The sequence below is a fragment of the Pseudomonas sp. P4_D7 genome, assembly GCF_056401755.1.
In genome coordinates, this window is the sequence record NZ_JBFUIR010000002.1 from 55,975 (window position 1) to 113,645 (window position 57,671).

Sequence of the window (57,671 nt, forward strand, 5' to 3'; positions counted from 1 at the left end):
TGCAAATCGGCATACGGTTCAGTCGGATTGATCAGGGTGGCAACGCTGGCCTCGTGCAGTTCCAGGCCGAGCCACGGGAACAGGCTCCAGCCGATGTCGCCATTGAGCGTCAGCTCGATGTGGGCCTTGTCGCGGGCTATCTGGCGAATCTCGTCTTTGTAATCGTTGGGATCGAAGAGGTGGGTCAGGGCAAAACCTGCCGCCACAATGATCAGCAACAATCCGAGAAGTACCAGACCCAGGATTTTGCCGAACGCTTTCATGGGCGAGTCCTTGTAGTTAGTCGAATTCGTAATTTAGCCGGGGAGTATAGCGCTGCAATTGCCCGGTTCGGTGTGGCGTCATGTTGCCATTACCTCCAGCGGGAGGTGTAACTTCGCTGCGATTGCCAAGGCTTCAGGATGCCCGGCAGGCGCCAGCAGACGCAGTTCAGCCCCCGCTTGCGACGCCATTTTCTGCGCTTGGTTCACCAGCCGTTCAGCAACCCCACGGCGACGGGTAACTTTTCGTACGCATAAATGGGACAAGTACCAAACGTCGTGGTGCCTCTGTAGACGAGCGGCACCGAGCAGGCGGTCGTTGAAACGCCCGGCAATAAAACTTCCCTCGGCGAGCGTGCGGTCGATCAGATTGTTTTCACCGGAAAACGGCGCAAACAGCCAGTCCGGCGCGTCGCGATAAATCTTCCGCAAATCCTCCTGATCCTGATAATTGGCGGCGTTCAGCGCTTGTACGACGATTGGCATGGCGTTTTCCTGAGTGATACGAGATCAGACGACAGAAAAAAGGTGATATCAGTTTGGTTTTTCTGTCACGTGCAAATGGTAACCTTCGCCCGTTCGTCCGTCCTTCTGCGACTTAACGTCGCGCCTTCAAGGAGCTTCACCCAAAAAAACGGTCATGCCTGCGTGCATAAAGGCCGGGGGTGAATAGTGGCTGGCGAACCATACTAATAATTGGGGGATACACAATGAGCACGAGCATCACGGCGGACGGCCTCAAAGCCGATCAGCCCGCGTTCCTGTCCAAGGAACGCATCATCGCCAAGCCCGGTTTCAACCGTTGGCTAGTCCCACCGGCCGCTCTGGCCATCCACCTGTGCATCGGCATGGCCTATGGCTTTTCGGTGTTCTGGTTGCCGCTGTCCAAGGCGCTGGGCGTCACCGCTCCGGTGGCTTGCGCACCGGACATGAGCTTCATCGCACAGGTATTTTCGTCGAACTGCGACTGGCCGATCTCGATGCTCGGCTGGATCTACACGCTGTTCTTCATCTTCCTCGGCTGCTCGGCAGCGATCTGGGGTGGCTGGCTGGAACACGCGGGGCCACGCAAGGCCGGTGTCGTATCTGCACTGTGCTGGTGCGGCGGTCTGCTGATCTCCGCGTTGGGTATTTATACCCACCAGATCTGGCTGATGTGGCTTGGCTCTGGCGTGATCGGCGGTATCGGTCTGGGCCTGGGCTATATCTCGCCGGTCTCGACCCTGATCAAGTGGTTCCCGGACAAGCGCGGCATGGCTACCGGCATGGCAATCATGGGCTTCGGTGGCGGCGCGATGGTTGGTGCACCGCTGGCAACCGCGCTGATGAGCCACTTCGCTTCGCCAACCGGTGTCGGCGTCTGGCAGAGCTTCGTCGCCATGGCCGCGATCTACTTCGTGTTCATGATCGGTGGTGCTCTGGCTTACCGCGTTCCGCCAACCGGCTGGAAACCTGAAGGCTGGACCGCTCCGGCGAAGAAAGCCTCGAACTCGATGATCACCCACCGTCACGTGCACGTGAATGTGGCGTGGAAAACCCCGCAATTCCGTCTGGTCTGGCTGGTGCTGTGCCTGAACGTGTCTGCCGGCATCGGCATCCTCGGCATGGCTTCGCCACTGCTGCAGGAAGTGTTCGGCGGCAAACTGCTGGGTGTCGATGTGCCGTTTGGTCAGCTCGACGCCGGGCAACTGGCTTCGATCGCTGCGATTGCTGCCGGTTTCACCGGTCTGCTCAGCCTGTTCAATATCGGTGGCCGCTTCTTCTGGGCTTCGTTCTCGGACTACCTGGGCCGCAAAAACACCTACTTCGTGTTCTTCGCCCTGGGTTTTGCCCTGTACGCGCTGATCCCGAACATGGGCCATTTGGGCAACGTTGCGCTGTTCGTGGCGGCGTTCTGCATCATTCTGTCGATGTACGGCGGCGGTTTTGCCACGGTGCCGGCGTATCTGGCCGACCTGTTCGGTACGCAGATGGTCGGTGCGATCCACGGTCGTCTGCTGACCGCTTGGGCTGCGGCCGGCGTGCTCGGTCCGGTGCTGGTGAACTACCTGCGTGAGTATCAGTTGAGCATCGGCGTTGAACGCGCTGCCGCTTACGACATCACCCTGTACATCCTCGCAGGCCTGCTGGTGCTGGGCTTCCTGTGCAACCTGCTGGTGCGTCCGGTGGCTGACAAATACTTCATGACCGACGCTGAGCTGGCTGCCGAACAGGCGCTGGGTCACGACAAAGGTGCTGATGCCAGCACGGTCCTGGAGTGGAAAGCCGCCCCGGGCAGCAAGCCGCTGGCGATCGCTGCGTGGCTGGTGGTGGGTATTCCGTTGGCGTGGGGTGTGTGGGTTACCCTGCAGAAAACGGCGGTACTGTTTCACTAAGGTGTTAGCTGAATAAACACCGAACCTGTGGGAGCGAGCCTGCTCGCGAAGACGGAATATCAGTCGACATAAGTGTTGGCTGACCCACCGCATTCGCGAGCAAGCTCGCTCCCACATTTGTTTTTGCGCTGCCTGTAATGGCTTGTATGGACATGTCTACCCGCGACAGCCGGGCGTTCTATCCGTCAGCCATCTCACCTCTCGTGTTTCTGTTTGCGCCTCGCGTGCCTATAATGGCTGCCTTTTTCGCCCAATGATTTTGCGGAGCTGGTGATGGCCGAACGTAAGGCGTCTGTCGAGCGCGACACTCTGGAAACCCAGATCAAAGCCTCGATCAACCTTGATGGCACCGGAAAGGCCCGATTCGATATCGGTGTTCCTTTTCTTGAGCACATGCTGGATCAGATCGCCCGTCACGGGTTGATCGACCTGGATATTGAATGCAAGGGCGATCTGCATATCGACGACCACCATACGGTGGAAGATGTCGGTATCACCCTCGGCCAGGCGTTTGCCAAAGCCATCGGCGATAAAAAAGGCATCCGTCGCTACGGTCATGCTTACGTGCCGCTCGATGAAGCGCTGTCGCGCGTCGTCATCGACTTCTCCGGTCGTCCAGGCCTGCAGATGCACGTGCCGTACACCCGCGCCACCGTCGGCGGCTTCGACGTTGACCTGTTCCAGGAGTTCTTCCAGGGCTTCGTCAACCACGCGCTGGTCAGTCTGCACATCGACAACCTGCGTGGCACCAACACCCACCACCAGATCGAAACCGTGTTCAAGGCTTTCGGCCGCGCGCTGCGCATGGCTGTCGAGCTGGATGAGCGCATGGCCGGGCAAATGCCATCGACCAAAGGCGTTCTGTAATGCAGACGGTTGCAGTTATCGATTACGGCATGGGCAACCTGCACTCGGTGGCCAAAGCCCTCGAGCACGTCGGCGCCGGTAAAGTGCTGATCACCAGCGATGCAGCCGTGATTCGCGAAGCTGACCGCGTGGTGTTCCCCGGTGTTGGCGCAATTCGCGATTGCATGGCGGAGATCCGTCGCCTCGGCTTCGATTCACTGGTGCGTGAAGTCAGTCAGGATCGTCCGTTCCTCGGTATCTGTGTCGGCATGCAAGCGTTGCTCGACACCAGTGAAGAGAACGACGGCGTCGACTGCATCGGCCTGTTCCCGGGCGCGGTGAAGTTCTTCGGCAAAGACCTGCATGAAGACGGCGAGCACCTGAAAGTCCCGCACATGGGCTGGAACGAGGTGAAGCAGAAGGTCAGCCACCCGTTGTGGCACGACATTCCGGACATGGCGCGTTTTTACTTCGTGCACAGCTACTACATCGCCGCCGCCAACGCGCGGCAGGTGGTCGGTGGCGGTCATTACGGTGTCGATTTCGCTGCGGCGCTGGCCGATGGCTCGCGCTTCGCCGTGCAGTTCCACCCGGAGAAGAGCCATACCCATGGCCTGCAATTGCTGCAGAACTTCGCTGCGTGGGACGGTCGCTGGTAAATGGCTGCCAAGAAGTCCAAGCCGCCGATTCTGACCCTCACTCCCGAACAGGAGAACGAGGCCAATCGCAAGATTCAGCGGTTCATGGAAGACCGTTTCGAACTGGATCTCGGTTCGTTCGAAGCGGCGGAAATTCTTGAGCTGTTTACCCGCGAAATTGCTCCGCACTATTACAACAGGGCGATTTTCGATGTGCAGACCCACCTCAAAGAGCGGTTTGAAAGCATCGAAAGCGACCTGTGGGCGCTCGAGAAAAACTGATTTCCGAGCCAAGCTGAACATTCAAATTTGAAGGTTTGCCAGATGCTGATTATTCCCGCTATCGATCTTAAAGACGGTGCCTGCGTACGTTTGCGTCAGGGCCGCATGGAAGATTCCACGGTGTTCTCCGATGACCCGGTGAGCATGGCTGCCAAGTGGGTGGAGGGCGGTTGCCGCCGTCTGCATCTGGTCGATCTGAACGGCGCGTTCGAAGGCCAGCCAGTCAACGGCGAAGTGGTGACTGCGATCGCCAAGCGCTATCCGACTTTGCCGATCCAGATCGGTGGCGGCATCCGTTCGCTGGAAACCATCGAGCACTACGTCAAGGCTGGCGTGAGCTACGTGATCATCGGCACCAAAGCCGTGAAAGATCCAGCGTTCGTCGCTGAAGCCTGCCGCGCGTTCCCGGGCAAGATCATCGTCGGTCTGGACGCCAAAGACGGTTTCGTCGCCACCGATGGCTGGGCTGAAATCAGCACCGTGCAGGTCATCGATCTGGCCAAGCAGTTTGAAGCCGACGGCGTCTCCTCGATCGTTTATACCGACATCGCCAAAGACGGCATGATGCAGGGTTGCAACGTGCCGTTCACCGCTGCGCTGGCCGCTGCTACCAAGATCCCGGTGATCGCTTCCGGCGGCATCCACAATCTGGGTGACATCAAGTCGCTGCTCGACGCCAAAGCACCAGGCATCATCGGCGCCATCACCGGCCGGGCGATTTACGAAGGCACCCTCGACGTCGCCGAAGCGCAAGCTTTCTGCGATTCGTACCAAGGCTGAGGACTGACCATGGCGCTGGCCAAACGCATCATCCCTTGCCTGGACGTGGACAACGGCCGGGTCGTCAAAGGTGTGAAGTTCGAAAACATTCGTGACGCCGGTGACCCGGTGGAAATCGCCCGTCGTTATGACGAGCAGGGTGCCGACGAGATTACCTTTCTCGACATCACCGCCAGCGTCGATGGTCGCGACACCACGCTGCATACTGTCGAGCGCATGGCCAGCCAGGTGTTTATCCCGCTSACCGTCGGCGGCGGCGTGCGCACCGTGCAGGACATCCGCAACCTGCTCAATGCCGGTGCGGACAAGGTGTCGATCAACACCGCTGCCGTGTTCAACCCGGAGTTCGTCGGTGAAGCGGCGCAGCATTTCGGCTCGCAGTGCATCGTTGTCGCCATCGACGCGAAGAAAGTCTCCGGCCCGGGCGAAACCCCGCGCTGGGAAATCTTCACCCACGGCGGGCGCAAGCCAACCGGCCTCGACGCGGTCGAGTGGGCGAAGAAAATGGAAGGCCTCGGTGCTGGTGAAATCCTGCTGACCAGCATGGATCAGGACGGCATGAAAAACGGTTTCGATCTCGGCGTGACCCGCGCGATCAGCGATGCGCTGGGCATCCCGGTGATCGCTTCCGGCGGCGTCGGCAATCTGCAGCACTTGGCTGACGGCATTCTCGAGGGCCATGCCAGTGCGGTGCTGGCGGCGAGTATTTTCCACTTCGGCGAATACACCGTGCAGGAAGCCAAGGCCTATATGGCGCATCGCGGGATCGTGATGCGTTAAGCGTCACGATCGATACAGGCCAGTGGACAGCATGGCGCACCCAAGGCACTCTTGGGCACGCCATGGATTCCGGTAGCCCGACATGATCAAACGCCTGCTTCTTGTTCTCGCCAGTGCATCGATGTTGCTCATCAACACCGCCCGCGCCGAAAACAGTCCCGACACCGATCTGGTGCTCCTCACCGAAAATTTCCCGCCGTATAACATGGCGAAAAACGGCAAGAACTTCGCCCAGGGCGAGAACATCAATGGCATCGCCACCGACATCGTGCGCGAAGTGTTCCAGCGTGCCGGCATCACTTACAGCCTGACCCTGCGCTTTCCTTGGGAGCGCGTCTACAAACTGGCTCTGGAAAATCCCGGTTATGGCGCCTTCGTGATGGCGCGTCTGCCGGACCGCGAAAAGCTCTTCAAATGGGTCGGCCCGATCGGTCCGGATGACTGGATCATGCTGGCCAAGGCTGACAGCAAGATCACCCTCGAAACCCTCAATGATGCGCGCAAGTACAAGATCGGTGCCTACAAGGGCGATGCGATTGCCGAGACACTGACCAAACAAGGTCTGAAGCCGATAGTAGTGCTGCGCGATCAGGACAACGCGAAGAAACTGGTCAATGGTCAGATCGACCTGTGGGCCACCGGTGATCCTGCCGGGCGTTATCTGGCGCGGCAGGACGGTGTCACCGGTCTCAAGACCGTGCTGCGCTTCAACAGTGCAGAACTGTATCTGGCGCTGAACAAGGACGTCTCCGACGAAGTGGTCGCCAAGCTTCAGGCTGCGCTGGATCAGTTGCGCAAAGAAGGCGTGGTGGACGAAATCATGGGGCGGTATCTATAACGACATCCAGGCCCGATGATGGCTGCTCTTTAGCGTTGGCGCCATCGGTGCCAGATATTGCCGGGGTGTCTGTCGTCAGCGGCGGACACGCGCTGGCGAGCTCAACGGACTCCGGCGGATATTGCGTCAGCAGAACGCTTGAATCATCGGTATAACCAAAGTCGACCGCCACTTGAGTACCGTCTTCCCGTACCAACTCGTAATGGCTTTGCATCTGATAAACCGCGACGGCTGTTTGCTTCGGCGCCATGGCAACAACCACTTGAGATCGTAGCTCGTTCCAACCGTTGGAAGACGTTTCGGTGCGGGTCAAACTTTTTGGCAGGCAGGCCGAGAATTTTGTCATGCGGATATCGCTGAGAGGCACGGTCGGCCAGGCTTTGACGATTTCCATGGCGGTAAAACTATGGAACATGCGCATTGTCACCGCGTTCTGCAGACGTGGTGCTGTCCATTTAACGGCCCGATGCTTGTCCGATTCATTGCGCTCGTGACCAATGAGCACATATTCGTCAGTTCTCTTCAGTTCGTAGTAAGGCGAATTGCGAAATTGTTCGCCGGGATGAGCATGATCTCGCACTGCGAACCAAGGCAGGCGGGCAATCTGGGTGACGGTGGCGGGTTCGTTCACTACGGGCTTCGTGTATCCGGTGAGGGTCGGAATTTGCGGCGATGCGCTGACTTGCAGCGGAATTTGCATGCGCAAGCCATACGCCGTCGAAGGTGCTGCAGGCTTGCTGTAGCCCTGGATGCCCACGAAGGTGCCGGGCGCAAAATGGATGTCGCCTGCGGCGGCAGTCGACGGTTCGATGCCAAAGGCGCTGAAACTGAGCTTGGCACCGCTGCCCTTGTCATTCCAGATCAGATCACCGACGTTCGCTGCTATGACCAGGTCGAGCCTGACGCAGCGCACCGAGTTCAACGAAGGTTTGCAGTGATCGTTGGAGCATACGAGCCCCAGAGCGACGTAACCGACGGGTGCCAGAGGTCGCCAGATCGACATGCGAGTAACACCGGGCGCTCCGGTTTCTTTCCAGACCAGTTCAAAATCGGCAGGGCGGGCCAGTGCCTTTCCTTTAGTGCTTAAGGACCCTGCCATATCTTTCTCGCAGACCACGGCTGCGACCATTTCGCCATTGATATTGGCGTCGCCGGGAAAGAGCACGTCGCCCAGCGGAAAGTAGCCCGGCAATGCATCCGGAGCAGGAGTGGGGCGCCAGAATGTGGCAGGTTTGGCTTTTGAGCCGTTAGTGCTCCAGACCCGGTGAAACTCCGTGGTGAAGTTGATCAGCAGATTGTCCTGCATGATCGGTTCCATTGGCATGGGATGCGCTGCGGTGTTGTCTTCAATAGTCATGATGATTCCTGATAGTTGAAAGCGACGCGAGGGCGTCGCGACCTGTTGCAGGTCGCACTATCGGGAATGGGGACGGTTTCCGGGTGGTAACTATGTATGTGCTAGCGTCACAGGGTATTACCGGTAAACCCCGTCTTTACCATGACTGGCCATGGCGCGATTGCTGCGCAGGCTGATCATCTGTTTGATATCGATCCAGTCGATTCCCTGGCCCTTCAACTTCGGCAGTTCGCGCTCGAGCACCGCCAGTGTCTGCGGATAGGGATGGCCGATCATCACCGCCGAACCCTGCTTGCGCGCCAGGCTGATCGCGGTCTGCAACTGCGTGTAGATCGCTGCCTCAGTGCGCTCGTCATCAAGAAACACGTCCCGCGAGACACTGGCCAGATCGATCTTCTGCGCCTGCTGCGCCGCCACGGTCTGGGCGCTGGTGCGGCTGTCGACGAAGAACTTGTGCCGGCGCTGCAGTTCGCCCATCAACCAGGCCATCGCCACCGGTTGCGCAGTCATGCGGCTGCCCATGTGGTTATTGATGCCGGCAGTGTAGGGGACCATTTTGAACGCGGCGTTGAGGCGTTTTTCCAGTTCTTCGATGGGCAGTTCGGGGTGCCAGGCATAGGGACCGGTGGCCGGGTCCATGGGCATGTGCAGGATAACGATCTTGCCGGCGCGATGGGCTTCGCGGGCAAACTCGGTGGCGTGCGGGGTGTCCGGCATGATCGCCGTGGTCACCGGGCCGGGCAGGGCCAGCACGCGGCGATCCCGGGGCAGGTTCTGCCCCAGGTCGTCGATGATCAATGTCAGGTAGGCTTTGTGTGGCTTTGGGCTGGCGGGCTCTGCGTGAGCAGCACCCGCCAGACAGCACAACAGAACGAGGACGAAACGCAGCGACATCCTCAACGGCCGGACGTGATGCTCAGCCCTTTGAGCAGGCTCAGGGCCTGGGCCAATTGATAGTCATCATCCTGCGGCATGGCTTTGGGCTTGGCGCCGGAGCCGGTTGGTTTGTCCGCGCCGCCGTTGCCATTGCCCAGGTGACCTTGCAGGTCGGCTTCCTTGAAGTAATCGCCATCGGCCTCGTTGGTGATCTTGGCCTTGCGCACTTCGATGTCCGGAACGATGCCCTGCGCCTGAATCGAACGACCATTCGGCGTGAAGTACAGCGCGGTAGTGATCTTCAATGCACGGTCATTGTTCAGCGGCAGTACGGTTTGTACCGAGCCTTTGCCGAAACTGGTGGTGCCCATGACCACCGCGCGTTTCTGGTCCTGCAGGGCGCCGGCGACGATTTCCGAAGCCGAGGCACTGCCACCATTGATCAGCACGACCATCGGCACGGCTTCACTTTCGTCTTTGCCGGTGGCCGAGAAACGCAGTTCGGAATTGGCGATGCGGCCTTTGGTGTAAACGATCAGACCTTTGGTGATGAAATGGTCGACCACTTCCACCGCCGCTTGCAACACGCCGCCCGGGTTGTTGCGCAGGTCGAGAATGATGCCGTTGAGCTTCTTGCCGTTGTCCTTGCGCAGCTTGGCCAGGGCCTTGGAAACCTCTTCGCCGGTCTTGACCTGGAACTGGGTGATGCGGATGTACGCATAACCGGTTTCCAGCAGCTGCGCCTTGACGCTCTTCACCTGAATCACCGCACGGGCCAGGGTCACGTCGAACGGCGTACCGCCGTCGCGTACCAGGGTCAGGGTGATTTTCTGGCCGATCTTGCCGCGCATTTTGTCGACGGCTTCGGTCATGGTCTGGCCGCGCGTCGGCTGACCGTTGATCTTGACGATGAAGTCGCCGGCCTGAATGCCGGCCTTCGACGCCGGGGTGTCATCGATTGGCGAGACGACTTTGATGAAACCGTCTTCGGCGCCGACTTCGATGCCCAGGCCGCCGAACTCACCGCTGGTGCTTTCCTGCAGCTCGGTGAAGTCTTCCGGGCCAAGATAAGCCGAGTGCGGATCAAGGTTGCTGAGCATGCCCTTGATCGCGTTTTCCAGCAGGGTCTTGTCGTCCACCGGTTCGACGTAAGCGGCTTTGATCCGGTCCATGACCTCGGCAAAGGTGCGCAATTCTTCCAGCGGCAACGGTGCCTTGGAAGTCGCGGCAGTGCCTGCCGGAGCGACGGCCGGGGCCGGTTGAGCGGCGAACGCCAGAGGCGCGCCGATCACCAGGGCGATCGTCAGGGCCAGCGAGGTAAGGCGGGACAAATGCAGCATGTCGAACGAACTCCTGAATTAGGCGGCACGCTTATCCTTGCGCGCGGCACCATTGTGCTGGATCACTCGGGTGACCCTGCTGACGAATTGCGAAATACAGCGCTGATGTGTCCTGGCCGCCACTGTTACCGACAGTGGAGATGGACTCACCGGCTTTAACCACGTCACCGGCTGACTTGAGCAGTGTCTGGTTGTGACCGTAAAGACTCAGAAAACCGTTGCCGTGGTCGAGGATCACCAGCAGCCCGGCGCCGCGCAGCCAGTCGGCGAACACCACGCGACCACCGTGTACGGCATGCACCTGGCTGCCGGCGGAGGCGCTGATCATTACGCCGTCCCACTTGGTGCGGGCGTCGTCGCCACGGGATTCGCCGAAGCGTGCCAACAATCGACCATCAACCGGCCAAGGAAGTTTTCCCCGGGTTGCAGCAAAAGGGCCACCGAAGGTCTCGCCGCTGCTGGAGACCAGCGCGCCGGGAGTGGATCTAGCGGGTTTTCGTGGGGCGTCGCTGTTTTCAGCCTGCGCCTCACGCAAACGCTTTTTTTCCGCTTCCTGCTGGGCGATCAGCGCTTTCTGCCGCGCTTCTTCTGCCTCACGGGCCTGGCGGGCCAGGGTTTCCTCAATGGTTTTAAGGACTTTAGACAGGTCTGCCTGATCTTGCTCGCGCGCGGCGAGTTTCTGGTCGCGGGCCTTCACGTCATCGTTAAGCTTGGCGAGCACTTGCTGGCGTTCCTTGCGGACATTTTCCAGTTCGTCGCGCTGGGTATCGAGGCTGCTTTTCTGTACCAGCAATTGCGCCTGCTGGGCGGCAATGTCTTTTTCGACATTGGCCAGTTGGCGCAGGGTTTCGTTGAAGTTCTTCAGCTGTTCCAGGCGGGCCTGGCTCAGGTAATCGTAATAGGTGAGGGTGCGGGCGAATTTCTCGGGATTCTGCTGGTTGAGCAGCAGCTTGAGGTATTCCTGCCGACCGTTCTGATAGGCCGCGCGGGCCTGAATGGCGATCAGTCGCTGCTGCTCAGTGCGCGCGCTCTGGAGTTTTTTTTTCTCTGCATCGAGTCGCTGCAGCTCGGATTCGCTTTTCTGCAGTTCTTTCTGCAGCGCGTCGACCTGCTTCTGCAGTTTACCCAGCTCGGTTTCAGTGCCCTTGAGCTCTTTCTGTACGCCGGACTTTTCTTCCTGGACTTTGCTCAGCAGCTTTTTCAGCTCGGCAATGTCCTGACGCGTGGCGTCCAACTGTTGTTGGGTTTGCGCGCGCTCGTCAGCGAAGGCCGGTTGGAGCAGGCAGGTCAGAGCGAGGGCGATCAGGACGCGGAGCATAGAGGCGGGCGGCACCAGGGTAATGGACGGCCTAGTATGCCCGCCCGAGGCTGCAAAAAAAACGCCCAATTGGGGCTGTGTGATAACTGGCCTGAAAAACACCACAAACCAATGTAGGAGTGAGTCTGCTCGCGATGGCTTACTGACATTCAACAGAGTAGTTGACTGTCAGATGGCTATCGCGAGCAGGCTCACTCCTGCAGGGTTTTGCGGTGTTTTGGTGATTCGGGTCAGACCAGAATCGAAGTGCCAGTCATTTCCGCCGGTTTTTCCAGGCCCAGCAGCTTCAGCATGGTTGGTGCCACGTCCGCCAGCACGCCGCCTTCACGGACCTTGAGGTCGCGCTTGCCGACGTAAATGAACGGTACCGGCTCGGTGGTGTGCGCGGTGTGCGCCTGGCCGGTGGATTCATCGGCCATTTGCTCGACGTTGCCGTGGTCAGCGGTGATCAGCGCTTCGCCGCCAACCTTCTCCAGCGCTTCGACAATGCGCCCGACGCAGGTATCAAGGCATTCCACAGCCTTCACCGCCGCGTCGAACACGCCGCTGTGGCCGACCATGTCGCCGTTGGCGTAGTTGACCACGATCACGTCGTAACGCTGGTTTTCGATGGCGTCGACGATGCGGTCTGTGACTTCCGGCGCGCTCATTTCCGGCTGCAAGTCGTAAGTGGCGACTTTCGGCGATGGAATCAGGATGCGCTCTTCGCCCGGGAACGGTTCTTCACGACCGCCGGAGAAGAAGAAGGTCACGTGGGCGTATTTTTCGGTTTCAGCGATGCGCAGCTGGGTTTTGCCGTTTTTCGCCAGATAGTCGCCGAGGACGTTTTCCAGGCTGCCCGGGGCGAACGCCGAGGGTGCAGGGATGCTCGCTGCGTATTGGGTCAACATCACAAAACCGGCCAGTTTCGGCTGGCGCGCGCGTTCGAAATCCTTGAAGTCGTCTTCGACGAACACGCGAGTCAGCTCGCGGGCGCGGTCGGCGCGGAAGTTCATGAACACCACGGCGTCGCCGTCTTCGACTTTCACCGGCTCACCGATGGTCGTGGCTTTGACGAATTCGTCGCTCTCGCCGCGCGCATAAGCGGCGTCCAGACCTTCCTGCGCAGTGGCGGCGTGGAATTCGCTGTTGCCGTCGACGATCAGGTTGTAGGCCTGAGCCACACGGTCCCAGCGGTTGTCACGGTCCATGGCGAAGTAGCGGCCGATGATGCTGGCGATGCGGCCCTTGCCCAGTGCCTGGAAGGTCGCATCGAGTAGTTCGATGGACGACGCAGCGCTTTTCGGTGGGGTGTCGCGACCGTCAAGGAAAGCGTGCAGGTAGATTTTTTTGGCGCCGCGCTTGAAGGCCAGTTCGGCCATGGCGATCAGGTGATCCTGGTGGCTGTGTACGCCGCCATCGGAGAGCAGACCCATGAAGTGCACGGCTTTGCCGGCGGCCACGGCTTTGTCCACAGCGGCGCAGATGGTCGGGTTCTCGAAGAACTCGCCGTCGCGGATCGCTTTGGTCACGCGGGTAAAGTCCTGATACACCACGCGGCCGGCGCCAAGGTTCATGTGGCCGACTTCGGAGTTGCCCATCTGGCCGTCCGGCAGGCCGACGTCCATGCCGCTGCCCGAAATCAAGCCGTTGGGCACAGTGGCCCACAGGCGATCCAGAACAGGCTTCTTCGCCGCAAAAACGGCGTTGGATTCGGGGCTGTCGCTGTGACCGAAGCCGTCGAGAATCATCAGGACCAAAGGTTTAGGCGTGGTAGTCATGGAATCCACTCGTGGCTAATAAAGAAGAGGGCGATGGAAAAGGGAGTTGGAGTTTAAAGCTAAGTTCCGACCGCGTCACCGCCGGACGGGGTTTGGCCGACCATAGTGGCTGTGTATACTGGCCGACATTTTAACGCCCTGGAACCTCCTTCGATGGTTGCTCACCTGATTGAATTTGCCACTAACCACTACATTCTTGTCGGTATCTTCGTCGTACTGCTGGCTCTGCTGCTGGCGCACACGATGCAGGGCGGCGGTAAAAGCCTGAGCACCGGCGAGCTGACCGCGTTGGTCAACAAAGACGCAGGCGTGGTGGTGGACATCCGTCCGGCCAAGGATTTTGCTGCCGGCCACATCGTTGGCGCGGTGAACATTCCCCAGGACAAACTGGCTGCGCGTATCGGCGAGCTGGAAAAACACAAGGCCAAGACCATCATTCTGGTCGACGCGCTGGGCCAGACCGCTGGCACACACGCCCGCGAGCTGATGAAATCCGGCTTCACCGCCGCCAAGCTGTCCGGCGGGATCTCCAGCTGGAAAGGCGACAACCTGCCGTTGGTGAAGTGATATGAGCGAAGTCATCGTCTACTCCAGCGATTACTGCCCTTATTGCTCGCGAGCCAAGTACCTGCTCGAGAACAAAGGCGTGGCCTTCAAAGAGATCAAGGTCGATGGCAAGCCGCAAGTGCGCGCTGAAATGACCCAGAAAGCCGGACGTACGTCCGTGCCGCAGATCTGGATCGGCAGCAAGCACATCGGCGGTTGTGACGATTTGTATGCCCTGGAACGCGCCGGCAAGCTCGACGCGCTGCTCAAGGCCTGAACGGCTGCACCCACGTACAGCACTCCCTAAAAGACCCAAGATCGATAAGGATCTGAGATGACTGACCAACAGAACACTGCAGCCAGCGAAGAAGAAACCGCACCGCAATTCTCCTTGCAGCGCATCTACGTACGCGACCTGTCCTTCGAAGCCCCGAAAAGCCCGGCGATCTTCCGCCAGCAGTGGGATCCGGCGGTCGCTCTGGATCTGAACACTCGTCAGAAAGCGCTGGAAGGTGATTTTTACGAAGTCGTGCTGACCCTGTCCGTCACCGTGAAAAACGGTGAAGAAGTCGCCTTCATCGCTGAAGTGCAACAGGCCGGTATCTTCCTGATCAAGAACCTGGACGCGGCTTCGATGAGCCACACCCTGGGTGCGTTCTGCCCGAACATCCTGTTCCCGTACGCGCGCGAAACCTTGGACAGCCTGGTGACCCGTGGTTCGTTCCCGGCCCTGATGCTGGCCCCGGTGAACTTCGACGCCCTGTACGCGCAAGAGCTGCAGCGCATGCAGGAAAGCGGCGAGACGCCAACCGTTCAATAAGACGGTTCAGCGGCACCCCATGTGGGAGCGAGCCTGCTCGCGAAAGCGGTCTGTCAGACACTCAATGTTGCCTGACACTCCGTAATCGTGAGCAGGCTCGCTCCCACATTTGTTTTGTGGTGTTACTTGAAGTCGTTCTGGCGCCAGGCTTCGTACACGGCCACCGCTACGGTGTTGGACAGGTTCAGGCTGCGACAGCCTTCGCGCATCGGCAGGCGCAGGCGCTGTTCCGGCGGCAGCGCGTCGAGCACTTCCGGCGGCAGGCCACGGCTTTCCGGGCCGAAGATGAACGCATCGCCAGGAACGAACGCGGCATCATGAAACGGTCGCGAACCCTTGGTGGTGAACGCAAACAGTCTTGGATTGCCCAGGCTTTCCAGGCAACTGGCGAGGTTCGCGTGACGTTGCAGCGTGGCATATTCGTGGTAATCGAGACCGGCACGGCGCAGGCGCTTGTCGTCCATCTCGAAGCCCAGCGGTTCGATCAAATGCAGGTGGCAGCCGCTGTTGGCGCATAGCCTGATAACGTTGCCGGTATTCGGCGGAATTTCTGGTTGAAAAAGGATGACGTGAAACATGCACGGCTCCGAAGGTAAAGATGAGCGGCATTCTACGCCGCCTGTGGACAACCGTTCGAAACTATTGCCGCGAGTCATCGGTTCGCTGGCGATTGTCGGCTTGATGATCGGCTTGATGATCGGCCGCCTGACCACGCCGGATCCGACGGTGTTGCAGCAGGTCGAGGTGACGGATCAAGGGTTGGTGGTGTGGTTCAACAACGAGCCCAAGCTGCACGGCGAAATCATCGATGGCACGGTGGCGCTGCTGTTTCAGGCTGAGGGCCCGGCGCAGAAGGGCCAGCTCAAGCTCAATGGCAAAGATGTGAACTGGCGGACGCGAGCGAGTGACGGAGGGTTGTTGCTGACGGTGCTGGCGGCGCGGCCGCTGCAGGGCGATTGGGTCGGCAGTGAGGTCGATGACCGCTGGCGGCTGGAAATCCATCTCCGCGAGTAATAAAAGCGGGAATCCCTGACCTGCCTGTATCAGGGTTCCCAAAACGGGTGGACTTCGCTGCTAGCGTCGGTCCGGTGTAAAGAGGGAACCCCCGGCCTGCCTGTACCAAGGATCCCAAAAGGGTGGGCTCGTCGCGTTGCGGTATGAGCCCGGTGTAAAGAGGGGAATCCCCGGCCTGCCTGTACCAAGGTCCCCGAAACGGGTGGTGAATCGAATCACCTGTAAGAGGTATTGCAGGGGGCGTGCCAGGTTTTCATTTGCTGAAACAAAAAAGCTGATCAGAGACATCAAAGCCCCGAAATTCGGGGCTTTGATGTTTATGAAAACGGGTTTATCAGCGTTTTCAGGGTTGAGTTGTGGCGATGCGGCTGTGCGCGATCGCGGGTCATTGTGCATTGATGCGGTGCACGGTGGCCCCTCACCCTAACCCTCTCCCAGAGGGAGAGGGGACTGACCGAGTTGCTGGTTCAAGTTGCGCCGACCTGAAATATTGAGCCGAATTCAGGTTTCGAAAACATCCGGGATCTGCGCCCTCTCCCTCTGGGAGAGGGCTGAGATGGATCCTGAGCACGCAGCAATCCTCAAGCGAACAAACCGTTAACCCTCATCCCCCTCATCATCATCCCCGCCATCGACCTTCATCCCCAATTCCTTGATCTTGCGCGTCAGGGTATTGCGCCCCCAGCCCAGCAACACGGCGGCATCGCGACGACGCCCGGCGGTGTGCTTCAAAGCCGTCTCGATCATGATCCGCTCGAACGCCGGTACCGCGCTGTCGAGCAGGCTCGACTGGCCACGCGCCAACGCCTGATCGGCCCACTGACGCAGTGCTTGCTCCCAATTGGTCACTGGCGCCGAGTCCTGCGGCAGGTTCAGCAGTTCTGGCGGCAGGTCGCTGATGTGCACTTCGCGCCCGGACGCCATCACGGTGATCCAGCGGCAGGTGTTCTCCAACTGACGCACGTTGCCGCCCCACGGCAGGTTCTTCAGGTATTCCTCGGTCTCGCTCTTCAGCAGCTTCGGTTCCACCGCCAGTTCTTGCGCAGCGCGGCTGAGGAAGTGCTTGGCCAGGGTCGGGATGTCTTCACGACGATCCGACAGGCGCGGGATGTGGATACGGATTACGTTGAGGCGGTGGAACAAGTCCTCGCGGAACTTGCCGGCGTGCACCAGGGTTTCCAGATTCTGGTGTGTCGCGGCGATGATGCGCACATCGACTTTGACCGGCACGTGGCCGCCCACACGATAGAATTCGCCATCGGCGAGAACCCGGAGCAAGCGGGTTTGGGTGTCGGCCGGCATATCACCGATTTCATCGAGGAACAGTGTGCCGCCGTCGGCCTGTTCGAAACGCCCGCGACGCAAATTTGCTGCGCCGGTGAACGCGCCTTTCTCATGGCCGAACAGTTCGGATTCCATCAGATCCTTGGGGATCGCCGCCATGTTCAGCGCGATGAATGGCGAGGCCGCGCGCGGACTGTGGCGGTGCAGGGCATGGGCGACCAGTTCTTTACCGGTACCGGATTCGCCGTTGATCAACACGGTAATGTTGGAGTGGCTCAAGCGGCCGATGGCGCGAAACACTTCCTGCATCGCCGGCGCTTCGCCGATGATTTCCGGGGTGCGCGTCAGTGCCGGCACCACTTCCAGGCCTTGCTGTTCTTGTGCGTGCTGGTTCGCACGTTTGACCAGCGAGACCGCCTCATCGACATCGAACGGCTTCGGCAGGTACTCGAACGCGCCGCCCTGATACGAGGCGACAGCGCTGTCCAGATCGGAGTGAGCGGTCATGATGATGACCGGCAACCGTGGGTGCTGCTCGCGAATCCGCGCCAGCAGATCCAGACCGCTGGCACCGGGCATGCGAATGTCGGAAATGATCACGTCCGGCTGCTGACGGGCCAAGCGACTCATCACGCCATCGGCGCTGTCGAAGCTCTGGGTGGTCATGCCTTCCTGCTGCAAGGCTTTTTCCAGAACCCAACGGATAGAACGGTCGTCATCGACGATCCACACGGTTTCACTACGGCTCATGTCGATGTGGCTCCTTGTTCCAGTGGCAAAAAGATCGAGAAGGTGGTGTGGCCTGGATGGCTGTCACACTCGATCAGGCCCTGGTGCTGGCTGATGATGTTCTGGGTAATGGCCAGGCCGAGTCCGGTACCGTCCGGGCGTCCGCTGACCATGGGAAAGAAAATGGTTTCCTGAAGTTCCGCCGGGATCCCCGGGCCGTTGTCGATGATTTCGATCTTGGTCACCAGACGATGGCGGACGTGGCCGATGGTGAACTGGCGCATGGTCCGGGTACGCAGGCTTATGCGGCCAAGGCGCAATTCGTTCTGGCTGCTGATCGCTTGCATCGCGTTGCGTACGATGTTCAACACCGCCTGAATCATTTGTTCGCGGTCGATCAGCACGTCGGGGATGCTTGGGTCGTAATCACGCACCAAGGTGATGCAGCCCTGGCTTTCCGCTTCGACCAGTTGGCAGACGCGCTCCAGCACTTCATGAACGTTGCACATCGCCAGCGACGGCAACTTGTTCGAGCCGAGCATGCGGTCGACCAGATTGCGCAGGCGGTCGGCCTCTTCAATGATCACGTTGGTGTAGTCGCGCAGGCTGTCTTCCGGCAGCTCGCGGGCCAGCAGTTGCGCGGCGCCACGGATGCCGCCGAGCGGATTCTTGATCTCGTGAGCGAGGCCGCGTACCAACATCTTGCTGGTCTCCTGCTTGGACAGCTGCGCCTCCTCCTTGGTGATCCGCAGCAGCCGGTCACGCGGATGGACCTCCAGCAGGAGCATGGTCGCGCCATTGCTGAGGATTGGCGTCACCGCGTAATCCACGGTCAATGTCTGGCCAGTGAGGGCGGTGAGCATCGCCTCGCGCTTGGTGAAGGGATGCGCCTGCTCTACGGCCTGACGCAGTGAATTCAGCGCCTCGGTGGATTCGGTGAACAGCTCGCTGATGAACTGCCCATGGCTGCGCTGCCCGCTGATGGCGAGGAGCATCTCCGCCGCCGGGTTCATGTACTCAAGGCGCAATTCGGCGTCGAGCAGGATGGTGGCGGTGGTCAGGTTGTCGAGCAGCAAACGGTGGATTGCGTCGCTAATAGTCATCGGAGCCTCTTTTGGGGGCGGAGCGTGCGCAACAAGCAAGCGTCGGTGAACGGAAAATGCAAAAACCAAACCAAGGCTCCGAAAAGAAGCGTTCGTCGCCTGAAACAGGCGTTTGACGCTCGTTTGAGTGGCAGGGTGCCAGCTCGAACGGGAAGTTTCGAACCAAAATGGGTTGGAATGTGAGTACGGTGCAGTCCGTTGCACCAATATAGTGCGCAAAGCTGGGCGGAGTTAGAAGAAACGCAGGAAGGGGTTTTTCGGCTCGGGCGGTTTGTCTTTCAGCGGGCATTCCGGGCGCACGCCGTAGTCGTCGGCGACGCAGGGTTTGACTTGGCGTTTCTGCGCTAGGGAAATGCGTAGCATGTGGAAGGGCTGGTTGGCGGTGCGTTCGACGGTGCGTCCTTCCATGTCGAGGATTTCAACCGAGAGATTGTGGCTGCCACGATCGATGTTGCTGAGCGGGAAGACCGGGCTCAGGCCGGGCTCGCCGGTGGCTTGGCCATCCAGTAGCAGTCGATAACGATGACCTTTTTGCAGACCCGGTTCGCTGGTGACGCTGACGATGATTTCGCCGGCGCTGCTGCGAATCGTTGCATCGGGTTCAGGTACCAGAATGCGCAGCATGTCGTAGTGGAAGGGTGGTTGCTCTGGGGTTTTTTTTGCAGTTGTGACTGGCACGGCGACGGTGGGGTTTGCGGACATGCGATTGCTGTTCGCGATCGGTACGCGCTTGGCATTGCCACGCGGCTGGTCGGTGTAGACGCGATTGCCTTGGGCATCGATATAAGTGAACACCTCAGCCGATGCTTGCAGCGTGAGCAGCGCCAGCCCCGCAATCAGCCACGCACGAATCATGGCTTGTGCACCCGCTGTACGCTGAGAGGGACTGGCGCGCTCTGCTGGATGACCGTCTGCCCGTCAATCACCTGCACCGCTAGACGATGTTCGCCGCGATCAACGTTCACCAATTGCAGGATCGGCACGTTGCTCGGCTGGCCGTAAGGCTCATCGTCCAATACCAGCCTTAACTGATGAGGCGGTCGAAGGCGTGGCTTGATCAGCACATTGACGGTGAAGGTGCCGTTGTTCGCGCGCAATGCTTCTTCGGTGGGCAGTCCGGCGAGTTCAAGAATGTCGTAGGCGTTGCGCGCAGGTTCACGGTTGTCGGTTTCGGGCGCGGGTGGTGCGCTGGGCGCCTGCGGCTCGACCCGATTGAGCGGCGGCAATTCCACCGGTTGTGCCTGCACGCCGTCCGGCGAGTGATCGCTGTACACCGTGTGGCCGTTGGCATCGGTGTATTTGTAGATCTGCGCGGCGGCGGGCAGGGCGATCATCAGCAATAGAATGTAGAGAAAGGTGCGACCCATGAAATCGACCGGGATTGAAAGCGATGGGGTGCAGCATAGGACAGGTGTGGCGGTTGGCCCAACCCTGCACACATCCAGAGATCATTCATACACCACAATTGATCGTTCCCACGCTCTGCGTGGGTACGCCTCAAGGGACGCTCCGCGTCCAGTGACGCGGAGCGTCACGGGCTGCATTCCCACGCGGAGCGTGGGAACGATCAGCATCACGTCATAAATCGCGGGCAATAAAAAAGGCCTCCCGAAGGAGGCCTCTTTCACTCACGCCACTTAACGCAGCGCTACCGGATCAGCAGCTGTAGTACAGCTCATATTCCAGTGGGTGTACGAAGGTGCGAACCTTGATTTCTTCTTCCGATTTCAGCGCGATGTAAGCGTCGATGAAGTCGTCGGAGAACACGCCGCCCTTGGTCAGGAACGCGCGGCCCTTGTCCAGCTCTTCCAGGGCTTCTTTCAGGCTGCCGCAAACTTGCGGGATCTCTTTCGCCTCTTCAGGCGGCAGGTCGTACAGGTTTTTGTCAGCTGCGTCGCCTGGGTGGATCTTGTTCTGGATACCGTCCAGACCGGCCATCAGCAGAGCTGCGAAGGCCAGGTACGGGTTGGCAGCCGGATCCGGGAAGCGTGCTTCGATACGGCGGGCTTTCGGGCTCGACACGTAAGGAATACGGATCGAAGCGGAACGGTTGCGGGCCGAGTAGGCCAGCATTACCGGAGCTTCGAAGCCTGGTACCAGACGCTTGTAGGAGTTGGTCGCCGGGTTGGTGAAGCCGTTCAAGGCCTTACCGTGTTTGATGATGCCGCCGATGAAGTACAGAGCGGTATCGGACAGACCGGCATAGCCTTCACCGGCGAAGGTGTTCTTGCCGTCTTTCCAGATCGACATGTGTACGTGCATGCCCGAACCGTTGTCGCCGTACAGTGGCTTCGGCATGAAGGTCGCGGTGCGGCCGTAAGCGTCAGCAACGTTGTGCACAACGTACTTCAGGGTTTGGGTTTCGTCGGCTTTCTTCACCAGGGTGTTGAACTTGACGCCGATTTCGTTCTGGCCGGCAGTCGCCACTTCGTGGTGGTGAACTTCGACGGTCAGGCCCATTTCTTCCAGTGCGTTGCACATGGAGGTACGGATTTCGTGGTCGTGGTCGAACGGCGGAACCGGGAAGTAGCCGCCTTTGACGCCTGGACGGTGACCTTTGTTGCCGCCTTCGATGTCCTGGTCGGACATCCACGAACCTTGCTCGGAGTAGATCTTGAACATCGAGCCGGAGATGTCCGACTTGAATTTCACCGAGTCAAAGATGAAGAACTCAGGCTCAGGACCGGCGAACACAGTGTCACCGATACCGGTGGCTTTCAGGTGTTCTTCGGCGCGCTTGGCGATCGCACGTGGGTCGCGGTCGTAGCCTTGCATGCTCGAAGGTTCGATGATGTCGCACACCAGGATCAGGGTGGCGTCTTCGGTGAACGGGTCGAGAACCGCAGTTTCGTCAACCGGCATCAGGATCATGTCGGAGGCTTCGATGCCTTTCCAGCCAGCAATGGAGGAACCGTCGAACATCTTGCCGACTTCGAAGAAGTCTTCATCCAGCGCATCGCGAGCCGGCATGGTCACGTGGTGCTGAGTGCCTTTGGTGTCCGTGAAGCGCAGATCAATCCACTTGACGTCATGATCTTTGATGAGTTGAACCGTCTTCGACATATGTCCTCCGGGTGGCTTCGGGCTTGGTAGTGGATGCCCTTGAATTTGGGTGATGCCGGCGCGAATACTCTGCCAAGGCAACCTGCCTCACAAGGGAGCAAATTGCATGCCAGTGCCCCAGCATGGGTTTTTTGCCCCAAATTCACGCTTATAAAGGTGCAAAGCACCTGATTGTGGAAAATCTCGCCCTCTAATGTAGCGTCTTGAGTCAGAAATGACCTGTTTTGGTGCGCGCTAAACCTTCTGCACATTAACTGGTTAAACCTTGAGCAATTTCCGCTATAATCCGCGCCCCCCTTTTTCGGCTGGCCGTTCGCGCGCTGTTTTCATGAAACTAATCGTAAAAGTCTTCCCCGAGATCACCATCAAAAGCCGACCTGTCCGGACGAAGTTCATCCGCCAGTTGGCCAAGAACATCCGCACCGTGCTCCGTGACCTGGACCCGGCCGTGGTGGTGAACGGTGTGTGGGACAATCTCGAGCTGGAAACCCGCGTTACCGACCCCAAAGCCTTGAAAGAGATGGGTGAGCGCCTGACCTGCATGCCGGGCATCGCGCACTTTCTGCAGATCGACGAGTACCCGCTGGGCGACTTCGACGACATCACCGAGAAGTGCAAACAGCACTACGGCGATGCACTGGCCGGGAAGATTTTCTCGGTGCGCTGCAAGCGCGCGGGCAAGCACACCTTCAGCTCGATGGACGTCGAAAAATACGTCGGCAGCAAGCTGCGCCGTGAGTGCGGTGCCGCTGGTATCGACCTGAAAGCACCGGAAATCGAAGTCCGCATCGAAGTTCGCGACAAACGGTTGTTTGTCATTCACAGCCAGCACAACGGCATCGGCGGTTACCCGCTCGGTGCGTTGGAGCAGACGCTGGTATTGATGTCCGGCGGCTTTGACTCAACCGTTGCGGCGTACCAGATCATTCGTCGCGGCCTGATGACGCACTTCTGCTTCTTCAATCTGGGCGGTCGTGCCCATGAATTGGGCGTGATGGAAGTCGCGCATTTCATCTGGAAGAAGTACGGCAGCTCGCAACGCGTGCTATTTGTCAGTGTTCCGTTCGAAGAAGTGTTGGGCGAAATTCTCGGCAAAGTCGATAACAGTCATATGGGCGTCGTATTGAAGCGTATGATGTTGCGCGCGGCTTCCAACATCGCCGATCGCCTGCACATCGAAGCGCTGGTCACCGGCGAGGCGATCTCCCAGGTGTCGAGCCAGACCCTGCCGAATCTGTCGGTGATCGACTGCGTGACCGACAAACTGGTCCTGCGTCCGCTGATCGTGGCGCACAAGCAGGACATCATCGACACGGCCAATGAGATCGGCACCGCCGATTTCGCCCGGCACATGCCGGAGTACTGCGGGGTCATTTCGGTCAATCCGAAGACGGCCGCCAAACGCGGTCGCGTTGAGCACGAAGAGAAAGAATTCGACATGGCGGTGCTCGAGCGTGCGCTCGAAAACGCCAAACTGGTGCCGATCGATCGGGTGATCGACGAATTGGGCCAGGACGTACAGATTGAAGAAGTCAGCGAAGCACTGGCCGGTCAGATCGTGATCGACATCCGTCACCCGGATGCCGCCGAGGATGAGCCGCTGGAACTCGCTGGCGTAGAAGTACAGACGATGCCGTTCTACGCAGTGAACGCTCGTTTCAAGGAGCTGGATCCGACTCGCCAGTACCTGCTGTATTGCGACAAAGGCGTGATGAGTCGCCTGCATGCTCACCATTTGCTCAGTGAGGGGCATGCCAATGTGCGCGTTTATCGACCGAGCTAAGTGCCCGGGGCTGTTTGCCTGTGGCCTGCGTCACCGGCCCCCCGACACCGCCGTCAAGCTGTAACGGCCATGCCGGACACTACTGCTAATCGCTGCCAAGACTTGTCAGCAAACCGAATCCTCTGATCGAGATACACAAGTGATCGAAAATCTACGCAACATCGCCATCATTGCCCACGTTGACCATGGTAAGACCACCCTGGTAGACAAACTCCTGCGTCAATCCGGCACCCTGGAGCGCAACGAGCTCAACGACGAGCGCGTGATGGACTCCAACGACCAGGAAAAAGAGCGCGGTATTACCATTCTGGCGAAAAACACCGCCATCAACTGGAACGGCTACCACATCAACATCGTGGACACCCCGGGCCACGCCGACTTCGGCGGCGAAGTTGAACGTGTAATGTCGATGGTCGACTCCGTTCTGCTGCTGGTTGACGCTCAAGACGGCCCTATGCCGCAAACCCGTTTCGTGACCAAGAAGGCTTTCGAAGCCGGCCTGCGTCCAATCGTGGTAATCAACAAGGTTGACCGTCCAGGCGCGCGTCCGGACTGGGTTCTGGATCAGATCTTCGACCTGTTCGACAACCTCGGTGCGACCGAAGAACAACTGGACTTCCAGGTTGTTTACGCCTCGGCCCTGAACGGCATTGCCGGTCTGGATCACACCGCCATGGCTGAAGACATGACCCCGCTGTACCAAGCGGTAGTCGACCACGTTCCGCCTCCGGCCGTTGACCGTGACGGCGCGTTCCAGATGCAGATCTCCGCTCTGGACTACAACAGCTTCCTGGGTGTTATCGGTGTTGGCCGTATCGCTCGTGGCCGCGTCAAGCCGAACACCCCGGTTGTGGCGATCGGTGCCGACGGCAAGCGCCGTAACGGCCGTATCCTGAAACTGATGGGTCACCACGGTCTGCACCGCATCGACGTTGAAGAAGCTGCAGCAGGCGATATCGTTTGCATCAGCGGTATGGACTCGCTGTTCATCTCCGACACCCTGTGCCACCCGGACACTGTCGAGGCGATGAAGCCTCTGACCGTTGACGAGCCAACCGTTTCGATGACCTTCCAGGTAAACGACTCGCCATTCTGCGGTAAAGAAGGCAAGTTCGTGACGTCCCGCAACATCAAGGACCGTCTGGACAAAGAGCTGCTGTACAACGTTGCACTGCGCGTTGAAGAAGGCGACACCGCTGACAAGTTCAAGGTTTCCGGCCGTGGTGAGCTGCACCTCTCGGTACTGATCGAAACCATGCGTCGCGAAGGCTTCGAGCTGGCCCTGGGCCGTCCTGAAGTGATCATTCGTGAAGTGAACGGCGTTAAACAAGAACCGTTCGAAAACGTGACCATCGACATCCCTGAAGAAGCTCAGGGCAAGGTCATGGAAGAGATGGGTCTGCGTAAAGGCGACCTGAGCAACATGGTGCCGGATGGCAAGGGCCGTGTTCGTCTGGAGTACAACATCCCTGCTCGCGGTCTGATCGGTTTCCGTAACCAGTTCCTGACCCTGACCAACGGTGCTGGCATCCTGACCTCGATCTTCGATCGCTACGACACCGTCAAGTCGGGCCACATGTCCGGCCGTCAGAACGGCGTTCTGGTTTCGGTTGAAACCGGCAAGGCACTGACCTACTCGCTGGAAACCCTGCAGGCTCGTGGCAAGCTGTTCGTAGAACACGGCCAGGAGATCTACAACGGTCAAATCGTTGGTCAGAACAGCCGCGACAACGACCTGGGTGTAAACCCGACCAAAGGCAAGAAGCTCGACAACATGCGTGCTTCGGGTAAAGACGAAACCATCGCTCTGGTACCACCTGTTCGCTTCACTCTGGAACAGGCTCTGGAATACATCCAGGAAGACGAGCTGTGCGAAGTTACTCCTAAGTCCATCCGTCTTCGCAAGAAGATCCTGGACGAAAGCGAGCGTACCCGCGCTGCCAAGAAAGCCAAGGCGTAATTTAGCCTGAGCTTGAAAAAACGCCCCCGGTCGCGAGACCGGGGGCGTTTTTGTTTGTCTGGGATAAGTGTGTTGAAGCTGAAAAGCCCCTCACCCTAGCCCTCCCGAAACGTCGGACCGCCCGTAGGGAGAGGGGACTGACCGAGTTGTTCTTTGGCTTTGCATCGACCTCAGGTTTGGAAGCGACAGAGATCGGCTCCCTCTCCCTCGGAAGAGGGCTGGGGTGAGGGGCTGGGGTTTAACGGCTACCGAAGAACTCAGCGTCGTTCAGAAGCGCTCTATCGCGCGGAAATTCTGCACGCGTTCAACTTCCTTCGGCTTGTACGCGCAATACCCCGGACGCGGTCCGATCTTCGGGTGATTGCGGCAGGTATCCGGGCGCTTGTCATAAATGGTGCACAAGCGGCTCTTACGATCCAGGTAGTAGCAATCGTTGTTGCTCATGCGCTGCAGGGTAAAGATGCCGGACTTCTGATTGAAGCGCTCGACCAGGCCTTCCTTTTGCAGACGCTTGGCGATGTTCTTCGGCGGGTCGCCCAGTTCGAACTCGTCGACCACGCCGATGCGCACCAGATCCTTGATCTTTACTTCGACCGGCAGCGTGCAGCAGCTGGACATGCAGGAACCGCACATCGGGGCCGAATATTTCGCCCACGTATCGAGACGATCGATCTCGGCGGCGGCAATCAGGTTGGGCTTCATCATCGGGAGTTACCAGGCGTGTGTGCATCAGGGCGCGCGATCATACCGGGACTGGTGGATTTTTGAACAACCTTTCGCCAGATTTTTTCTCCATGCAGGCACATTGCCGGACAATTCGGCACGGCCCCTGCATTCATTAGCCCATCCGCCAGGGTAATGCCGGGCCATCGCACCGTCTCAGGAAAAACTGCCGAACCAGCGCCGCGACCGTCGGTCAGACCGTCTAGGCTCAGACAATTCCCGCTCGCTCGAGGTCCTATTGATGACTCAAGAACCACTAGTTCGCGAAGCAGAGGTGGCCGCATTCCGCGACGCCGTCCTGACCAAGCTCACCTACGCGGTGGGCAAAGACCCCGACCACGCTTTCGACCATGACTGGTTCGAAGCCATCGCTTTGGCGGCGCGTGATCATATGGTCGAGCACTGGATGGACCACACCCGGCAGATCTACCGCAAAGGTCAGAAACGGGTGTATTACCTCTCGCTGGAATTCCTCATCGGCCGCTTGCTCTACGACAGCCTGAGCAATCTTGGCTTGCTCGACGTCGCCCGTGAAGCGCTGACTGAACTCGGTGTCGACCTGGAGCGTATCCGTTTGCTGGAACCTGATGCAGCGCTCGGTAACGGTGGCCTCGGTCGTCTGGCCGCGTGCTTCATGGAAAGCATGTCGACCCTCGGCATCGCCGGCCACGGTTATGGCATTCGGTATGAGCACGGCTTGTTCCGCCAGGCCATCGTCGACGGCTGGCAGCAGGAACAGACCGAGCACTGGCTGGATTTCGGCAACCCGTGGGAGTTCGAGCGGCCAGAGGTCGTCTACTCCATCGGCTTCGGCGGCAGCGTCGAAACCGTCACCGACATCTCCGGCAAGTCCAAACAAGTCTGGTCGCCGGCAGAAACTGTCCGCGCGATCGCTTATGACACGCCGGTCGTTGGCTGGCGCGGGGCGAGCGTCAATACACTGCGCCTCTGGCGTGCGCGCGCCATGGAAGATTTGCACCTGGAGCGTTTCAACGCCGGTGACCACTTGGGCGCTGTCGCCGAAGTGGCCCGGGCCGAAAGTATCTCCCGCGTGCTCTACCCGGCGGACAGCACCGAAGCGGGGCAGGAGCTGCGCCTGCGTCAGGAATACTTCTTTGTCGCCGCTTCGCTTCAGGATCTGCTGCGCCGTCATCGCAACATGCACACCTCGGTGCTGACCCTGGGTGATCACGCGGCGATTCAGCTCAACGACACGCACCCCTCGATTGCTGTCGCCGAATTGATGCGCCAACTGGTCGACGTCTACGACGTGGCTTGGGATGCGGCGTGGCAAGTCACCGTCGACACGCTGTCGTATACCAACCACACGTTGCTGCCGGAAGCGCTGGAAACCTGGCCGGTGGGCTTGATGGAGCGCATGCTGCCGCGACATATGCAGATCATTTATCTGATCAATGCTCAGCACATCGACTCGCTGCGCGCCAAAGGCATTCACGATTTCGACGTGCTGCGCGCGGTGTCGCTGATCGAAGAAGACAACGGTCGCCGTGTGCGCATGGGTAACCTCGCGTTCCTCGGTTCGCACAGCGTCAACGGCGTGTCCGGGCTGCACACGCAACTGATGCGCAAAACCGTGTTCGCTGAACTGCACAAGCTCTACCCGGAGCGGATCAACAACAAAACCAACGGCATTACCTTCCGCCGTTGGCTGTTCCAGGCCAACGCTGAACTGACCTCGATGCTGGTCGACTCGCTGGGTCCCGAGGTGCTGGATAACCCCGAAGAGCGCCTGCTCGATCTCGAACCGTTCGCCGAGAAAACCGCATTCCGCAAAGCCTTTGCCGAGCAACGGCTGCACAGCAAGAAAGCCCTGGCGTATCTGATTCACGAACGCTTGGGCATCGCGGTCAATCCGGCGGCGATGTTCGATGTACAGGTCAAACGCATCCACGAATATAAACGTCAGTTGCTCAACCTGATGCACACCGTGGCGCTGTATCAGGCGATTCGCGCCGAGCCGGAAGTCGACTGGGTGCCGAGGGTGAAAATCTTCGCCGGTAAAGCGGCGGCGAGTTATCACCAGGCCAAACTGATCATCAAACTGACCAACGACATCGCTCGGGTGGTGAACAACGACCCGACCGTGCGCGGCCTGCTGAAAGTGGTGTTCCTGCCCAACTACAACGTCAGCCTGGCGGAGAGCATCATTCCGGCGGCGGACTTGTCCGAGCAGATTTCCACTGCCGGCTTCGAAGCATCAGGCACCAGTAACATGAAGTTCGGCCTCAACGGCGCGCTGACCATTGGCACACTGGACGGCGCCAACGTGGAAATGTGCGAACGCATCGGGGCCGAGCACATGTTTATCTTCGGTCTCAGCGCGCAGCAGGTGGAAGCGCGTAAACAGAATCATGAGTTCAGCGCAGTGCCAGACATCGCTGCATCCCATCGCTTGAACGATGTGCTGCAGGCGATTCGCGGCGGGGTGTTTTCGCCGGATGACACCTCGCGCTATACCGGGCTGATCGATTCGCTGGTGGATTACGACCGCTTCCTGGTCTGCGCCGACTTCGACTCCTACTGGGAAGCGCAGAAACGCGTTGAGGCGCACTGGCACGACTCCAACAACTGGTGGCGTTCAGCAGTACTCAACACGGCGCGGATGGGCTGGTTCTCGTCTGACCGGACGATTCGTGAGTACGCCACGGATATCTGGAAAGCGTTGGAGTAACTTTCCGCAACAAATCTGCGCAAGGCCCAACGTTTGTTGGGCCGGATCGATATACTGAGCGCCGGTTACCGGTAGCTCCAGTCACCACCAATCCAATGTAGGAGTGAGCCTGCTCGCGAAGCGGTTGTCTTGTTAAACAGAAATGTTGGCTGACAAACCGCTTTCGCGAGCAGGCTCGCTCCCACAGGGTTTGTGCCTAGACTGAAGCAATCGCCGGACTCGCCCCGTCTTGGGGCTGCTTAGGGATATCGACCATGCAATGGATGTTCATGTTGATCGGGCTGGTGCTCGGCTGGCTGCTCGACGAGTCGTTCAGTGATGCGCTGTTGGGCGCGTTGTTGGGGCTGGTGATCGGGCAGACGATCCGCATCGCGCGGCTAGGCTCGCAGGCGATGGAGCAGCAGCGTCAACTTGAGCTGGCGAAGGTCGCTTTGCAGGGCGTCGAACAGCGCCTGTTTCTGCTCGAAGGTGCCCCGGTTCGTGCCACGCCGCCACCGGGTCCCGAACCTGTTGCTGAAACAGTCACAGTCGTAGAAGCAGCTCCAGCACCTGAACTGATCTGGGAGCTGCCGCCCGAACTCGAACCGATTTCCGCCGTCGCCAGCGAAACCAGTCAACCGCTGCCCGCCGATGTCTGGCGCCTTGATGCCGTGACGCCCGAACCGCAACAACCTGCCGAACCCCGTGGCCCGAACCTCATCGAACGCGGCATAAGTGCTGCGCGCAACTGGCTGTTCGGCGGCAACACCGTGCTGCGGGTCGGCGTGGTGTTGCTGTTCTTCGGTCTCGCATTCCTGCTGCGCTACGCCACCGAAGGCATGGTCGTGCCGATCGAGTTGCGTTACGCCGGTGTCGCGGCGGCCGCGTTGGGCCTGCTCGCGCTGGGTTGGTGGTTGCGCCGGCGCAACAGTAATTACGCGTTGATGCTGCAAGGCACCGGGATCGCGGTGCTGTATTTGACGGTGTTTGCGGCCATGCGTCTGCATCCGTTGCTTGATCCATCGGCCGCGCTCGGCCTGCTGGTGGCGGTCACCGTTTTCTCGGCGATTCTCGCCATCACTCAAGATGCTTTAGGGCTTGCCGCAGCGGCGGCATTGGGCGGTTTCGCGGCGCCGATCCTGACCTCGACCGGCGCCGGCAACCACGTCGCGCTGTTCAGCTATTTCGCGCTACTCAATGCTGGCATTCTTGCCATCGCCTGGTTCAAGGCCTGGCGTCTACTCAACCTGATCGGCTTCGTCGGCACCTTTGGCATCGGCTTCGCCTGGGGCCTTCGTTCGTATGCGCCAGAACTGTTGTGGAGTACCGAGCCGTTCCTGATCCTGTTCTTCCTGATGTATCTCGCCATCGGCCTGCTATTCGCCCGCCGCAAGTTGCTCGACATGCCCGACGCACCTGCGGATGGCGATCGCGAAGCGTTGCTGCACTGGTCGGCGCGCAAGGGCGATTACGTCGATGGCACGATGCTCTTCGGACCGCCGATCATTGGCTTCGGATTGCAGTTTGCGTTGGTGCAGCATCTGGAATTTGCCGCAGCGTTCAGTGCGCTGGCGCTAGGCATGATCTACATGGTACTGGCCAAGGTGTTGATGGGTGGCCGGGCGGTTCTGCTGGGTGAAACTTGTCTGGCGCTCGGGGTGATTTTCGCCAGTCTGGCCATTCCACTGGGGCTGGATGCGCGTTGGACCTCGGCGGCGTGGGCGGTGGAAGGCGCGGGGATTTTCTGGCTCGGTCTGCGTCAGCATCGACCGTTCGCTCGGGCGTTTGCCTTGCTGCTGCAACTGGGGTCGGCACTGGCGTTTCTCAGTCAGTTGCGCGTCGGCGAGAGCAGTCTGCTTGATGGTGCTCCGCTGGGTGCGCTGATGCTCGGCATTGCGTTGCTGTTCAGTTTCTATCAATTGCGCAAGGCCACGCCGGAACAAGCCTCGCCTTGGGAGCGTCAAGGCTTGCCGGTGTTGGCGTGTCTGGGCCTGACCTTCCTCTATCTGCTGGCGCCGCTGTTCTTCTTCGTTCAAGCCACGGCGATCAGTTGGGCGCTGGCCGGGCTGGCAACTCTGTTGGTCGGTCTGCGCATTCAATCGCGCACGTTCCTGTTCAGCGCGTTTGCCGTGCAGTTGCTCGGCGGTGCGTTATTCCTGTTGCGTCTGCAAGGCGCGGGCGAGGATTCGGCGGCGGTGTTCAGCGCCGGCTGGAGCGGATTGCTCAGCGCGTCGTTGATCGGGCTGGCGTTGATCGCCGGCATGCTGTTGGCGGCTCGCGATGAAATGGTGCGTGGCGATGTGCGTCTGTTGCGCGGTTTGTCGGTGGTGCTGCTGGCCGGTCTGGTGCTGATCAATCTGGCGGTGCTGTTCGTGCTGCCATGGCAAACGGCGAGTGCGGTGTGGGCCGCGAGTGGTTTGCTGATCATCTGGCTCAGCCTGTACCTCAAGCAGCGCGTAAGTTTTGTCTTTGGTCTGCTGTTGCAGTTGATTGGTGGTGCGGCGTTTTTGCTGGCCGGCCCCGAGTTGCTTGGGCCACTGTCCAGCGAAGGCCTGAAACCGTTGGCCCATGGCGGATTCTGGACACCGCTGGTACTGGGCTTGGCTGCGATGATCGGTGCTTGGCGCCTGCAACTGGGCAATCACGCCTCGGCATTCGATGCGTTGAGTTTGCAGCGCTTGTCAGAAGTGTTGCTGCTGTGGGGGGCCGGTTGGTGGGCGTTGGCGTGGGTCAGCGAGGTGCTGCGTTTTGCTGCGCCGAATCTGCAAGGCCCGTTGTTGCTGCTGGTCGCCGCTTTGAGCGTGGCGCTGTGGACGCTGTTGTCGCTGCGCTTGAAATGGCCGGCGCTGGGCCTGCTTTGCACCTTGTTGATTCCGGCTGCGGCGCTGGTGCTGTTCGGGGCCTGGCATTCGCGTTATCACCCGGCGGCCGATTTCGGTTGGCTGGCGTGGGCAGCAGTGTTCGCCGTGCATTTCTTCAGCCTGCGCCGCTTGGCACCGATGCTGCCGGCACGAGCCTTGAGCACCGCGCATGTGCTCGGCTGTTGGTTGCTGATTGGCGTGCTGGCGCTGGAATTGCGCTACGGTCTGCTGCTGTTGTCCGAGCAATACAACGCCTGGCGTTGGCTGGGCTGGGCGATTCTGCCGAGCCTGTATCTGCTGCTGGCGGCGGCACCGCGCAGTTGGCCTTGGCCGGTGGCGGCATTCCCTCGCGAGTACCGTTTGTACGCCGCTGCGCCGTTGGCGGTGTTGATGCTCGCATGGTTCTGGCTGGCGAATGGTGTCAGCGATGGCAACGCCGAGCCGCTGCCATACGTGCCGCTGCTCAATCCATTGGAGCTGGGTTTGTTGTTCGCATTGTTCGGTGTTTACGTCTGGTCGCGCAGCGCGGTTTCGCAGCTGTCGATTCGCCAGGACTACGCCGATTACGCGACGCAACTGGTCGCGGGGGTTTCGCTGTTCGCCTTTTGCACCGCGTTGGTCACCCGCGCGGCGCACCATTGGGCCGGGATCCCGTTCGAGCTGGATACGTTGCTCGCCTCAATGCTGGTGCAGGCCGGGTTGTCGATCGTCTGGACGCTGATGGCGCTGGGGTTGATGATCGGCGGCCATCTGCGCCATCGTCGCGAAGTGTGGCTGATTGGCGCGGCGCTGATTGCGTTGGTGGTGGCCAAACTGATTTTTGTCGAATTGAGCAACCGTGGCGGTCTCGCCCGGATCGTCTCGTTTATCGGTGTCGGCGTGTTGCTGCTGGTGGTCGGCTATTTCGCGCCACTGCCGCCCAAACGCGTCGACGCTGAACCGGCGGCGGACAAACCGGCCCCGGACACCGAAGGAGTTTCATCTTGAGTCGCATGCGAAATCTGGGTTGGTTGGCGTTGGGCGTGGTGATGGCGGCCGGCGCTCAGGAAAAACCGGCGGACTTCGCCACGCAGGTGTCGCTGTCAGTCTCTGGCAACGGTCCGTGGTACCGCCTCGAATTGCCGTTGAGCGTGCAATTGCAGGCACGCCAGACCGATCTCAGTGATCTGCGTGTGTTCAACGCTGCCGGCGAAGCGCAGGCCTACGCCTTGGCGCGAGAATCAGCGCAGACCCGCGACGACGGCCGCTTGCATGAGGTGAAATGGTTCCCGCTGTACAACGCCGCCGACGCCAGCGAACGCGCGCCGAATGTGCGTGTGCAATCGACCACCAACGGCACGCTGGTCGAGGTGCAGCCGTCCAGTCAGTTGGAGGTGGGTGAAGAGGTGCTGCGTGGCTGGCTGCTGGATGCCAGCGCGATCAAGGCGCCGTTGCAGCAGTTGATCCTCGACTGGACCAGCGAGCGCGACGGCTTCCAGCGCTTCAGCATTGAAGCCAGCGACGATCTGCAACACTGGCAAGCGTGGGGCGAGGGGCAGGTCGCGCGGCTGACCTTTTCCGATGAGCGCATCGAGCAGCACGAAGTGACGCTGCCGGGGCAGTCGGCGCGTTATGTGCGGTTGTTATGGGAGTCGCCGAACTCGGCGCCGATCCTGACGTCGGCGCAGCTGAAAAGCAGTGATCCGCGCAACGTTCCGCTGCCTTTGGTCTGGTCGCAGGCGTTGGCCGGCAGCAGCACCAAGGCTGGGGAGTACACCTGGCAGTTGCCGATGGGGCTGAATGTCGAGCGCGTGCAGGTCGAGCTGAAACAGCCGAACAGCCTCGCGCCGGTGACGCTGGCGGGGCGTCGCGAAAGCAGCTTGCCGTGGCAGACGTTGGGCAATGGCTTGCTCTATCGCCTGACCCAGAATGGTCAGGATGTGGTGCAGAACGAATTGCCGCTCTACGGGCAGACCGTGCAGCAGTTGAAACTGAGCGTGGATGAGCGTGGCGGTGGTTTGGGTGAGCAGGCGCCGAGTCTGAAATATGCGGTGCGGGCGACGCAGGTGGTTTTCCTCGCGCGGGGCGAGGGGCCGTACAGTTTGGCGGTGGGCAATGCGACGGTGAAGACGGCGAACTTGCCGTTGGCGACGCTGATTCCGGATTTCAAACCGGAGAAGCTGGCGGGGTTGGGTAAGGCGATGGTCCAGGGTGAGGCGGTTGTCACGCAAACTTCAACCGCAACAGCGGCGGCGGTGGCCGAGACCAATTGGAAGAAGATCGGCCTGTGGGCGGTGTTGTTGTTGAGTGTGGTTTTTCTCGGGGCGATGGCGTTCAGCCTATTGCGCAAGCCGCCGACCAACACCTGAGAAAGGCTGGCGCTGTGCGCCATTCGCTAGCAGGCTAGCTCCCACAGTGGATCTGCAGTGGACGCCAATTGTGTGTTCACTCAAATCCCCCTGAGGGAGCGAGCCTGCTCGCGAAAGCGGTATCTCAATCAATACATATCCCAAACCGATCGGCCTTCGTCGGATTTCGGACTACGCTAAATCCGCTACCTGAACTCTCCCCCGACAATCACGTCTCATACAGGCAAATACACCCCAACGCACGTTACCGGGCGTCTTCGCTCGCTACGTTTTCAGACTCCCTGTAAACTGCGCGGGTTTTTAGCCCCCCATTCCACCGGAGCCGTCCATGTCCCGCGTTACCCTGAGTCGCTATTTGATTGAGCAGACCCGCAGCAATAACACTCCTGCCGATCTGCGTTTCCTGATCGAAGTGGTCGCGCGTGCTTGCAAAGAAATCAGCCACGCCGTGTCCAAAGGCGCCCTGGGTGGTGTTCTGGGCAGCATGGGCACTGAAAACGTCCAAGGCGAAGTGCAGAAGAAGCTCGACGTGATCTCCAACGAGATCCTGCTCGAAGCCAACGAATGGGGCGGTCACCTGGCCGGCATGGCGTCCGAAGAAATGGACAACGCCTACCAGATCCCGGGCAAATACCCGAAAGGCGCATACCTGCTGGTATTCGACCCACTGGACGGCTCGTCGAACATCGACATCAACGCCCCGGTCGGCACCATCTTCTCGGTACTGCGTTGCCCGAACGAATACCTGAGCCAGAACGAGCCGCTGAACGAAAAAGCCTTCCTGCAGCCAGGCACCCAGCAGGTTGCTGCCGGTTACGCGATCTACGGCCCGCAAACCATGCTGGTACTGACCTTGGGCGACGGCGTGAAGGGCTTCACCCTCGATCGTGAAATGGGCAGCTTCGTGCTGACCCACGAAGACATCACCATTCCTGAATCGACCCAGGAATTCGCGATCAACATGTCCAACCAGCGTCACTGGGAAGCCCCGGTACAACGTTACGTTGGCGAGTTGCTGGCCGGTGAAGAAGGTCCGCTGAAAAAGAACTACAACATGCGTTGGGTCGCGGCGATGGTGGCCGACGTACACCGCATCCTGACCCGTGGCGGTCTGTTCATGTACCCGCGCGACAGCCGCGAGCCATCCAAACCAGGCAAACTGCGTCTGATGTACGAAGCCAACCCGATGTCGTTCCTGGTGGAACAAGCGGGCGGCGCGTCCACTGACGGTCACCAGCGCATCCTCGACATTCAGCCGGACGGTCTGCACCAGCGTGTAGCGGTGTTCCTCGGTTCGAAAGAAGAAGTCGCCCGCGCTACGGCCTACCACAAGGAATAAACCATGACCGCGCCCTGGCAGCCGTTGCTCGATTGGTGGTTCGGACATGCCGAATCCCCCGACGAGATAGCGGCTGACAAGGGCAAGTTGTGGTTCGGTAAGCGAGACAGCCAAGACCTCGAAGCGCGTGAGCGTTTCGGGGTCTTTGTCGATCAGGCCCTGGCCGGCGAATTGACCGCGTGGACGCAACGTCCCGAAGGTTGGCTGGCGGTGGTGTTATTGCTCGATCAACTGCCGCGAATGATCTTTCGCGACACCCCAAAAGCGTTTTCCGGCGATCTGCGCGCGCAGAAACTCGTTGCCCAAGGCATTGCGGCGGATTTTGATCGGCAGTTGAAACCGATTCAGCGTGTGTTTATTTATCTTGTGTTTGAGCACTGCGAGAATCTTGCGGTGCAGAACGAGGCGGTTTCCAGGTTTATCGAACTGGTGGCTGAACAGCCGGAAGCGGAGCGGGCGGTGTTTGCGGATAATCTGGATTATGCCGAGCGGCATCGGAAAGTGATTGCGCGGTTTGGCCGGTTTCCGCATCGCAATGCGGTGTTGGGGCGGGAGTCTACGGCGGAGGAGTTGGTGTTTCTTTCCGAGCCGGGTTCACGGTTTTAAGAGCTTTCCCTCACCCTAGCCCTCTCCCGGAGGGAGAGGGGACTGACCGAGTTGTCTGGTCTTGATACATCGACCTGCAATTTCTGAGTCGAACTCAGGTCTGGAAAATCCCCCCATCGGCTCCCTTTCCCCCTCGCCCCCCTTGGGGGAGAGGGCTGGGGTGAGGGGGTAAAGCCCTTGATCTTAAATGCGGAAACTACCCACCAATTGCTTCAGCCGCGCCGCCTGCTGCTCCAGATCCGAGCACGCCCGCAACGTCGCCTGCAAGTTCTCCACACCTTCCTGATTCAGCGTGTTGATCTCGTTGATATCGACATTGATCGACTCGACCACCGCCGTCTGCTCTTCAGTCGCCGTCGCTACCGACTGGTTCATCCCGTCGATCTCACCGATACGCTGAGTCACGCTACCCAATCGCTCACCGGCCTGATTGGCGATGCCAACGCTGCTTTCACTCTCACGCTGGCTCTCGGTCATGATGCTTACCGCCTGACGCGCGCCGACCTGCAGCTCTTCGATCATCTTTTGCACTTGCTGCGCCGAATCCTGGGTGCGGTGGGCGAGGTTGCGCACTTCATCTGCGACCACGGCGAAACCACGCCCAGCTTCACCGGCACGCGCTGCTTCGATCGCGGCGTTGAGCGCGAGCAGATTGGTCTGCTGGGAAATGCTGGTGATCACTTCGAGAATCTGGCCGATGTTCACCGTGTTGCTGTTCAGGGTTTCGATGTTGCCGCAGGAATCGCTGATCTTCGCCGACAGCTGTTGCATGGCCTGGATGGTTTTATCCACAACCTGCTGACCGTCGACCGCGAGGCTGCGGGCATCGCTGGAGTGCTGCGAGGCGAGGGCGGCGTTCTGGGCGATTTCCTGGGCGGCGGCGCCGAGTTGGTTGATCGCGGCGGCGACGCTGTTGGTACGGCTGGACTGCTGATCGGAGTTGTACATCGACGAGTTCGACGCCGCGACTACGCGCAGGGCGACTTCGTTGACCTGGCCGGTGGCCGAAGACACTTCACGGATCGAGGTGTGAATGCGCTCGACGAAACGGTTGAACGAGGTGCCTAGCGCGCCGAACTCGTCGTTGCCGTGGATCACCAGACGTTTAGTCAGGTCGCCTTCACCTTCGGCGATGTCGTGCATCGCGCGGCCCATGGTCAGCAACGGTTGCATCAGCACGCGAATGAGCATGCCGAGCAGGGCGATGATGATCACCACGGCAATAACCATGGCGATCAGCGCCGAGGTGCGGAATTCGCTGAGCATTGCGAACGCGGTGTCTTTATCGAGTACCAGCGCCACGTACCAGTCGGCCGACGGCACGCCGTTGATGTGGGTGAAGGAGATCAGTTGGGTTTTGCCGTCGAACTCGACTTCTTTCAGACCCGGGCTGACTTTCGGCGCACCATTGGGATAGGCCTCGGCAAGGGTCTTGAGTACCAGTTTGCTGTCCGGGTGGATCAGGATCTTGCCGTCGGCACTGACGATGAATGCGTGACCGTGGCCACCGAAGTTCAGCGAGTTGATGATCGCGCTGACGCTGGTCAGGTCGATGTCGGCACCGGCGACGCCGAGCATCTGGCCCTGGCGCTGAACAGGTGTTGCGACAGTGATCACCAGTTTGCCCGAGGACGCGGCGATGTACGGTTCGGTGACGATGGTCTGTTGTGCGCTGTTTGCCGCTTTGTACCAGCCACGTGCACGCGGATCGTAATCCGGCGCGCGATTGCCGGCCGGCACCGAGAACATCACGCCGTCAGCGCCGCCGAAATAGCTGAGCTGGAAATTGCCGGTGTAGGCGGGCAGGTCGATGATGCGTTTCAGGCTGGCGGGAGCGTTACCGTCGACGGCGACTTGCTGCGACAGCGATTGCAGCAATTGAATGCGGCTTTCCAGCCAGGTCTGGATGTTGCTGGTGGTCAGGCTGCCCAGCTCCTGCATCGAGGCTTCGGTGCTGCTGTTCAAGGCTTCGCGCTGTCGATAGTCGTTGAAGAAAATGAAACAGGCGAACGCAATGGCCACCACGAGGGCGGCAGCCAACAAGATCTTGTGGCTGAATTTCATGTTTCTGGTCATCGAATGAACTACCGCGAAGGGGCTGGTCAAGAAAGGGCGGCAATTTGCCACACTCTGGGGCTTTGCGCTGCTTTTATGTCGACCGCGTTGCGCCAAAGATTAGGCGTCTTTGGCGAAATGCGACGAAATGCTCAATAGCGTTAAAAAGTGGCTGATTTATCGGCAAATGCCGGACGAGCGGGCTAATAAATAGCCGTCCAGCCACGGAACCAGATGAGGGTTTTCTCTTCTAAGCTTCTGGTTGGCACCATGCCATCCCCCCTCGTTCCAGGAGTTACACCATGTCGCTGCGATCTCTCGCCCTTCTGTCGTTTTGCGTGCTGTTGGCCGCATGCAGCAAGGTCAATCAGGAAAACTATTCGAAGCTCTCGGCCGGTATGGCCAAGGCCGAAGTCGAGACTCTGCTCGGCAAGCCCACCGATTGCTCGGGCGCGCTCGGCATGTCCAGTTGCACTTGGGGCGACAAGAACAGCTTTATCAGCGTGCAGTACGCCGGTGACAAAGTGCTGATGTTTTCCGGCCAAGGCCTGAAGTAAACCGGGGCTTCGCGCCCACGGAGAAGAAAAATGAAGCGGTTATTGCTGATCCTTTTTGCCGGCCTGGTACTGGCCGGCTGCGCCACTTCCGGCGTCGACCCGTTGGCGCCGAAAACCGTCAACAGCGTCAATCTCAAGCGCTATCAAGGCACCTGGTACGAGCTGGCGCGCTTGCCGATGTATTTCCAGCGCAATTGCGCGCAGTCCGAAGCCCATTACACCCTCAAGCCGGACGGCAATGTCGCGGTGCTCAATCGCTGCCTGACTCCGGACTGGCAGTGGGAAGAGGCCAAGGGCACGGCTTATCCACAGGTGCCGGGCAAGACCGACAAGCTCTGGGTCGAATTCGATACCTGGTTCTCACGTCTGATTCCGGGTGTGGCGAAAGGTGAATACTGGGTGTTGTACGTCAGCGATGACTACAAGACCGCCATCGTCGGCGACCCGAGTCGCAAGTACATGTGGTTGCTGTCGCGCACACCGACCGTCAACGGGGTGGTCCGTGAAGAGCTGCTGAGCAAGGCGCGTCAGCAGGGTTATGACACCACGCGATTGATCTGGCGAGCGTCGGATCGGCAGATGGCCAAGACCTCAAACTAAAGAACACCACAAAACCAATGTAGGAGTGAGCCTGCTCGCGATAGCGTATCGCGAGCAGGCTCACTCCTACATTTGGTTATGCGTCAGCCGAGGAGGTCGCGCAGGACTTGGGTGAAGGCGCGTGCACTGTCTTCTTCGCCAGCATGCCGGCCATCACGCACAACCCATTGGCCATTGACCAGCACATCGCGCACCTGACGATCGCCGCCGGCAAACAACCAGCGATTCAAAATCCCGTCACCCGTGGCCGTCGCCAGATACGGATCGCTGCCGTCGAGCACAATCCAGTCCGCACGCTTGCCAACCTCCAGCGCGCCAATCGGCTGCCCCAACGCTTGCGCACCGCCATCCAGCGCCGCGTCATACAACGTGCGCCCGACCATCGGTTGATCCGCGCCATACAAGCGATTGCGCCGCTGATCACGCAGACGCTGACCATATTCCAGCCAACGCAATTCCTCCACCACGCTGAGCGACACATGGCTGTCGGAACCGATACCCATGCGCCCACCCTGAGCGAGGAAATCCACCGCCGGGAAGATCCCGTCGCCCAGATTTGCTTCGGTGGTCAGACACAGACCGGCAATGGCGCGACTCTTGGCCATCAGCGTGACTTCTTCAGGGTTGGCATGAGTGGCGTGGACCAGGCACCAGCGCTGATCGACTTCGGCATTTTCATACAGCCATTGCAGCGGACGCCGACCGCTCCAGCTCAGGCAGTCGTCGACTTCCTTCTGCTGTTCGGCGATGTGGATGTGCACCGGGCATTGCTTGTCGCTGGCGGCCAGTACTTCGCTGATCTGCTGCGGCGTTACCGCGCGCAACGAGTGGAAGCACAGGCCCAGCGATTGCGCCTTTTGCTGCGCCAACATTGGCTGCAAACGCGATTGCAGATTCAGGTAATTTTCGGTGCTGTTGATGAAGCGGCGCTGGCCGTCATTCGGCGTCTGGCCGCCAAAACCAGAGTGGCTGTAGAGCACCGGCAACAGGGTCAGACCGATGCCGCTTTCACTCGCAGCCTGGCTGATGCGCAAGGCCAGTTCAGCCGGGTCGGCGTAAGGCTGACCATTGTTGTCGTGGTGCACGTAGTGAAATTCAGCGACGGAGGTATAACCGGCCTTGAGCATTTCGATGTACAGCTGACGGGCAATCACGCCGAGTTGATCCGGGCTGATTTTTCCGACGAGGCGATACATTAGATCGCGCCACGTCCAGAAACTGTCGTTCGGATTGCCGGCCACTTCAGCCAGACCCGCCATCGCCCGCTGGAAGGCGTGGGAGTGCAGATTCGGCATGCCCGGCAGCAGCGGGCCGCTCAGCCGTTCGGCGCCGTCTGCGGTGGAATCGGCCTGAATCTGGGTCAGCAGGCCATCGGCGCTGACCTCAAGACGTACATTGTTGGCCCATCCGTTAGGCAGCAGCGCGCGTTCGGCAAAGAAGGCGGACATGGTTCGGCACCCCATCGTGTGTTATTTGTATATACATATACAGACGTTTGCCTGCCCGGTAAACTCCGGCAAGCTAGCCACTTTCACCAATGAACAGGGATCAACCGTGCCGACTCCGCCTCCAGTCTCCCCGTTGGCCGCGAACATGGGCGACAGTCCGGCGCCCTTGTACGCCCGCGTCAAACAGATGATCACCCAGCAGATCGACAGCGGAAACTGGCCGCCGCACTACCGCGTGCCGTCCGAAAGCGAGCTGGTCAATCAACTCGGTTTCAGCCGCATGACCATCAACCGCGCCCTGCGCGAGATGACTGCCGATGGTCTGTTGGTGCGCATGCAAGGCGTCGGCACCTTTGTCGCCGAACCGAAGAGCCAGTCTGCGCTGTTCGAAGTGCACAACATCGCCGACGAAATCGCCTCCCGTGGCCATCGCCATACCTGCCAGGTCATCACTCTTGAAGAAGAGGCTGCCGGTTCCGAGCGCGCGCTGGCGCTGGACATGCGTGAAGGGCAGAAGGTGTTCCACTCGCTGATCGTGCATTACGAAAATGATATTCCGGTGCAAATCGAAGACCGTTTCGTCAACGCACTGGTCGCGCCGGAATACCTCAAGCAGGATTTCACTCTGCAGACGCCTTACGCGTATCTCAATCAGGTGGCGCCGCTGACTGAGGGCGAGCACGTGGTTGAAGCGATTCTGGCCGAGCCCTCCGAGTGCAAGTTGCTGCAGATTGAAAAAGGCGAGCCGTGTTTGCTGATTCGTCGCCGCACGTGGTCGGGGCGTCAGCCGGTTACCGCTGCACGATTGATTCACCCAGGTTCCCGTCATCGTCTGGAAGGACGCTTTCATAAATGACTCAAGTGAAGGTTTTACGCGCCGAAGGCTACCCGCGCATGCCGTGGAAAAACGGTGGCGGCAGCACTGAAGAAATCACCCGTGACGCGGGGGCCGGCCTGGACGGTTTTGGCTGGCGCCTGTCGATTGCCGACATCGCTGAGTCGGGTGGTTTTTCGACGTTCGCCGGTTACCAGCGGGTGATCACCGTGTTGCAGGGTGACGGCATGACCTTGTGCGTTGACGGCGACGATACGTGGCCGCTGTTACCGCTCGACCCGTTTGCTTTCAGTGGTGAGAGCCAGGTGTCGTGCACGCTGCTAGGCGGTGCGATTCGCGATTTCAACCTGATCTATGCGCCGCAGCGTTACAGCGCGCGGTTGCAGTGGCTGGATGGCGAGCAGCGATTCTTCAGCTCGGCGGGGACGGTATTGGTGTTCAGTGTCAGTGAGCTGTTGCAAGTGCACGTCGGTGACAGTGTTTCGCAGCTCGGTCGCCATGATTGCCTGCAACTGGACGGTAACAATGGTTTGGTTGAAGTGTCCGTTGATGCGGGTTGCTGTGTCATTGAGCTGACTGCCCGCTGATTGAAAAATCTTAAAAGATCGCAGCCTTCGGCAGCTCCTACAATGGGATTGATGTACGCCCTGTAAGAGCTGCCGAAGGCTGCGATCTTTTGCTTTTGGGGTGTTCCCAACCCACGCACCAACTTGTTACCGAACGCCCCAGCGTGGCGCAAAACCACGCTCACGTAACAAAGTCCCGTCGCCCTGAATCATCCCCACGAAAAAATTTCATCCACGCCCGAACCCTTGATTCAGGCGCCCTCCAGCCGTGCCCAGGATTTTTCTTGAACACCCCTCCAACAAGTTGGCCGCTTGATTGCATATGCTTGTATGTACAAGTAAAGACGTATGCGTATGAGTCGCTCGAGACTCTCCGCAGCGTCCACTGATTCGCTTGTCGCGCAGCGAAGCGCACAGGCTGCTTGCCCACTGCCAGGGTTGGTTTGAATTGATCGCTGAGGAGTCTTTTTCGTGACTGACAATAAGCCTACAAAGTTTCGTAACGTCGAGATCCGCGCTGCCCGCGGTAATAAGCTGACCGCCAAGAGCTGGCTGACTGAAGCGCCGCTGCGCATGCTGATGAACAACCTTGACCCGGAAGTCGCCGAGAACCCGAAAGAGCTGGTGGTTTACGGTGGTATCGGTCGCGCCGCGCGTAACTGGGAGTGCTACGACAAAATCGTCGAGAGCCTGACCAACCTGAATGACGACGAGACCCTGCTGGTGCAATCCGGCAAGCCGGTCGGCGTGTTCAAGACCCACAGCAACGCCCCGCGTGTACTCATCGCCAACTCCAACCTCGTCCCGCACTGGGCGAGCTGGGAACACTTCAATGAGCTCGACGCCAAAGGCCTGGCCATGTACGGCCAGATGACCGCGGGCAGCTGGATCTACATCGGCAGCCAGGGCATCGTTCAAGGCACCTACGAAACCTTCGTTGAAGCCGGTCGCCAGCACTACAACGACAACCTCACCGGCAAGTGGGTGTTGACCGCTGGCCTCGGTGGCATGGGCGGCGCACAACCTCTGGCGGCAACCCTCGCCGGCGCTTGCTCGCTGAACATCGAATGCCAACAAGTCAGCATCGATTTCCGCCTGAAAAGCCGTTACGTCGACGAGCAGGCCAAAGACCTCGACGACGCCCTGGCGCGCATCGACAAATACACCAAAGAAGGTAAAGCGATTTCCATCGCGCTGCTGGGTAACGCCGCAGAAATCCTCCCGGAACTGGTCAAGCGCGGCGTACGCCCGGACATGGTCACCGACCAGACCAGCGCCCACGATCCGCTCAACGGTTACCTGCCGGCGGGCTGGACCTGGGACGAATACCGCGCCCGCGCCAAGACCGAACCGGCCGCTGTGATCAAAGCCGCCAAGCAGTCGATGGCGGTGCACGTCAAAGCGATGCTGGAATTCCAGAAGCAAGGCATTCCGACCTTCGACTACGGCAACAACATCCGTCAGATGGCGCAGGAAGAAGGCGTCGAAAACGCCTTCGACTTTCCGGGTTTCGTACCGGCCTACATCCGTCCGCTGTTCTGCCGTGGCATCGGCCCGTTCCGTTGGGCGGCGCTGTCGGGCGATCCACAAGACATCTACAAAACCGACGCCAAGGTCAAAGAGCTGATCCCCGACGACGCCCATCTGCACAACTGGCTGGACATGGCCCGCGAGCGCATCAGCTTCCAGGGTCTGCCGGCACGTATCTGCTGGGTCGGTCTGGGTCTGCGCGCCAAGCTTGGTCTGGCCTTTAACGAAATGGTCCGCAGCGGCGAGCTGTCGGCGCCGATCGTGATCGGTCGCGACCACCTCGACTCCGGCTCGGTCGCTAGCCCGAACCGTGAAACCGAATCGATGCAGGACGGTTCCGACGCTGTGTCCGACTGGCCACTGCTCAACGCTCTGTTGAACACCGCGAGCGGCGCGACCTGGGTTTCCCTGCACCACGGCGGCGGCGTCGGCATGGGCTTCTCGCAGCACTCGGGCATGGTGATTGTTTGCGACGGTACGGACGAAGCGGCCGAGCGTATTGCGCGCGTACTGCACAACGACCCGGCCACCGGTGTCATGCGTCACGCCGATGCCGGTTACCAGATCGCCATCGACTGCGCCAAGGAACAGGGGCTGAACCTGCCGATGATTACCGGCGGTAAGTAACACGCTTTGGCTTTATGTGGGAGCGAGCTTGCTCGCGAAAGCAATCTGTCAGCCAGCACAGATGTTGACTGTGCTGGCCTATTCGCGAGCAAGCTCGCTCCCACAGAAAAGCAGCACTACCGAAGCTCAGTGAACTATTAAAACAATCCACAGAGGTTGAATCATGGCTGTTAACACCGATCGTGCAGGCAACAAACCGTTGATCGAGAGGCGTTCGATCGACTACATCCCGGAAGCGGAAAGACACGGTCGTCTGTTTAGCCAGTTCACCCTGTGGATGGGTGCGAATCTGCAAATCACCGCGATTGTCACCGGGGCCTTGGCCGTGGTGCTGGGCGGTGATGTGTTCTGGTCGTTGATCGGTCTGTTGATCGGCCAACTGCTCGGCGGCGGGGTGATGGCGTTGCACGCTGCGCAAGGGCCGAAACTGGGTCTGCCACAGATGATTTCCAGCCGCGTGCAGTTTGGCGTTTACGGCGCGGCAATCCCGATCGTGCTGGTGTGCCTGATGTACCTGGGTTTCACCGCGACGGGCACCGTGCTTTCCGGTCAAGCGTTGGGCCAGTTGTTTAACGTCAGTGACAGCGTCGGCATCCTGATTTTTGCCAGCGTCATCGTGCTGGTGACGGTGCTCGGTTATCGGGTGATCCACTGGATCGGCCGTGTTGCCAGCGTGATTGGCGTGATCGCTTTCGTCTTCCTGTTCTGGCGCCTGATGAGCCAGACCGACGTCGGCGCACTTCTGCAAATTCGTCATTTCAGCTGGAGCAGCTTCCTCCTCGCGGTGTCGCTCGCGGCCTCCTGGCAGATCGCTTTCGGCCCCTACGTGGCTGACTATTCCCGTTACCTGCCGAGCAACACCTCGGCGGTAAAAACCTTCTTCGCCGCCGGTGCTGGTTCAGTGGTCGGCGCGCAAGTAGCGATGATCCTCGGCGTGTTCGCTGCGGCTTCGGCCAACGGCCAGTTCGCCGGTCATGAAGTTGCTTACATCGTCGGTCTGGGCGGCACCGGTGCCACCGCCGCGCTGCTGTACTTCAGCATCGCGTTCGGCAAGGTGACCATCTCGACGCTGAACTCCTACGGCAGCTTCATGTGCATCGCGACCATCATCAGTGGTTTCAAAGGCCACCTGACCGTTACGCGCATGCAGCGTCTGGTGTTTGTGCTGGTGATTGTCGGCGCAGCGACCCTGATTGCGCTGCTTGGTCAGCACTCGTTCCTCGGTGCGTTCAAGTCTTTCATCCTGTTCCTGCTCGCGTTCTTCACACCGTGGAGCGCGATCAACCTGGTGGATTACTACTGCATCACCCGCGAGCGCTATGACGTGCCGGCGCTGGCCAATCCGAACGGTCGCTACGGGCGCTGGAACCTGCTCGGCATCAGCGTCTATGTGTTCGGCGTGCTGGTGCAGTTGCCGTTCATCTCTACCAAGTTCTACACCGGCCCGCTGGTGGCGGCCCTCGGTGATGTGGACATTTCCTGGATCATCGGTCTGGTGCTGCCGGCTGCCGTCTACTACGTGTGTGCAAAAAAATGGCACAGCGCGGTACCTGATCAACTGATTCTGCCGGTCGAGCAGAACAGCGTTGTACCACCTGAAAAAAGTGGGGCCGGGCGCGCTGCGGCGCAGGCCTGATTGGACGTGGACAGGGCTGGATGCCTCTTGACTGCCGTAAGCCAATTCATGATTAGGAGCGTCGAAACAATGAAATCGAACAAGACCCTGCTCACCACACTGCTGTCCATGGGCCTGCTGGCCAGTGCCGGTGCGACCCAAGCCGCTGGCTGGTGCGAATCGGGCAAACCGGTGAAGTTCGCCGGCCTGAACTGGGAAAGCGGCATGCTGCTGACCGACGTGCTGCAAGTGGTGCTGGAAAAAGGTTACGACTGCAAGACCGACAGCCTGCCGGGCAACTCCATCACCATGGAGAACGCCTTGAGCAGCAACGATATTCAAGTGTTCGCCGAAGAGTGGGTCGGCCGCAGCGAGGTCTGGAACAAGGCCGAGAAGGCCGGCAAGGTCGTCGGTGTCGGTGCGCCGATCGTCGGCGCCGTGGAAGGTTGGTATGTGCCGCGATACGTGATCGAAGGCGACGCCAAACGCAAGCTGGAAGCCAAAGCCCCAGACCTGAAAAACATCGCCGATCTGGGCAAATACGCCGCCGTGTTCAAGGACGCCGAAGAGCCATCCAAGGGCCGTTTCTATAACTGCCCGGCCGGCTGGACCTGCGAGCTGGACAACAGCGAAATGCTCAAAAGCTACGGTCTGGAAAGCAGCTACACCAACTTCCGTCCGGGCACCGGCCCGGCGCTCGATGCGGCGGTGCTGTCGAGCTACAAGCGCGGCGAGCCGATCCTGTTCTACTACTGGTCGCCAACCCCGCTGATGGGCCAGATCGACGCGGTGAAACTGGAAGAAAAACCCGGCGTCGACAAGACCGTAAGCATCAAGGTCGGTCTGTCGAAAACCTTCCACGACGAGGCCCCGGAACTGGTCGCCGTGCTGGAAAAGGTCAACCTGCCGATCGACCTGCTGAACCAGAACCTGGGCCGCATGGCCAAGGAACGTATCGAGTCGCCAAAACTGGCGAAAATCTTCCTCAAGGAACATCCTGAGGTCTGGCATGCGTGGGTCAGTGCAGACGCAGCCAAGAAAATCGACGCGGCGCTGTAGGTCGATACCTCCCGGTCAACCGTGAGGCTGGCCGGGAGATATGCCGTAATCGCTTGATTGAGATTTCTGATTGAGAGCCGCTTATGTTTCCCGAAAGCTTTACCTTTTCCATCGCCGACTGGGTCAACGGTTGGGTCGATTCGCTGGTCACCAACTACGGTGATGTGTTCCGCCACATCTCCGACACCCTGCTCTGGGCCATCGTCAACCTCGAAGGCCTGCTGCGTGCGGCGCCGTGGTGGTTGATGCTGGCGATCGTCGGTGTCGTCGCCTGGCACGCCACGCGCAAAGTGGTGACCACGGCGGTCATCGTCGGTCTGCTGTTCCTCGTCGGCGCCGTTGGCCTGTGGGACAAGCTCATGCAGACACTGGCGCTGATGATGGTCGCGACGATCATTTCGGTGCTGATCGGCATCCCGCTGGGGATTCTCTCGGCGCGCAGCAATCGCCTGCGTTCGGTGCTGATGCCGCTGCTCGACATCATGCAGACCATGCCCAGCTTCGTGTATCTGATCCCGGTGCTGATGCTGTTCGGTCTGGGCAAGGTCCCGGCGATTTTCGCCACGGTAATCTACGCCGCGCCGCCGCTGATTCGCCTGACTGATCTGGGTATTCGCCAGGTCGACGGCGAAGTGATGGAAGCGATCAACGCCTTCGGCGCCAACCGCTGGCAGCAACTGTTCGGCGTGCAACTGCCGCTGGCCCTGCCAAGCATCATGGCCGGGATCAACCAGACCACCATGATGGCCCTGTCGATGGTAGTGATCGCTTCGATGATCGGTGCCCGAGGTCTGGGTGAAGATGTGCTGGTGGGGATTCAGACCCTCAATGTCGGGCGTGGCCTCGAAGCCGGTCTGGCGATCGTGATTCTCGCAGTGGTCATCGACCGCATTACTCAGGCGTACGGTCGGCCACGGCATGAGGTGAGCAAATGAGCAACGCAACCGTGAGCAAGATCGAAGTCAAAAACGTCTTCAAGATTTTCGGCAACCGGGCCAAGGACGCACTGGCGATGGTCGGCCAGGGCAAGACCAAGGATCAGGTGCTGAGCGAGACCGGTTGCGTGGTCGGCGTGAACGATCTGTCGCTGAGCATCGGTACCGGCGAGATCTTCGTGATCATGGGCCTGTCCGGCTCGGGCAAGTCGACGCTGGTGCGCCACTTCAACCGGCTGATCGACCCGACCAGCGGCGCGATCCTCGTCGACGGCGTGGACATCCTGCAATACGACATGGATGCCCTGCGCGAATTTCGCCGGCACAAGATCAGCATGGTGTTCCAGAGCTTCGGCCTGCTGCCGCACAAGAGCGTGCTCGACAACGTCGCCTACGGCCTGAAAGTCCGTGGCGAGAGCAAGCAAATGTGCTCGGAACGCGCGCTGCACTGGATCAACACCGTGGGCCTCAAAGGCTACGAAAACAAATACCCGCACCAGCTCTCCGGCGGCATGCGTCAGCGTGTCGGCCTGGCCCGCGCCTTGGCGGCGGACACCGACATCATCCTCATGGACGAAGCGTTCAGTGCGCTGGATCCACTGATCCGCGCGGAAATGCAGGACCAGTTGCTGGAACTGCAAAAGACCCTGCACAAGACCATCGTCTTCATCACTCACGACCTCGATGAGGCGGTGCGTATCGGCAACCGCATTGCGATTCTCAAGGATGGGAAGTTGATTCAGGTTGGTACGCCGAGAGAGATCCTGCATTCGCCGGCTGATGAGTACGTTGACCGGTTTGTGCAGCGGCGGGCGGCGGTGGTTTAACAGACTTGCGGTGAGGCTGCCGGCCCCTTCGCGAGCAGGCTCACTCCCACAGGAGACTGCATTCCAATGTGGGAGCGAGCCTGCTCGCGAAAGGGCCGGCAGAGCTGCATCAATATTACGGTTGAGGTTTTAGATGTCCCAGGCTGAAAAAATCGTTATCACAGGCAGCCCCTTGCGTTGGCAGGACGTGGTCGCCGTCGCTCGTCACGGCGCTCAACTTGAGCTGTCCAGCGACACCTGGGCGCGCATCGAAAACGCCCAAGGCATCGTCCAGCGCATCGTCGAAAGCGGCGAACGCGCCTATGGCGTCAACACCGGCCTGGGCGGTTTGTCCAACGTCTCGCTGCAAGACGAACAACTCAGCCAGTTGTCGCGCAATACCTTGCTCAGCCATGCCTGCGGCGTCGGCCCGGTACTCGCCGACGAGCAGACCCGCGCGATCATCTGCGCGGCGATTCACAACTACAGCCACGGCAAATCGGGCCTGCATCGCCGGGTCGTCGAAGCGCTGCTGGCACTGCTCAATCGCGGCATCACCCCGCAGGTGCCGTCGCAAGGTTCAGTGGGCTATCTGACGCACATGGCGCATATCGGCATCGCGCTGCTTGGCGTTGGCAATGTCAGCTATCGCGGTCAGGTTGTTTCCGCACAACAGGCGTTGGCCGAGGAAGGTCTTGAGCCAGTGCAACTCGGCGCGAAGGACGGTTTGTGCCTGGTCAACGGCACGCCGTGCATGACCGGCCTCAGCTGTCTGGCGATTGCCGACGCAACGCGGTTGGTGCAATGGGCCGACGTCATCGGCGCAATGAGTTTTGAAGCCCAGCGCGGCCAGATCGATGCGTTCGACGCTGAGATCATCGCGCTGAAACCGCACCCGGGCATGCAGCAAGTGGGTATCAATCTGCGTGCGTTGCTTGATGGCAGCGAAGTGATCGCCTCGAGCAAAGGCATTCGCACTCAGGATGCGCTGAGCATTCGTTCGATTCCGCAGGTGCATGGCGCCGCGCGCGATCAACTGGACCATGCGATCAAACAGGTCGAGGCCGAACTCAACGGCTGCACTGATAACCCGCTCCTGCTGGGCACGCCGGACAATTTCCGGGTGATGTCGCAAGCCAACCCGCACGGTCAGTCGGTGGCAATGGCAGCCGATCTGCTGGCGATTGCCATGGCCGAAATCGGCTCGATTGCCGAGCGTCGCCTCGACCGTTTGGTGAACCCGCACGTCAGCGGTCTGCCGGCGTTTCTGGTGGCCAATCCGGGGGTGAACTCCGGGATGATGATCGTGCAATACGTCGCCGCATCGCTGTGTGCGGAAAACCGCCAATTGGCGCAACCGGCGGTACTCGATAACTACATCACTTCGGGCCTGCAGGAAGATCACTTGAGCATGGGCACCAACGCCGCGCTCAAGCTGCATCACGCGCTGGAAAACTGCACGCAGATTCTCGCCATTGAGTACCTGCTGGCGGCGCAGGCGTTTGAGTTTCTCAAGGAACAGCGCTTTGGCGCCGGCACCGATGTCGCTTGGCGACTGCTGCGCGAAAAAGTCCCGGCCTACGATCAGGATCGTTGGTTGGCGCCGGACATCGCTGCCGCTGCGAGCGTGTTGAAAACCCCGAATCTGCCGCACAACGTTTTACCGAATTTGCACTGACCAATACCCACGCCAGCGTGCCAAGGCGCGACTCCCCAAAAGGCGAGACGCGACGGACAACGGACATCTCCGGAGCGTCTGGCGAGTTAATAACAAACTCTCAAAAGGAGCACAAAATGACTGCGCTGAACCTGATTCCCGGCCAACTGAGCCTGGCCCAATTGCGTGACGTCTACCAGAACCCGGTCAAGCTGACTCTCGATAACAGCGCATCGCAGCAGATCGAAGCCAGCGTTGCCTGCGTCGAGCAGATCCTCGCCGAGAATCGCACCGCCTACGGCATCAACACCGGTTTCGGCCTGCTGGCCTCGACCCGCATTGCCAGCGAAGACCTCGAGAACCTGCAGCGCTCGCTGGTGTTGTCCCACGCTGCGGGTGTCGGTCAGCCGATCAGCGATGAGCTGGTGCGGCTGATCATGGTGCTCAAGGTCAACAGTCTCAGCCGTGGTTTCTCCGGCATTCGCCGAGTGGTGATCGATGCGCTGATCGCGCTGATCAACGCCGAGGTTTATCCGCACATTCCATTGAAAGGTTCGGTAGGTGCTTCGGGCGATCTGGCGCCGTTGGCGCACATGTCGCTGGTGCTGCTCGGTGAGGGCAAGGCGCGCTATAAGGGCGAGTGGATGGAAGCCACCGAAGCGCTGAAAGTTGCTGGCCTGACCCCGCTGACGCTGGCCGCGAAAGAAGGCCTGGCGCTGCTCAACGGCACTCAGGTCTCCACCGCGTTTGCGTTGCGTGGTCTGTTTGAAGGTGAAGATTTGTTCGCTGGTGCACTGGCGCTGGGCGGTCTGACGGTTGAAGCGGTATTGGGTTCGCGTTCGCCGTTCGATGCACGCATTCACGCGGCTCGTGGCCAGAAAGGTCAGATCGACGCTGCTGCCGCTTACCGCGATCTGCTCGGTGAACGCAGTGAAGTCTCCGACTCGCACCAGAACTGCGAAAAGGTTCAGGATCCGTATTCGTTGCGCTGCCAGCCGCAAGTCATGGGCGCTTGCCTGACCCAGTTCCGTCAGGCCGCAGAGGTTTTGGCTGTTGAAGCCAACGCCGTTTCCGACAACCCGTTGGTGTTTGCCGCTGAAGGCGACGTGATTTCCGGGGGCAACTTCCACGCCGAACCGGTGGCCATGGCCGCTGACAACATGGCGCTGGCTATCGCCGAAATCGGCTCGCTGAGCGAGCGTCGTATTTCGCTGATGATGGATAAACACATGTCGCAACTGCCGCCGTTCCTCGTCGCCAATGGTGGGGTGAACTCCGGCTTCATGATTGCTCAGGTGACCGCTGCGGCGCTGGCCAGCGAGAACAAGGCGTTGTCGCATCCACACTCGGTGGACAGTTTGCCGACTTCGGCCAACCAGGAAGACCATGTATCGATGGCCCCGGCGGCCGGCAAGCGTCTGTGGGAAATGGCTGAAAACACCCGTGGGATTCTCGCGGTGGAATGGCTGGCGGCGGTGCAGGGTCTGGATCTGCGTAACGGTCTGAAGACTTCGGCGAAGCTGGAACAGGCGCGGGCGATTTTGCGCAAGGAAGTGCCGTTTTATGAGAAGGATCGGTTCTTTGCGCCGGACATCAATGCGGCGACTGAACTGCTGGCTTCGCGGTGTTTGACTGAGCTGGTTTCGGCGAAGCTTTTGCCTAGCCTTTAACCCTACACACTGATCGTTCCCACGCTCTGCGTGGGAATGCCTCAAGGGACGCTCCGCGTCCAGTGACGCGGAGCGTCACGGGCTGCATTCCCACGCAGAGCGTGGGAACGATCACCAACCCCAACGGAGGCCAACAGTGAAAACCCTCTGGCAACACTGCCACGTCGCAACCATGGCGCAGGGCGTCTACTCGATCATCGAAGATGCAGCCATCGTGACGTCCGGTGCGCACATCGAGTGGATCGGCCCGCGCAATCAATTGCCGTCCGGCGAATACCCGGCGGTCAACGACTTGCAAGGCGCCTGGGTCACCCCCGGTCTGATCGACTGCCACACCCACACGGTGTTCGGTGGCAACCGCAGCGGTGAATTCGAAAAACGTCTGCAAGGTGTCAGCTACGCGGAAATCGCGGCATCCGGCGGCGGCATTGCCAGCACCGTGCGTGCGACTCGCGAAGCCACTGAAGACGAACTGTTTGCCAGCGCCGCCAAACGCCTGAAAAGCCTGATGCGTGACGGCGTGACCACGGTTGAAATGAAGTCTGGTTACGGTCTCGATCTGGCCAGCGAACGCAAGATTCTTCGGGTCATCCGGCGTCTGGCCAAGGAGTTGCCGATCAGCGTGCGCAGCACCTGCCTGGCGGCCCACGCGTTGCCGCCGGAATACAAGGATCGCGCTGACGATTACATCGATCTGATCTGCACGGAGATGCTTCCGGCGCTGGCTGCCGAAGGGCTGGTCGACGCCGTGGACGCTTTCTGCGAATACCTGGCGTTCTCGCCAGAGCAGGTCGAGCGTGTGTTCATCGCCGCACAAAAACTCGGCCTGCCGGTGAAACTGCACGCCGAGCAACTGTCGTCGCTGCACGGCTCCAGCCTCGCCGCGCGCTATAAGGCGCTGTCCGCCGATCACCTGGAATTCATGGACGAAGCCGACGCCATCGCCATGGCCGAAGCCGACACCGTCGCGGTGCTGCTGCCGGGCGCATTCTACTTCCTGCGTGAAACCCAATTGCCGCCGATGGACGCCCTGCGCAAGCACAAGGTGAAGATCGCCATTGCCAGCGATCTCAACCCCGGCACCTCGCCGGCGCTGTCGCTGCGCCTGATGCTGAACATGGCCTGCACTTGTTTGCGCATGACCCCGGAAGAAGCCCTGGCCGGCGCGACCATTCACGCCGCACAAGCGCTGGGCATGGCCGACACCCACGGTTCGCTGGAAGTCGGCAAGGTCGCGGATTTCGTTGCCTGGCACATTGATCGTCCGGCGGATCTGGCTTATTGGCTGGGTGGCGATCTGGACAAACGCGTCGTCCGTCACGGCGTCGAATCAAGTCTGTAGGAGAGCGGTTGTGGATAAGGTTCTGAATTTCAAACAAGGTCGCGTGCCGCTGCTGATCAGCATGCCGCATGCCGGCGTGCGCCTGACCCCGGCGGTGGCGGCCGGGCTGATCCCGGACGCGAAAAGCCTGCCGGACACTGACTGGCATATCCCCCAGCTTTACGACTTTGCTGAAGAACTGGGCGCCAGCACCTTGGCCGCCGAGTATTCGCGTTTTGTGATTGACCTGAATCGTCCGTCCGACGACAAACCGCTGTACGCCGGTGCCACCACCGGTCTGTACCCTGCGACGCTGTTCGATGGCATCCCGTTGTTCCGCGAAGGGCACGAGCCGTCGAAAGAAGAGCGCGCAACTTACCTGGAACAGATCTGGACGCCGTACCACCGCACGCTTCAGGAAGAACTGGCGCGATTGAAAGCCGAATTCGGCTACGCGCTGCTGTTCGACGCGCACTCGATCCGCTCGATCATCCCGCACCTGTTCGACGGCAAACTACCGGACTTCAACCTCGGCACCTTCAACGGCGCCAGTTGTGATCCGCAATTGGCCACGCAACTTGAAGCGATCTGCGCGCGTCACGACCAATACAGCCACGTGCTCAACGGACGCTTCAAGGGTGGCCACATCACCCGTCATTACGGCAACCCGGCCGAGAACATCCACGCCGTGCAACTGGAGTTGTGCCAGAGCACCTACATGGAAGAGTTCGAACCGTTCCGCTATCGCGCCGATCTGGCCGAGCTGACGCAGGTGGTGCTCAAGGAGTTGCTGCAGGGCTATCTGGCGTGGGCAAAATCTCACTACGCCGCGTAACCCCTGTGGGAGCGAGCCTGCTCGCGAAGGCGTCCGTTCAGCCAACATCTGCGTTGAATGACACACCGCATTCGCGAGCAGGCTCGCTCCCACAGGATGGCCGACAGCCTGCGAAGTTTACGGCTGACAAACGGTGACTGCTCTGGAGCATGCTCATTGACGTAAATCGGGTTTATGATGCCCAACGGCAGAATAATAGAAGTCCCCCCAGGGATGACCTCGACCCCTTACGGAGCGCGCAATGCAGACTTTGTTTCCGCAGATCAAACCTCACGCCCGGCACGATCTGGCTGTCGATGACACCCATACGCTGTACGTCGACGAAAGCGGTTCACCGGAGGGTTTGCCGGTTGTGTTCATCCATGGCGGCCCCGGCGCCGGTTGCGACGCGCAGAGCCGTCGCTATTTCGATCCGAACCTCTATCGCATTGTCACCTTCGACCAGCGTGGTTGCGGACGCTCCACGCCGCACGCCAGCCTGGAAAACAACACCACCTGGGATCTGGTCGCCGACCTTGAGCGCATCCGCAAACACCTGGGCATCGATAAATGGGTGCTGTTTGGCGGTTCGTGGGGTTCGACCCTGGCGCTGGCTTACGCACAAACCCACCCGGAACGTGTGCACGGTCTGATCCTGCGTGGGATCTTTCTCTGCCGCCCGCAGGAAATCGAATGGTTCTATCAGGCGGGGGCCAGCCGTCTGTTCCCTGATTACTGGCAGGACTACATCGCGCCAATTCCGCTGGACGAGCGCGATGACTTGCTCAGCGCTTTCCACAAACGTCTGACCGGCAACGACCAGATCGCCCAGATGCACGCGGCCAAAGCCTGGTCGACCTGGGAAGGGCGCACCGCGACCCTGCGGCCGAACCCGCTGGTGGTCGATCGTTTCTCCGAGCCGCAGCGCGCGCTGTCGATTGCGCGGATCGAGTGCCATTACTTCACCAACAATGCCTTTCTTGAGCCGAACCAGCTGATCCGCGACATGGGCAAGATCGCCCATTTGCCGGGTGTGATCATTCACGGCCGTTACGACGTGATTTGCCCGCTCGACAACGCCTGGGAATTGCACCAGGCCTGGCCGAACAGCGAACTGCAGGTGATCCGTGATGCCGGCCACGCGGCCTCTGAACCGGGCATCACCGATGCACTGGTACGCGCCGCGGGCAACATGGCTCGACGCCTGCTCGACCTGCCGCCTGAAGAAGCATGAAGGGGCTGTTACAGCGCGTACGCGGTGCGCGGGTTGAAGTCGCCGGTGAGGTGGTTGGCGCGGTAGATCACGGTTTGCTGGTGCTGGTGGCGGTCGAACCCGACGACACGCGCACCAGTGCCGACAAACTTCTGCATAAACTGCTTAACTATCGGGTATTCAGTGACGCGGAGGGCAAGATGAACTTGTCCCTCGCCGATGTCGGCGGTGGGTTGCTGCTGGTCTCGCAGTTCACCCTCGCGGCCGACACCAAAAGCGGGTTGCGCCCGAGCTTTTCGACGGCCGCGCCTCCGGCTTTGGGCGAGGAATTGTTCGACTATCTATTGAGCAGTGCGAAACAGGTGCATGGCACTGTGGCATCAGGTAGATTCGGCGCCGATATGCAGGTGCATTTGGTCAACGATGGCCCGGTTACCTTTTTGTTACAGACCTGAAAGCGCTTGAAACACCTTTTTAGGAAATTTCGACTGTTTTTAGGGTGTTTTCGCGATAAATACTTTGTTACCCCTGATGCGTTGTCATGCGGGCTACTAGATAATCGCGCGCACTGGGATCAGCGTTCGCTGATTCATTTTTGACTTAGGTAGAGACTTGTCTGGATCCGATTGGGGAATCATTTTGCCCCAGCGGAGTCGGAACAATGCTCGCCAACCTGGCATATAGATAGCTGGCCGTTGGTTTATTGATCTGTTTTCGGCGAGGGTTGCTCGTGATTGTTAGTCCCTGTAATGCAGCAAAAATGTCTGCCAAACGCATGCGAAGTGCCCTGGTAGCGGGTTCGGCGCTCCTGTGCCTGCTCAGCGCCGGTCAGCTTTGGGCGTTCAATCTTGACGATGTATCGGCCAAGGCCAAAGAGCTGGCCGGGCAGAAGTTCGAGGCCCCGCGCAGCAACCTGCCGAACGAATTCCGCGACATGAAGTTCGCGGACTATCAGAAAATCCGCTTCCTCACCGAAAAGGCTGAGTGGGCTGATCAGAAGACCCCGTTCAAACTGTCCTTCTATCACCAGGGTATGCATTTCGATACACCGGTGAAAATCAACGAAATCACAGCGAACACCGTCGAAGAGATCAAATACGATCCGACACGCTTCGATTTCGGCGACCTGAAATTCGATCCGAAAGCCACTGAACAACTGGGTTATGCCGGTTTCCGTGTGCTGTACCCGATCAACAAGGCCGACAAGCAAGACGAAATCATGACCATGCTCGGCGCGAGTTACTTCCGCGTTGTCGGCAAGGGCCACACCTACGGCCTCTCGGCCCGTGGCCTGGCGATTGATACCGCGCTGCCGTCGGGTGAAGAGTTCCCGCGCTTTCGCGAGTTCTGGATTCAACAGCCGAAGCCGGGCGACAAGCACCTGGTGATCTTCGCCCTGCTGGATTCGCCGCGCGCTACCGGTGCCTACCGTCTGATCCTGCGTCCGGGCAGCGACACCATTGTCGACGTCAAAGCGCAGATGTTCCTGCGTGACAAGGTCGGCAAACTGGGTATCGCACCGCTGACCAGCATGTTCCTGTTCGGTGCCAACCAGCCGTCGAAAGTCCTCAACTACCGTCGTGAACTGCACGACTCCAGCGGTCTGTCGATCCATGCCGGCAACGGCGAGTGGATCTGGCGTCCGTTGAACAACCCGAAACATCTGGCCGTGAGCAACTTCAGCGTCGAGAACCCGCGTGGTTTCGGTCTGCTGCAGCGTGGCCGTGACTTCAGTCACTACGAAGACCTCGACGATCGCTACGACAAGCGCCCAAGCGCCTGGATCGAGCCGAAGGGCGAGTGGGGCAAAGGCACCGTTGATCTGGTAGAAATTCCGACCGCCGACGAAACCAACGACAACATCGTTGCGTTCTGGAGCCCGGAAAAAATGCCGGAGCCGGGTCAGCCGCTGGACTTCGCCTACCGCATGCACTGGACCATGGACGAAGCGGCGATTCATGCGCCGGACAGCGCCTGGGTTTCGCAGACTCTGCGTTCGACCGGTGACGTCAAGCAATCGAACCTGATCCGTCAGCCGGATGGCAGCGTTGCCTACCTGGTCG

At 59.8% G+C, this 57,671-nt stretch carries 50 protein-coding genes and 1 pseudogene (2 of these 51 only partly in view); 34 read left to right on the top strand and 17 right to left on the bottom strand.

Going from position 1 to position 57,671, the window contains the following annotated elements:
- Both AC1DVF_RS01655 and AC1DVF_RS01660 read right to left on the bottom strand, forming a co-directional pair.
- Positions 1-263, bottom strand: partial view of an AsmA family protein gene (locus AC1DVF_RS01655; RefSeq protein ID WP_099757745.1) — the start only. 1,963 nt of this gene lie to the left of the window's left edge; the window shows 263 of its 2,226 coding nt (coding positions 1-263); its start codon is at positions 261-263; the stop codon falls past the left edge of the window.
- Positions 264-341: 78 nt separating this feature from the next.
- Positions 342-746 carry an acetyl-CoA sensor PanZ family protein gene (locus tag AC1DVF_RS01660; RefSeq protein ID WP_460089542.1) on the bottom strand — a complete coding sequence of 135 codons (405 nt, stop codon included), beginning with the start codon at positions 744-746 and terminating at the stop codon, positions 342-344.
- 224 nt (positions 747-970) lie between these two features.
- Here AC1DVF_RS01660 and AC1DVF_RS01665 point away from each other — a divergent pair, with 224 nt between their 5' ends.
- The 7 genes from AC1DVF_RS01665 to AC1DVF_RS01695 all read left to right on the top strand — a co-directional run bounded on the left by AC1DVF_RS01665 (position 971) and on the right by AC1DVF_RS01695 (position 6,799).
- Positions 971-2,635: an OFA family MFS transporter gene (locus tag AC1DVF_RS01665; protein ID WP_099757746.1), complete on the top strand. Its 1,665-nt coding sequence runs from the start codon at positions 971-973 to the stop codon at positions 2,633-2,635.
- A gap of 273 nt (positions 2,636-2,908) precedes the next feature.
- Positions 2,909-3,502, top strand: a complete 594-nt coding sequence (gene hisB, locus AC1DVF_RS01670) for an imidazoleglycerol-phosphate dehydratase HisB (RefSeq protein ID WP_007909204.1) — start codon at positions 2,909-2,911, stop codon at positions 3,500-3,502.
- A complete protein-coding gene (gene hisH / locus AC1DVF_RS01675; protein WP_007909206.1) occupies positions 3,502-4,140 on the top strand; it encodes an imidazole glycerol phosphate synthase subunit HisH in 639 nt (212 codons plus the stop codon). The genes hisB and hisH overlap by 1 nt, the downstream gene beginning before the upstream one ends.
- Positions 4,141-4,401, top strand: coding sequence for a DUF2164 domain-containing protein (locus AC1DVF_RS01680; RefSeq protein ID WP_003220751.1), 261 nt, complete (start codon positions 4,141-4,143; stop codon positions 4,399-4,401).
- Positions 4,402-4,443: 42 nt separating this feature from the next.
- The gene (gene hisA, locus AC1DVF_RS01685) at positions 4,444-5,181 is read left to right on the top strand and encodes a 1-(5-phosphoribosyl)-5-[(5-phosphoribosylamino)methylideneamino]imidazole-4-carboxamide isomerase (protein ID WP_003220753.1); all 738 of its coding nucleotides are present in this window, start codon (positions 4,444-4,446) and stop codon (positions 5,179-5,181) included.
- Positions 5,182-5,190: 9 nt separating this feature from the next.
- On the top strand, positions 5,191-5,961 hold the full coding sequence (hisF, locus tag AC1DVF_RS01690; RefSeq protein WP_007897430.1) for an imidazole glycerol phosphate synthase subunit HisF: 771 nt from the start codon (positions 5,191-5,193) through the stop codon (positions 5,959-5,961).
- Positions 5,962-6,043: 82 nt separating this feature from the next.
- The gene (locus AC1DVF_RS01695; protein ID WP_093430032.1) at positions 6,044-6,799 is read left to right on the top strand and encodes a substrate-binding periplasmic protein; all 756 of its coding nucleotides are present in this window, start codon (positions 6,044-6,046) and stop codon (positions 6,797-6,799) included.
- On the opposite strand, the gene AC1DVF_RS01700 is transcribed toward AC1DVF_RS01695, so the two are convergent.
- From AC1DVF_RS01700 to gpmI, 5 genes are all read right to left on the bottom strand, one after another.
- Positions 6,780-8,156, bottom strand: a complete 1,377-nt coding sequence (locus AC1DVF_RS01700) for a Vps62-related protein (protein WP_460089544.1) — start codon at positions 8,154-8,156, stop codon at positions 6,780-6,782. The two genes, AC1DVF_RS01695 and AC1DVF_RS01700, sit on opposite strands and share 20 nt — an antisense overlap.
- 117 nt (positions 8,157-8,273) lie before the next feature.
- On the bottom strand, positions 8,274-9,050 hold the full coding sequence (locus AC1DVF_RS01705; protein WP_093430034.1) for a divergent polysaccharide deacetylase family protein: 777 nt from the start codon (positions 9,048-9,050) through the stop codon (positions 8,274-8,276).
- A gap of 2 nt (positions 9,051-9,052) precedes the next feature.
- Positions 9,053-10,372 (bottom strand): S41 family peptidase, encoded by a 1,320-nt coding sequence (locus AC1DVF_RS01710; RefSeq protein WP_053116593.1) that lies wholly within the window; start codon positions 10,370-10,372, stop codon positions 9,053-9,055.
- 31 nt (positions 10,373-10,403) lie between these two features.
- The gene (locus tag AC1DVF_RS01715) at positions 10,404-11,690 is read right to left on the bottom strand and encodes a murein hydrolase activator EnvC family protein (protein ID WP_038359965.1); all 1,287 of its coding nucleotides are present in this window, start codon (positions 11,688-11,690) and stop codon (positions 10,404-10,406) included.
- 230 nt (positions 11,691-11,920) lie between these two features.
- On the bottom strand, positions 11,921-13,450 hold the full coding sequence (gpmI, locus tag AC1DVF_RS01720; RefSeq protein WP_477781917.1) for a 2,3-bisphosphoglycerate-independent phosphoglycerate mutase: 1,530 nt from the start codon (positions 13,448-13,450) through the stop codon (positions 11,921-11,923).
- Positions 13,451-13,603: 153 nt separating this feature from the next.
- On the opposite strand from gpmI, the gene AC1DVF_RS01725 reads away from it, so the two are divergent.
- Genes AC1DVF_RS01725 through secB form a run of 3 tightly spaced genes read left to right on the top strand, consistent with a single transcriptional unit; the run spans position 13,604 to position 14,816 of the window.
- Complete coding sequence (locus AC1DVF_RS01725) at positions 13,604-14,017, top strand: rhodanese-like domain-containing protein (protein WP_083367280.1); 414 nt, start codon at positions 13,604-13,606, stop codon at positions 14,015-14,017.
- Between the two features lies 1 nt (position 14,018).
- On the top strand, positions 14,019-14,273 hold the full coding sequence (grxC, locus tag AC1DVF_RS01730) for a glutaredoxin 3 (RefSeq protein ID WP_038359971.1): 255 nt from the start codon (positions 14,019-14,021) through the stop codon (positions 14,271-14,273).
- Between the two features lie 57 nt (positions 14,274-14,330).
- The gene (gene secB / locus AC1DVF_RS01735) at positions 14,331-14,816 is read left to right on the top strand and encodes a protein-export chaperone SecB (RefSeq protein WP_007909233.1); all 486 of its coding nucleotides are present in this window, start codon (positions 14,331-14,333) and stop codon (positions 14,814-14,816) included.
- A 122-nt stretch (positions 14,817-14,938) separates the two neighbouring features.
- Here secB and AC1DVF_RS01740 read toward each other — a convergent pair whose 3' ends face one another.
- Complete coding sequence (locus AC1DVF_RS01740; protein ID WP_257356843.1) at positions 14,939-15,394, bottom strand: tRNA (cytidine(34)-2'-O)-methyltransferase; 456 nt, start codon at positions 15,392-15,394, stop codon at positions 14,939-14,941.
- Between AC1DVF_RS01740 and AC1DVF_RS01745 the strand changes: the two genes are divergently transcribed.
- The gene (locus AC1DVF_RS01745) at positions 15,393-15,830 is read left to right on the top strand and encodes a hypothetical protein (RefSeq protein ID WP_095047168.1); all 438 of its coding nucleotides are present in this window, start codon (positions 15,393-15,395) and stop codon (positions 15,828-15,830) included. The genes AC1DVF_RS01740 and AC1DVF_RS01745 overlap by 2 nt on opposite strands.
- Before the next feature lie 597 nt (positions 15,831-16,427).
- Here the strand turns inward: AC1DVF_RS01745 and ntrC are convergent.
- The 5 genes from ntrC to glnA all read right to left on the bottom strand — a co-directional run bounded on the left by ntrC (position 16,428) and on the right by glnA (position 22,009).
- Positions 16,428-17,864 carry a nitrogen regulation protein NR(I) gene (ntrC, locus tag AC1DVF_RS01750; RefSeq protein WP_007909238.1) on the bottom strand — a complete coding sequence of 479 codons (1,437 nt, stop codon included), beginning with the start codon at positions 17,862-17,864 and terminating at the stop codon, positions 16,428-16,430.
- Positions 17,861-18,946, bottom strand: a complete 1,086-nt coding sequence (gene glnL, locus AC1DVF_RS01755) for a nitrogen regulation protein NR(II) (protein WP_007909240.1) — start codon at positions 18,944-18,946, stop codon at positions 17,861-17,863. Before glnL ends, ntrC begins: the two co-directional genes overlap by 4 nt.
- Positions 18,947-19,177: 231 nt before the next feature.
- Entirely contained in the window at positions 19,178-19,801 is a 624-nt protein-coding gene (locus tag AC1DVF_RS01760; RefSeq protein WP_257356845.1) for a DUF4124 domain-containing protein, read from the bottom strand.
- Positions 19,798-20,313, bottom strand: a complete 516-nt coding sequence (locus AC1DVF_RS01765; RefSeq protein ID WP_460130586.1) for a DUF4124 domain-containing protein — start codon at positions 20,311-20,313, stop codon at positions 19,798-19,800. Before AC1DVF_RS01765 ends, AC1DVF_RS01760 begins: the two co-directional genes overlap by 4 nt.
- A gap of 289 nt (positions 20,314-20,602) precedes the next feature.
- Positions 20,603-22,009, bottom strand: coding sequence for a type I glutamate--ammonia ligase (glnA, locus tag AC1DVF_RS01770; protein WP_007909254.1), 1,407 nt, complete (start codon positions 22,007-22,009; stop codon positions 20,603-20,605).
- A 328-nt stretch (positions 22,010-22,337) separates the two neighbouring features.
- On the opposite strand from glnA, the gene thiI reads away from it, so the two are divergent.
- Positions 22,338-23,792, top strand: coding sequence for a tRNA uracil 4-sulfurtransferase ThiI (thiI, locus tag AC1DVF_RS01775; protein WP_095047172.1), 1,455 nt, complete (start codon positions 22,338-22,340; stop codon positions 23,790-23,792).
- A gap of 139 nt (positions 23,793-23,931) precedes the next feature.
- Positions 23,932-25,752: a translational GTPase TypA gene (typA, locus tag AC1DVF_RS01780; RefSeq protein ID WP_034153003.1), complete on the top strand. Its 1,821-nt coding sequence runs from the start codon at positions 23,932-23,934 to the stop codon at positions 25,750-25,752.
- A 267-nt stretch (positions 25,753-26,019) separates the two neighbouring features.
- Here the strand turns inward: typA and AC1DVF_RS01785 are convergent, their stop codons facing one another.
- Positions 26,020-26,457 carry a YkgJ family cysteine cluster protein gene (locus AC1DVF_RS01785; RefSeq protein ID WP_093430042.1) on the bottom strand — a complete coding sequence of 146 codons (438 nt, stop codon included), beginning with the start codon at positions 26,455-26,457 and terminating at the stop codon, positions 26,020-26,022.
- A gap of 259 nt (positions 26,458-26,716) precedes the next feature.
- Between AC1DVF_RS01785 and AC1DVF_RS01790 the strand changes: the two genes are divergently transcribed.
- The 5 genes from AC1DVF_RS01790 (at position 26,717) to AC1DVF_RS01810 (ending at position 36,300) form a co-directional block, all read left to right on the top strand.
- Positions 26,717-29,167 (top strand): glycogen/starch/alpha-glucan phosphorylase, encoded by a 2,451-nt coding sequence (locus tag AC1DVF_RS01790; protein WP_116256343.1) that lies wholly within the window; start codon positions 26,717-26,719, stop codon positions 29,165-29,167.
- Between the two features lie 254 nt (positions 29,168-29,421).
- Entirely contained in the window at positions 29,422-32,994 is a 3,573-nt protein-coding gene (locus tag AC1DVF_RS01795; protein ID WP_477781918.1) for a DUF2339 domain-containing protein, read from the top strand.
- On the top strand, positions 32,991-34,355 hold the full coding sequence (locus AC1DVF_RS01800; RefSeq protein WP_477781919.1) for a DUF3999 domain-containing protein: 1,365 nt from the start codon (positions 32,991-32,993) through the stop codon (positions 34,353-34,355). Before AC1DVF_RS01795 ends, AC1DVF_RS01800 begins: the two co-directional genes overlap by 4 nt.
- A gap of 328 nt (positions 34,356-34,683) precedes the next feature.
- Positions 34,684-35,694, top strand: coding sequence for a class 1 fructose-bisphosphatase (locus AC1DVF_RS01805; RefSeq protein ID WP_093430046.1), 1,011 nt, complete (start codon positions 34,684-34,686; stop codon positions 35,692-35,694).
- 3 nt (positions 35,695-35,697) lie between these two features.
- The gene (locus AC1DVF_RS01810; RefSeq protein WP_093430047.1) at positions 35,698-36,300 is read left to right on the top strand and encodes a DUF924 family protein; all 603 of its coding nucleotides are present in this window, start codon (positions 35,698-35,700) and stop codon (positions 36,298-36,300) included.
- Between the two features lie 183 nt (positions 36,301-36,483).
- On the opposite strand, the gene AC1DVF_RS01815 is transcribed toward AC1DVF_RS01810, so the two are convergent.
- On the bottom strand, positions 36,484-37,248 hold the full coding sequence (locus AC1DVF_RS01815; RefSeq protein ID WP_371748298.1) for a methyl-accepting chemotaxis protein: 765 nt from the start codon (positions 37,246-37,248) through the stop codon (positions 36,484-36,486).
- 93 nt (positions 37,249-37,341) lie between these two features.
- Positions 37,342-38,376, bottom strand: a pseudogene (locus AC1DVF_RS01820) (HAMP domain-containing protein); the annotation flags it as partial.
- 281 nt (positions 38,377-38,657) lie between these two features.
- Between AC1DVF_RS01820 and AC1DVF_RS01825 the strand changes: the two are divergent.
- Together AC1DVF_RS01825 and AC1DVF_RS01830 are read left to right on the top strand one after the other, a co-directional pair.
- Complete coding sequence (locus AC1DVF_RS01825; RefSeq protein WP_034152995.1) at positions 38,658-38,912, top strand: lipoprotein; 255 nt, start codon at positions 38,658-38,660, stop codon at positions 38,910-38,912.
- 30 nt (positions 38,913-38,942) lie between these two features.
- Entirely contained in the window at positions 38,943-39,512 is a 570-nt protein-coding gene (locus AC1DVF_RS01830; protein WP_093430049.1) for a lipocalin family protein, read from the top strand.
- Between the two features lie 83 nt (positions 39,513-39,595).
- On the opposite strand, the gene AC1DVF_RS01835 is transcribed toward AC1DVF_RS01830, so the two are convergent.
- Positions 39,596-40,960 carry a formimidoylglutamate deiminase gene (locus AC1DVF_RS01835; protein ID WP_477781920.1) on the bottom strand — a complete coding sequence of 455 codons (1,365 nt, stop codon included), beginning with the start codon at positions 40,958-40,960 and terminating at the stop codon, positions 39,596-39,598.
- A gap of 145 nt (positions 40,961-41,105) precedes the next feature.
- On the opposite strand from AC1DVF_RS01835, the gene hutC reads away from it, so the two are divergent.
- From hutC to AC1DVF_RS01905, 14 genes are all read left to right on the top strand, one after another.
- Positions 41,106-41,816, top strand: a complete 711-nt coding sequence (gene hutC, locus AC1DVF_RS01840; RefSeq protein ID WP_163013658.1) for a histidine utilization repressor — start codon at positions 41,106-41,108, stop codon at positions 41,814-41,816.
- The gene (locus AC1DVF_RS01845) at positions 41,813-42,382 is read left to right on the top strand and encodes a HutD/Ves family protein (protein ID WP_477781921.1); all 570 of its coding nucleotides are present in this window, start codon (positions 41,813-41,815) and stop codon (positions 42,380-42,382) included. Before hutC ends, AC1DVF_RS01845 begins: the two co-directional genes overlap by 4 nt.
- A 450-nt stretch (positions 42,383-42,832) precedes the next feature.
- On the top strand, positions 42,833-44,518 hold the full coding sequence (gene hutU / locus AC1DVF_RS01850; RefSeq protein ID WP_093430052.1) for a urocanate hydratase: 1,686 nt from the start codon (positions 42,833-42,835) through the stop codon (positions 44,516-44,518).
- Between the two features lie 163 nt (positions 44,519-44,681).
- Positions 44,682-46,154, top strand: coding sequence for a purine-cytosine permease family protein (locus tag AC1DVF_RS01855; RefSeq protein ID WP_093430053.1), 1,473 nt, complete (start codon positions 44,682-44,684; stop codon positions 46,152-46,154).
- 69 nt (positions 46,155-46,223) lie between these two features.
- A complete protein-coding gene (locus tag AC1DVF_RS01860; protein ID WP_093430054.1) occupies positions 46,224-47,192 on the top strand; it encodes an ABC transporter substrate-binding protein in 969 nt (322 codons plus the stop codon).
- An 83-nt stretch (positions 47,193-47,275) separates the two neighbouring features.
- Positions 47,276-48,127 carry an ABC transporter permease gene (locus AC1DVF_RS01865; protein ID WP_007949591.1) on the top strand — a complete coding sequence of 284 codons (852 nt, stop codon included), beginning with the start codon at positions 47,276-47,278 and terminating at the stop codon, positions 48,125-48,127.
- Positions 48,124-48,954 carry a quaternary amine ABC transporter ATP-binding protein gene (locus AC1DVF_RS01870; RefSeq protein ID WP_093430055.1) on the top strand — a complete coding sequence of 277 codons (831 nt, stop codon included), beginning with the start codon at positions 48,124-48,126 and terminating at the stop codon, positions 48,952-48,954. The genes AC1DVF_RS01865 and AC1DVF_RS01870 overlap by 4 nt, the downstream gene beginning before the upstream one ends.
- 133 nt (positions 48,955-49,087) lie before the next feature.
- Positions 49,088-50,611 carry a histidine ammonia-lyase gene (gene hutH / locus AC1DVF_RS01875; RefSeq protein WP_477781922.1) on the top strand — a complete coding sequence of 508 codons (1,524 nt, stop codon included), beginning with the start codon at positions 49,088-49,090 and terminating at the stop codon, positions 50,609-50,611.
- A 116-nt stretch (positions 50,612-50,727) separates the two neighbouring features.
- Positions 50,728-52,260 (top strand): histidine ammonia-lyase, encoded by a 1,533-nt coding sequence (gene hutH / locus AC1DVF_RS01880; protein ID WP_137218594.1) that lies wholly within the window; start codon positions 50,728-50,730, stop codon positions 52,258-52,260.
- A gap of 136 nt (positions 52,261-52,396) precedes the next feature.
- Complete coding sequence (hutI, locus tag AC1DVF_RS01885; RefSeq protein ID WP_186621342.1) at positions 52,397-53,602, top strand: imidazolonepropionase; 1,206 nt, start codon at positions 52,397-52,399, stop codon at positions 53,600-53,602.
- A 10-nt stretch (positions 53,603-53,612) separates the two neighbouring features.
- Positions 53,613-54,416, top strand: a complete 804-nt coding sequence (gene hutG / locus AC1DVF_RS01890) for an N-formylglutamate deformylase (RefSeq protein ID WP_477781923.1) — start codon at positions 53,613-53,615, stop codon at positions 54,414-54,416.
- 241 nt (positions 54,417-54,657) lie between these two features.
- A complete protein-coding gene (gene pip / locus AC1DVF_RS01895) occupies positions 54,658-55,629 on the top strand; it encodes a prolyl aminopeptidase (RefSeq protein WP_008080611.1) in 972 nt (323 codons plus the stop codon).
- A complete protein-coding gene (dtd, locus tag AC1DVF_RS01900; protein WP_007909321.1) occupies positions 55,626-56,063 on the top strand; it encodes a D-aminoacyl-tRNA deacylase in 438 nt (145 codons plus the stop codon). The genes pip and dtd overlap by 4 nt, the downstream gene beginning before the upstream one ends.
- A 305-nt stretch (positions 56,064-56,368) precedes the next feature.
- Positions 56,369-57,671, top strand: the 5' portion of a protein-coding gene (locus AC1DVF_RS01905; RefSeq protein ID WP_175559550.1) for a glucan biosynthesis protein G. Its footprint extends 479 nt past the window's final position; only the first 1,303 of its 1,782 coding nucleotides appear in the window; the start codon lies at positions 56,369-56,371; its stop codon lies off the right edge, out of view.

Excerpts from the sequence above, each read along its gene's own strand:
- AC1DVF_RS01810 (WP_093430047.1), top strand. The coding sequence starts at position 35,698 with ATGACCGCGCCCTGGCAGCCGTTGCTCGATTGGTGGTTCGGACATGCC.
- hisA (WP_003220753.1), top strand. The coding sequence starts at position 4,444 with ATGCTGATTATTCCCGCTATCGATCTTAAAGACGGTGCCTGCGTACGT.
- hisH (WP_007909206.1), top strand. The coding sequence starts at position 3,502 with ATGCAGACGGTTGCAGTTATCGATTACGGCATGGGCAACCTGCACTCG.
- hisB (WP_007909204.1), top strand. The coding sequence starts at position 2,909 with ATGGCCGAACGTAAGGCGTCTGTCGAGCGCGACACTCTGGAAACCCAG.
- AC1DVF_RS01665 (WP_099757746.1), top strand. The coding sequence starts at position 971 with ATGAGCACGAGCATCACGGCGGACGGCCTCAAAGCCGATCAGCCCGCG.
- AC1DVF_RS01830 (WP_093430049.1), top strand. The coding sequence starts at position 38,943 with ATGAAGCGGTTATTGCTGATCCTTTTTGCCGGCCTGGTACTGGCCGGC.
- dtd (WP_007909321.1), top strand. The coding sequence starts at position 55,626 with ATGAAGGGGCTGTTACAGCGCGTACGCGGTGCGCGGGTTGAAGTCGCC.
- ntrC (WP_007909238.1), bottom strand. The coding sequence starts at position 17,864 with ATGAGCCGTAGTGAAACCGTGTGGATCGTCGATGACGACCGTTCTATC.
- AC1DVF_RS01845 (WP_477781921.1), top strand. The coding sequence starts at position 41,813 with ATGACTCAAGTGAAGGTTTTACGCGCCGAAGGCTACCCGCGCATGCCG.
- AC1DVF_RS01825 (WP_034152995.1), top strand. The coding sequence starts at position 38,658 with ATGTCGCTGCGATCTCTCGCCCTTCTGTCGTTTTGCGTGCTGTTGGCC.
- grxC (WP_038359971.1), top strand. The coding sequence starts at position 14,019 with ATGAGCGAAGTCATCGTCTACTCCAGCGATTACTGCCCTTATTGCTCG.
- AC1DVF_RS01790 (WP_116256343.1), top strand. The coding sequence starts at position 26,717 with ATGACTCAAGAACCACTAGTTCGCGAAGCAGAGGTGGCCGCATTCCGC.
- AC1DVF_RS01870 (WP_093430055.1), top strand. The coding sequence starts at position 48,124 with ATGAGCAACGCAACCGTGAGCAAGATCGAAGTCAAAAACGTCTTCAAG.
- gpmI (WP_477781917.1), bottom strand. The coding sequence starts at position 13,450 with ATGACTACCACGCCTAAACCTTTGGTCCTGATGATTCTCGACGGCTTC.
- AC1DVF_RS01680 (WP_003220751.1), top strand. The coding sequence starts at position 4,141 with ATGGCTGCCAAGAAGTCCAAGCCGCCGATTCTGACCCTCACTCCCGAA.
- pip (WP_008080611.1), top strand. The coding sequence starts at position 54,658 with ATGCAGACTTTGTTTCCGCAGATCAAACCTCACGCCCGGCACGATCTG.
- AC1DVF_RS01715 (WP_038359965.1), bottom strand. The coding sequence starts at position 11,690 with ATGCTCCGCGTCCTGATCGCCCTCGCTCTGACCTGCCTGCTCCAACCG.
- secB (WP_007909233.1), top strand. The coding sequence starts at position 14,331 with ATGACTGACCAACAGAACACTGCAGCCAGCGAAGAAGAAACCGCACCG.
- AC1DVF_RS01785 (WP_093430042.1), bottom strand. The coding sequence starts at position 26,457 with ATGATGAAGCCCAACCTGATTGCCGCCGCCGAGATCGATCGTCTCGAT.
- hutH (WP_477781922.1), top strand. The coding sequence starts at position 49,088 with ATGTCCCAGGCTGAAAAAATCGTTATCACAGGCAGCCCCTTGCGTTGG.
- AC1DVF_RS01765 (WP_460130586.1), bottom strand. The coding sequence starts at position 20,313 with ATGGGTCGCACCTTTCTCTACATTCTATTGCTGATGATCGCCCTGCCC.
- AC1DVF_RS01725 (WP_083367280.1), top strand. The coding sequence starts at position 13,604 with ATGGTTGCTCACCTGATTGAATTTGCCACTAACCACTACATTCTTGTC.
- AC1DVF_RS01760 (WP_257356845.1), bottom strand. The coding sequence starts at position 19,801 with ATGATTCGTGCGTGGCTGATTGCGGGGCTGGCGCTGCTCACGCTGCAA.
- AC1DVF_RS01745 (WP_095047168.1), top strand. The coding sequence starts at position 15,393 with ATGCACGGCTCCGAAGGTAAAGATGAGCGGCATTCTACGCCGCCTGTG.
- AC1DVF_RS01860 (WP_093430054.1), top strand. The coding sequence starts at position 46,224 with ATGAAATCGAACAAGACCCTGCTCACCACACTGCTGTCCATGGGCCTG.
- AC1DVF_RS01695 (WP_093430032.1), top strand. The coding sequence starts at position 6,044 with ATGATCAAACGCCTGCTTCTTGTTCTCGCCAGTGCATCGATGTTGCTC.
- hutC (WP_163013658.1), top strand. The coding sequence starts at position 41,106 with ATGGGCGACAGTCCGGCGCCCTTGTACGCCCGCGTCAAACAGATGATC.
- AC1DVF_RS01865 (WP_007949591.1), top strand. The coding sequence starts at position 47,276 with ATGTTTCCCGAAAGCTTTACCTTTTCCATCGCCGACTGGGTCAACGGT.
- AC1DVF_RS01700 (WP_460089544.1), bottom strand. The coding sequence starts at position 8,156 with ATGACTATTGAAGACAACACCGCAGCGCATCCCATGCCAATGGAACCG.
- AC1DVF_RS01660 (WP_460089542.1), bottom strand. The coding sequence starts at position 746 with ATGCCAATCGTCGTACAAGCGCTGAACGCCGCCAATTATCAGGATCAG.
- AC1DVF_RS01855 (WP_093430053.1), top strand. The coding sequence starts at position 44,682 with ATGGCTGTTAACACCGATCGTGCAGGCAACAAACCGTTGATCGAGAGG.
- glnA (WP_007909254.1), bottom strand. The coding sequence starts at position 22,009 with ATGTCGAAGACGGTTCAACTCATCAAAGATCATGACGTCAAGTGGATT.
- AC1DVF_RS01815 (WP_371748298.1), bottom strand. The coding sequence starts at position 37,248 with ATGTACAACTCCGATCAGCAGTCCAGCCGTACCAACAGCGTCGCCGCC.
- AC1DVF_RS01805 (WP_093430046.1), top strand. The coding sequence starts at position 34,684 with ATGTCCCGCGTTACCCTGAGTCGCTATTTGATTGAGCAGACCCGCAGC.
- glnL (WP_007909240.1), bottom strand. The coding sequence starts at position 18,946 with ATGACTATTAGCGACGCAATCCACCGTTTGCTGCTCGACAACCTGACC.
- AC1DVF_RS01705 (WP_093430034.1), bottom strand. The coding sequence starts at position 9,050 with ATGTCGCTGCGTTTCGTCCTCGTTCTGTTGTGCTGTCTGGCGGGTGCT.
- AC1DVF_RS01835 (WP_477781920.1), bottom strand. The coding sequence starts at position 40,960 with ATGTCCGCCTTCTTTGCCGAACGCGCGCTGCTGCCTAACGGATGGGCC.
- AC1DVF_RS01795 (WP_477781918.1), top strand. The coding sequence starts at position 29,422 with ATGCAATGGATGTTCATGTTGATCGGGCTGGTGCTCGGCTGGCTGCTC.
- AC1DVF_RS01740 (WP_257356843.1), bottom strand. The coding sequence starts at position 15,394 with ATGTTTCACGTCATCCTTTTTCAACCAGAAATTCCGCCGAATACCGGC.
- AC1DVF_RS01710 (WP_053116593.1), bottom strand. The coding sequence starts at position 10,372 with ATGCTGCATTTGTCCCGCCTTACCTCGCTGGCCCTGACGATCGCCCTG.
- hutH (WP_137218594.1), top strand. The coding sequence starts at position 50,728 with ATGACTGCGCTGAACCTGATTCCCGGCCAACTGAGCCTGGCCCAATTG.
- thiI (WP_095047172.1), top strand. The coding sequence starts at position 22,338 with ATGAAACTAATCGTAAAAGTCTTCCCCGAGATCACCATCAAAAGCCGA.